Source organism: Cohnella cholangitidis, from assembly GCF_014107495.1.
GTDB classification, from domain to species: domain Bacteria; phylum Bacillota; class Bacilli; order Paenibacillales; family Paenibacillaceae; genus Cohnella; species Cohnella cholangitidis.
Map to the genome: position 1 here is coordinate 6195654 of NZ_CP041969.1, position 57671 is coordinate 6253324.

Here is a 57671-nt window from a genome sequence, read left to right on the forward strand (position 1 = left end):
AACGCGATTGCCTTTTATAAGAAATACGGATTTGTGCATGTCGGAGCCCATTCTTTTTATATGGGGGATGAAGAACAAATAGATTTCATTATGACAAAGACACTCGTATAAACAGGGGACTGAATGATGGAGATCCTTCGTGAAATTGGCATGATAGCAAGGGCATTGGATTCGATAAGCAACATAGAGTTTAAGGAAGTAGCTCTTACTAAAGGACAGTATTTATATTTGGTTCGAATATATGAAAATCCAGGAATTATCCAAGAAAAGCTTGCGGAAATGATAAAGGCGGATCGTACGACAGCAGCGCGAGCGATTCAAAAACTTGAATCGCAGGGTTTTATTGAAAAGAAAAACGACGAAACGAACAAAAAAGTTAAAAGGCTGTTTACCACTGTGAAAGGCGATAAAGCGTACCCTTTTATAAGAAGAGAAGGGGAATATTCTAATCGGATTGCATTGGCAGGATTTAAACAAGAAGAAACGGAAGCATTGCATGGCTTGCTTCAGAGAGTTAGAAAAAATATAGAGGTTGACTGGGATTTCGTAAAGAAAGGGAACAAGAGGGAGTACTAAGTTGGACGGGATACTGTGGAATCAATTGCTGAATTCGGCAGGGACCTTTAACAATAATTCCGCCTATCAAACAATTAAAATTTGACATTGATAATCATTATCAATTAGACTGATAATGATTAAGGCGTTGTTTAGTGCAGAGGAGTTGAATTCATTCGATGCAAACATCAGCGAATCCCGGCGGACTCGTATTCCATTTTTCTTCGGTCAAGAGGTTGTCTTCCGATGCTTTGGTTGCCGCGCCGCTCGGTCAGGGGATCGTTCATAAACATCAAATGTCGGGCGAGTGGATCGAAATCAACGAAGGGCTTCCGGAACAAACCCATATCAATCGCTTGCAAGTGTACGATGAACAGCTTTATGCCTGTTCGAACAAAGGACTTTTCCATTGCGCGACAGGCACTTGGACGGCATCCGACTTGGCCGTCGGATGCTATCAATATAAGGAGTTCGGAGAGGTCGGACTAGCGGGAACTTCTTGCGGTCTTTGGTATACGGAGGGGACGGAATGGCATCTGATGATGCGATCGGACGTCATTGTTTACGATTTCTTGTATTTGCCTCAGTACGTCGTGCTAGGAACGAACGAAGGGTTATCTATCCTTGATCGAATGACTTCCTCTTGGATGAATTATCATTACGGTTCGGCCGTGACAAGCTTGGCCGTGCATCATGGCAGAATCATCGGCGCAACGGAGCACGGCGATCTATTGGTAGGCAATCAACGCGGCGGTTTCGATCGATACAAAATGGGCAATGCGTTCATGTTCTCCGTTGTGACGAAGAACAACGAGGTGTTCGCTTGTACGGATCGCGGGTTATATCGGGTGAGCCATATTGGCAACCAAATTTCGTTAATGGCATTAAAAATCGGTTGCCAAGTGACGGACGTAGATTCGGATGAACGCTATTTGTACATCGCAACGCTGTTCGAAGGCGTACAACGGCTCGATCGATTATAGCGGAAGATAGATTCGGAACAAGCTGCCTGAACCTGGGCGGCTTTCTGCGTTTAAAGTGCCTCCGTGCAGTTCGACGAGCGACTTCGTGATCGACAAACCAAGACCTGCTCCACCGGATTTGCGCGCGCGGGAACTATCTATGCGATAGAAGCGGTCGAATAGGCGAGGAAGATGCTCGGCCGCGATTCCCGTTCCGTTGTCTTGAAGCAGGAGCTCGATTCCGGCATCCCCCTTACGGATGCGAATATCGATTTTACCTTGTATGGGATCCGTGTGCTGGACGGCATTTTGGAACAAATTGAGCATGACCTGCTTGATTTTGTCTCGATCGAGCATGAGCTCCATTTCCGTTGCGGGTTGAGTTGCAATCTCGATGTTAACCGCTCTATCGCCTGCCAGCAGTTGCAATTGAGGTTCCATATCCAGCACCAATCCGGCTATATTACACGGAGCAAGATGGGTTTCGGGCGTCCGGTCGAGCTTGGCCAATAGCAACAGATCGTAAACTAATTTGTTGATTCGTTCGGATTCGCCGTACATGCTCTTCAGTGCTTTATCCAGCTGAACGGGATCGCTCGAAGCGCCGCGCAGCAATACTTCCAGGAAACCATGTATGGAAGTCAGCGGCGTCCTGAGCTCATGGGACGCATCGGAGACGAATCGGCGCATTTGCTCCTTGGCTTCTTGCTCGGCATGAAAAGAAGCTTCGAGACGCTCCAGCATTCGATTGAAGGAATGGGACAGACGATGAATCTCCATTGGCTGTTCGTTCTCGGGCAACCGTTCGTTAAGTTTGCCGGAGTCGATTCGTTCAACCGTCGTAACCATACGAGATAGCGGAATAAGCGTCCTGCGGATTGCGGGCAGGAAGGTCAGCAAACCTCCGATTAGGGCGGCAAAAGCAAGAGCTAAGAAGAGTAAAAGCTGGCGAGTCAATTCGTTCTTCATCGGTTTCGTGCTCGTGCTTACTTGCACGACGCCGCTGATCCCATTGAAGGATCGAACCGCTTGAACAACGACGAGCTGTTCCCCTGTCGACTCGTGGTCCACGATTTTGAACATGGGCTTATCCCGGCGAGGCTTCAGAATGGCTTCCTCGTATACATCCGACGACAGATGCGGGACGGCTTCTTCCGAACCGGAGTCCATAGCGGATAGCACATTGAATTTCCCGTCTTTGTTGATAAAGGCAACGGAGGACGAGGGGAAGAAGATAAAGGCCTCGGCAGGACCGCGTCGCTTCATGGGATTTACTCGTTCCCACAGGTCTCCCGGTACGGATTGGATTTGACGCTGAATGCTCGCGGCTTTGTTCTGATAGAGAAACCGTTCCATGAATACATATTGAAAAAGTCCGATCACGAGCAGCAGACCGGCGAGGATAAGCAACATCCGCGATAACAATTGGTAACGAAGCGAACGGGGGAAAACGATTGCTCGGACGCGGTTCATTAATTCCTTCGAACGATTCATATCAGATCCACCCGGTAACCGCGCCCCTGATCGTCCGGATAACCCGATGCTCGCGATCCTGAAGCTTGTCTCTTAGCGAGCGGATATACACTTCCACGATATTTTCTTCTCCGCCGAAATCATACCCCCATACTTGGTCAAGAATGACGCTTTTACTTAGCACGTGCCCATGGTTGAACACCAGATGTTTGAGCAGCTCGTATTCGGTCGGAGAGAGTTCCAACGCGCGTTCTTTGTAACGGAATTCTTTGCGGGCGGCATCGATCGCGAACGGTCCGATGGATACTTCGCTCAGCAGATTCGGGAATTGGTTACGAACTCTTGCTTGGATTCTGGCTAGAAGTTCTCCGAAGCCGAATGGCTTGGGCATGTAGTCGTCGGCGCCTAGCGTCAGTCCTTTTACCCGGTCTTCGATTTCTTCCTTGGCCGTCAGCATGATGACCGCTACGGGTTTGCTGAGTTTTAACGTTTGGCATACTTCGTAGCCGTCCATTCCGGGCATCATCACGTCCAGAATCACGACATGCGGATTGAATTGCTCGAACAACCCGATAGCCTCCGGTCCATCCTGGGCGGTCATGACCTGATACCCTTCATTCGATAATCCCAGCTCAAGAAATTGCAATATATTCGGTTCGTCGTCGACGACCAGAATTCTGATTCCTCTGCCTTGCTGTGCCATGTTCCTTCATTCCTCCAACGTTATGCACGAATAAGGACGCCTTATTCTATCATTTCCTATTATGGAGGATTTAGCTTAACTTTGGCTGAGCGAAAGCTGAAAGAATGCTGAAAACGGGAAGGCGCGGTTTGACTAACCTTTCTTTCAGAAAACATTCAGCTGGCACTCATGAGGAACTAAGGTTTGCCTAGCATACTTTGTCTATGACGATAAAAAGCGAAGGTGAACAAATCGGATGAAGAAGAAAATCGTATGGACATCCGCTCTAGTCATCGTACTGGCAGCGGGAACATGGGGAGGTATCCGCTTCTACAATAAGCAGGATACGCAGATGGTAGCCAGCTACGTGACGACCCCGGTCCGCAAAGGAACGATCGAAGTCAAAGTGAGCGGCACCGGAAGCATTCAGCCTTCCGTACGCGAGACGTTAAAAGCTTCTTCCGCGGGGAAGGCGCTGAAAGTCAACTTCAAGCAAGGGGACGCGGTGAAGAAAGGCGATGTATTGATTACATACGAACAAGAAGATGTTACCGATCAAGTACGCAGCAAGGAAATCGAGCTGAAGAAAAAAAAGCTGGAGCTTGCGGATTCGCAAACGAAGTATAAAGAAGCGGCAGACGATACGGCACGGGCGGCTATGGTTCTGAGCATTCAGAAGCAGGAGCTCGATATCGAGATGACGCAAGACGAGATCTCCTCGCTGAAGACCGAAAAGAGCTTAGATCCGATCCTGGCTCCGATTGACGGCGTGTTAGCTACTTTCGACGTCCAGGCCGGGGATACCCTCAATCCGAATAACGAGCTGGGAGAGATCGTGAACTTCGCTAAGCTTCAAATGGTAGTAGGGATCGACGAGCTGGACATTCCGAAGGTGAAGCTTAAACAGGAGGCGCAAATACTGGTCGAAGCGTTACCGGAGGAGAAGTTCACCGGAGAGGTCGTGTCGATCGCGGACGAGGGAACGACGAGCAACGGCGTCGCTTCGTTCGACGTCACGATCGTACTCGCCGATGCCAAAACGCTTAAAGCCGGGATGTCCGCGGAAGCAAGCATCATGACGGAGAAGAAGACGGACGCTCTCTACGTACCGGTGGAAGCGGTGCAATCGTCTCAAGGCAAGTATTTCGTAATGATACCGGGAGCTTCAAGCGAGACGGGAACGGGTGCGGGAGCAACGAGGGGCCAACAATCAGGGCAAACCGACAGCAATCCTGGCGCGGCCCCGCAGAGCGGGCAAGCCGGTCAAGTGCCGCAAGTCGGAGATGCAAGTCGATTCCAGAACATGACCGACGAGGAAAGAGCGGCGATGAGGGAGCAATTCATGGCGAACCGCGGCAACGGAAGCACGAACGCGAATTCGGGCAATACGGTTGCTTCCTCCCGGCGGATGGAAGTAGAAGTGGGCATTAACAATGAGGATCAGATCGAGATCTTATCCGGGCTGCAAGAAGGGGATCTCGTTATTCTGCCAACCGGTCACGAGTGCAAGCTCCAACTCGAACAACCAAGCCGGATTCCCCGGACTTGGCGGCGCGGGCTTCCCTGGCGGCGGTGCCGGCGGAGGCGGATTCCAAGGAGGAAGCGGCGGGGGCGGACGTCAGTCTACCGGCGCAGGGGCAGGCGGTGCACGCTGATGACTACGACATCGACATCGGAACCGCTCATTCGTATCAAGCAGTTAAGCAAGCAGTATCGCATGGGCGGAGAGATTCTAATGGCGTTGGATAATGTCTCGTTAACCGTTCGTCAAGGCGATTTTCTCGCTATCATAGGACCGTCGGGTTCGGGAAAGTCGACGCTCATGAACGTGATCGGTTGTCTGGACACTCCGTCTTCCGGCGAATATTGGCTAGACGGGGAAGAAGTAAGCCGATTGAGGGAAAACAAGCTTGCGGAAATCCGCAACCGGAAAATCGGTTTTATTTTTCAAGGGTTTAATTTATTGTCGCGATTAACCGCGATAGAGAACGTGGAGCTGCCTCTGATCTACCGCGGAGTCCCTGCGAAGGAGAGAAAAGAGAGCGCCGTCGAGGCGCTCAGGAAGGTCGGTCTCGAAGAGAGAATTCATCACCGGCCCGTCGAGTTGTCGGGAGGACAACAGCAGCGCGTGGCGATCGCCCGGGCGTTAGCCGGCAACCCGCCTATTCTGCTTGCAGACGAACCTACCGGAGCGCTCGATACGAAGACGGGCAAGGAAGTTATGGGCTTTATGAAAGAATTGAACGCTCTCGGTCATACGATCGTCCTTATCACGCATGATTTAGGGATATCAGAACAGGCCAAACGAGTCGTCAGGATTATGGACGGGAAATTGAACGAAGAGGAGGGAGGGCAGAATGAACTTCTTACAAGCGGTTAGAATGGCGATCAAGAGCATTCTGTCCAACAAACTCCGTTCGCTTCTCACGATGCTCGGGATCATTATCGGAGTAACGGCCGTTATCGCTCTCGTTGCGTTAGGGCAAGGGGCTACCAAATCCGTAACCGAGCAAGTCCAGAGCTTGGGGACTAATCTATTGACCGTAAATATTTTGGGACGCGGATCTGCCAATACGTTAAAAGCCAGCGATGCCGTTGCGATAGCGGATAAAGTCGACGGAATCAAATATATCGCGCCGGCAAGCACGCAGAGCACTTCGGTCAAATACGGAACGACCAGCGTCACCGTCAGCGTCGTAGGGACCAATGCGGATTACGCGCTCGTTAAAGATTACAAAGTCGATTCCGGCCGCTTCCTCGCGCAGATCGATCTGGACGTTTATCAGAAAGTAGCCGTTATCGGTTCAAGCACGGCGACGGAGCTATTCGGCTTCGCGAGTCCGGTTGGAGAATATATACTCATTCAGGGAACTCGATATAAAGTCGTCGGCGTATTAGAGGAGAAAGGAAGCTCGATGACGGGATCGAACGATGAAGTCGTGATGATTCCCGAAACTTCGGCCGAACGCCTGTTCAAATCGAAGGGCGTCCGAACGGTTTACGTTCAGGTGGAGACGACCGAGCAGATCGACTCCGTCGTCGCGGGTTTGGAGGCGGAGCTAAGCGATCGCTTCCGCGGAAATACCGACAGCTATCGGGTATTCAACCAGAGCGACGCGTTATCGACGTTAACTTCCGTGTCCGATACGCTGACGCTCGCGCTGGCGGGCATCGCCGGGATATCCTTGCTAGTAGGCGGTATCGGAATTATGAACATTATGCTCGTATCCGTCACGGAGAGGACGAGAGAGATCGGCATACGCAAAGCCATCGGCGCCAAGAAACGGGATATCCTGATTCAGTTTCTAATCGAAGCGATGGTGCTTAGCGGATTGGGGGGATTGCTCGGGATCGGGATCGGAGTCGGCGCCGCCCAAGGCGCATCCTCGGCGTTCGATATGGACATCGTGTTCTCGTTTAATATCATTTTGATTGCGTTCTGCTTCTCCGTAGGCATAGGCGTCGTGTTCGGAATGTTCCCGGCGAACAAGGCTGCCAAGCTTAAGCCGATCGAAGCGTTGCGTTTCGAATAACGCCGGACATATGCGCGTTCAGCGGCGCGGAAAGGAGGGAACCGCATGGGGCCTATTCCGGATTATGAGCATTTGGTCACCCCGCATCTCGAAGATTTGAGGAAATATTGTTATTACTTGACGAAGTCCAAATGGGATGCGGAAGATTTGTTGCAAGATACTTTGTTGAAATCGTTGATCTTCTTTCACCATACCGAGCCTTATTTGGACGTAAAGCCGTTCCTTATCCGGGTTGCCCGCAATTTATGGATCGATGATTGCCGCAAACGCAACAGGAGACGGTTCATGCTCGCCGATCTATCCACGGTTAATTATTCGGACAATAATTACGCGGAGGTTCGCGGCGCGATAGAATGGTTAGCCGAGCGGTTGCCTAGGCGTAATATAGACATGTGGCTGCTGTTCAATTATTTCGGATACACGTTGCAGGAGATCGCGCAAGCGTCGAACTGCACGATCTCGGCGGTTAAATCCGTTCTGTTCCGAACTCGGGATCAGCTCCGTAACCGCCATATGCTCTCGGGCAATCGCAAGGTCATCCATCTCGACGTCGAACGCTGGTCGCGGGCGGTCATGCAGGATCGGCCGCAAGGTTTGCTCTCCGAAGGATGAAGCAAACGGGAACCGACATCCATATTCTGCCGTATTAGATGTGGAACGCTCGCATACGGGAGGATAATGAGATGGCTAACGTCCTGATCGTCGATGACGACCCGGATATCGTTGAACTGATCCGTTTTTATTTAATGAGAGAAGGCTATAAGGTCACGGAAGCTAGCAATGGGCTTGAAGCGAAGCGCATCGTGGAGAAAGCAAAAATCGACCTGACGATCGTGGACGTCATGATGCCGTTAATGGACGGTTGGGATTTGTGCCGGAGCTTGAAAGAGGACTATCCGGAAATGCCGATCCTGATGGTTACCGCGAAAGGCGAAACGGACCATAAGCTAAAAGGGTTTAATCTCGGGGCGGACGATTATCTCGTCAAGCCTTTCGATCCGCTGGAGCTCGCGGCGAGAGTGAAGCTGCTGCTCAAGAGGTACAAAATCCATGTCTCGATGAAAGTTCAGATCGGCAATGTGCTATTGGACAAAACAAGGTACGAGGCAGTCGTCGAAGAGACTCCGTTCGCGATGCCGCTGAAAGAATTCGATCTCTTGTTTAAGCTTGCCAGCTTTCCCGGCCAGATTTTTACGCGCAACGATCTGATCGAACAAGTGTGGGGAGCCGATTTCGAAGGGGACGATCGAACGGTAGACGTTCATATCAAGCGGATTAGAGACCGATTCGCGGAATTGAACTGCTCGTTCGCGATCGAGACGAAGCGGGGGCTTGGCTATAAGCTTGAGGTGCTGGAATGATCAAGTCGCTTTATTTTCGGGTCGTGCTCACTTACATGATCGCCGTCATCGTCGGATTGGTAAGCACTTATTTTTTATCCCTGTACTTATTAGATTCCGTCGGAGACCGGTACGCGAATAAGCTTCAAGCCGATCTTGTGGAAGACGGCAAGAGCATTCAGGAGATCTATCGGCTTAACGGCGTCAACCGCGCGGATGAAATCATGAAGACGTCCAGTTACTCGGATCAATACGAAATCCGCCTGTACGATCAGGAAGGCAAGCTGATGATCCGGGACGGAAGAGAACCTGCGGACCTCTATATCATATCGGATCAGATCGTCCGCTCCGTATTGAACGGCGAAGAGTACAAAGGGATCGACGTTTCCCCGACGGAATTGATCATCGGCTTTCCCTATGTGCAATCGGGCAATAAATACGCGCTTTTCGTCCAAGTATCCGAAAGTACCGTCGAATCGTTCGCGCAAATTTTGATCGTCTCGGCTTTGCTTATCAATTTATTTTTTGGCATCGTGGTCATCATCATAGGCGCCCGTTACTTGGTTAAGCCTCTGCGCGGGATGAGAGCGGCCGCCGAGAGAATGGCCAAAGGCGAGTTCGATATCGAGCTCAAATGGGGTAAACGCAAGGACGAGCTAGGGCAGCTCGCGCAAAGCTTCAATTACATGGCCAGCCAGATGAAACAGCTAGAATCGATGAGGCAGGATTTCGTCTCGAACGTCTCCCATGAAATCCAATCGCCGCTCACGTCGATCTCCGGATTCTCCAAAGCGCTGCAGGAAAGCAATCTGTCGGATGAAGAGAGAAGCCGCTATTTAAGCATTATCCAGAACGAGAGCGAGAGGTTATCGCGGCTCAGCGATAATCTGTTGAAGCTGGCTTCCCTCGATTCGAAGCGTCATCCGTTCGAGCCTCGCATATACGATTTGGACGAACAGCTTCGCAAAGCGGTCGTCTCCTTGGAGCCGCAATGGTCGGCCAAGTCGATCGAATGGCGGCTGAATTTGCCGAAGACGAAAATCGTGGCCGACGAGGATCAAATGAACCAGGTGTGGAACAACGTGATCGGGAATAGCATCAAATTTACACCTGCAGGCGGTCAGATCGGCATCGGTATCTTGAAGCACGTGGATCTTATCGAGATCGTCATTACCGATAACGGAATCGGGATTCCGCCGGAGGAGCATGCCAAAGTCTTCGAAAGATTCTATAAATCGGACCAGTCGCATAACAAAAAACATTCCGGAAGCGGACTGGGACTGGCTATCGTCAAAAAAATCGTAACGAGGCACCGCGGAGCGATCGAACTGAAAAACAACCCTAACGGCGGAACGATCGCCGTCGTCAGATTGCCTAACCGCATCTAGCATGCAAACGAAGAAACCAATGAAAGGGAACTTTCTCCCTATGTCATTGGTTTTTTTTGCTATGTCATAGTATATTCATATTCGTGTTATACACTGTTGCGGAAACAACAGGTGAGATTTGCCAGACAGCTTAGCGGAATATCGATACGAATTTGCAGGAGGGTTAGCTGTTGAAGTCATTAATTCAGTTTTCCATGAACAAAATCGCGGCGATGATCATCTTAATCGCGATCGTGCTTGGAGCGGGAAGCTTTTCGGGGAACTCGCTGAAGGTCGAGAACATGCCCGACGTTTCTTTTCCGTACGTCATGATCAATACGGACTATCAAGCATCGCCGCAAGACGTAATGAATCTTGTAACGAAACCTATCGAGAGCAAGGTAGCCAACGCTGAAGGTTTAAAGATGCTAAGTTCGACTTCAAGCGATGGGTTTTCTTCGATTTTTCTCGAATTCAATGAAAAGGTAAATATCGATAAGACGAAGCAGGATCTCGAAAGCTTGGTTCAGAGCGTGAACTTGCCGAGGGAAGCGGGCAGACCTGTCGTCGCTACCATAGGTTATGCTTCGTTCCCAGTTTATTATTTGGCTGTTCGGGCTAAGGATACGATGTCCCAGACCGAGCTCGATCAACTATACGAGGAAGAATTGAAGCCCGGTTTCGAATCCGTTAGCGGATTAGACCATATCGATACGATCGGGGCACGCAAATCTTCCCTAGACATTCAGTTGGATGCGGGAGCTATGGCCGCATACGGTTTGACGCCTACGATGGTGACTGCTTCCATGCAGTCGTCGATGACGAATGGATCGGTGGGGATCGTTAAATTCAATGGCAACTCCCAAATCGCCCGGGTAAAGGGAGAACTGGAAAGTCTATACGAACTGGAAAATATGGAGATCGTGACGCCAAGCGGCCAAACGCTACTCTTAAAGGAAGTCGCGGCAATCAAAGCGATTAGCGAATCTACCTTTATCGCCCGAATAGACGCCAAACCCGCAATCGGCATTCATCTGTACAAATCCGGCGCGACGAATGCCGTCGATTTCTCCAACGCGACGAATGATTTGATTAAAGGATGGGAGGCTGCTTATCCGGGGATCGCCTTTAACAAGGTTTACGATAGCGCCGACGAAGTAAGAGAGTCGATCAGCGGGTTGTTAAGAGAAGGGGTAATGGGAATCATCCTAGCCTCCCTAATGATCTTATTGTTCTTACGTAACATGAGAATGACGTTGATCGTCATCGTGTCCATCCCGCTTTCCATCCTGATCACCTTGGTCATGATGAAAACGATGAACCTCACCTTGAATATCATGTCCCTCGGGGGAATGTTCATCGCCGTAGGCCGAATCGTCGATGACAGTATCGTCGTTATCGAGAGCATCTACGCCAATCTGCAGAAAGCGCAGAAGCGGAACGAATCGGTCATCCTTCTCGCCGTGAAGCAGGTTGCGATGGCGATCTCGTCATCGACCTTCGTAACGGTCGGAGTATTCTTGCCTATCGCTTTCGTGTCGGGCATTATCGGAGGTTTCTTCAGGCCTTTTGCCTTGACGGTTTCATGTGCCCTATTGGCTTCTTTGTTAGTGTCGTTAACGGTTATTCCGATGTTGGCGAAGCTTATGGTGCTTAGGAATTCCAAAGCGATATCCGTTACGGAGCATGACGGCGGCAAATTAACTTCGTTCTACGAGCGGGTATTGGTCTGGAGCTTATCCAACCGGATCAAGACGCTGTTGTTTTCCGGAATTTTGTTGATAATGACTATCGTCGTTACCGTGCCGAACCTGCCTACCGGGTTTCTTCCGGAAAGCGAGCCCGACAAGAAAATGGATTTTACGATCAAGTTGCCTAACGATACGTCCTTCGATAGCACGAATCTGCAAGCCGAACAAATCGAGAAGCTGTTGCAGGAAGCCAAGGATGAACAGGGTAAAGAATTGTTTACGTTCGTGGAATCTCTCGTCGGCTATAACGGGAGCGAAGATCGCGTTCCTTACGTCATCGATCTCATTACGGAAGTGAACGAGCAAGCCGATCCCGCGTTAATCAAGGAGGAGTACAGCAAACGAATACTGGCCCAATTGCCTAAAGGCTCCGAAGTGCTCCCCGGCGCGCTGACGGGCGGAGACGGTTTTTCCTCGGTTGATTTCACTTACGTCATCTACGGAGACGACCAACAAATCCTGGAGCAAGCCTCCGCATCGATCAAGGCAAAAATGAAGGAGTTCAAGGAACTCAAAGAAATTAAAGACAGCTTGGGAGATGCGAAGACGGAGATACAAATTACGGTTAATCCGTCCAAAGCCAGACAATTCGGCTTATCCGTCTCGCAAATTCGCGATCTGACCGGAGAATGGATCGGAAGATACGAGCTAGGCAACGTTCGGCTTGACAATATCGGTTATCGGACCGCGATCGAGCTTGCGCCCAAAGACAAAAACTCGCTAGCTCAATTAGGGCAAATGCCGATTCAGACCGCTAACGGAAACACGGTGTTCTTGAATGAAGTCGCCAAGCTCGAAGAAGTGAAGTCGCCTCTCGAGTTAAGACGCGAGAGCCAGAAACTGATGGTAAGCTTAACGGCGAAGATCGATTCCGCGGACAAAGGAACGATTAGCGCCCAAGTATCGGATGCTTTGAACGAGCTTGAGCTTCCTTCCGGGGTTACGACGTTGACGCGCGGCGTCAGCATGGACATGGAGGAAGGGTTCTCGCAACTGTTCGCGGCCATGGGAGCAGCCGTTGCGATCGTATATTTAATCATGGTTCTCTGTTTCGGTAACGCGGGAACACCGTTCGCAGTGTTATTCTCCTTGCCTTTGGCGGTCATCGGCGGTTTGCTCGGCTTGTTGATCGCGCGCGAGTCGATTAACATTACTTCATTGATCGGCTTCCTGATGCTCATTGGTATTGTCGTTACCAATGCCATAGTACTGCTCGACCGTACTCAGCAGCTTAGGAAAGAAGGCTACCTTGTTCGCCACGCTTTGATCGAATCGGGGAAAGTACGTCTCAGACCGATCATAATGACAGCGGGCGCGACGATTGCGGCGATGGTTCCGTTAGCGCTCGGTCTCTCGCATGGCACGCTGATATCCAAAGGGTTGGCGGTAGTCGTAATCGGAGGGTTGGTTACTTCGACGATCTTGACGCTAGTCGTAGTGCCGATAATTTACGAGTTAATCGAATCCTTGAAAGCCAGAACTAGCCGTTTGTTTCGCCGCAGCGAACAAGCGGAGCAAAGCCAAAATCTGAGCGTTTAATTTTGCGAATAAGGAGTTATAGCATATGAAAAGATCGAAATGGGCGTTAGTTCTATTGTTGGTTAGTTCCGCGGCGATTGCCGGGTGCTCGTCCAACGCTTCCTCGACGGAAGAGCCTACCGCGGCGGTGGCGGAGAACGAACCCGCGGTGAAAATTGAAGCCGTACAAAAGCAAAGCATGGGGGAGCCGCGCGAACAAGTGGCGGAAGTCATTGCTTCTTCCCGGGTCGACATCACGGCTGAGGCCGGCGGCCTCCTGCTTAAACTCGTGAAGTACAACGGAGAACAAGTGAAAGCGGGAGAAGTCATTGCCGTTCTCGACAACAAGAATGCGTTCATCGAGAAAGAAAAAGCGGAAGCCGCTCTTAAGAGCGCCGAAATGTCGCTCATCAATTCTAAGGTAGAGCTGACGGCGAGACGTTTGGAATTGACGAATTCCGTCGATAAACTGAAGGATTTGCTGAAGCAGCAAACAAGAGAAGCCGATGAATCCGGGAAAGAAGAAACGATGAGAAGTTTGCAAGTGGCGATGAAGCAACTGGAGGCATTGCAAGGGGACGAGGCTACAGCCGCTCTTGAGGCGCAAGTCGAAACTTCAAGATTAATGCTCGAGCAAGCGCAAACCTCGTGGGGAAACGGTGAAATCAAAGCTCCCGCGAGCGGGGTGTTAACCGACGTGAAGGTCGACTCCGGCACTAGCGTTCAAGCCGGAAGCTTGTTCGGAATCGTGCAAAATACCGATAAAGTGAAAATCAAAGCGCAATTAACCGAACCGGCAGCGCAGTTGGCCCGCAACAAACGCGAGCTTGCGTTCAAGCTGTCAACCGGCGAAGCGTCGCAAAAAAAGGCGAAAGTGATTTATTTGTCGGAGGTTGCCGATTCGAGCACGCGATTATACGCGATTGAGCTAGAGGTGGATAATTCCGATCGACTGCTCAAGCCCGCTTCCCGCGTACAGTTGCAGTTGACGACGCCAGAGGAAGAAAACGTAGTGGCCGTTCCTTCGTTAAGCATCGTGCGGGAAGGAACGGAGACGTTCGTATTCCTTCTGAACGGAAGCAAAGCCGAGAAAAGACAAGTAAAGCTAGGTCGCATCAACGGGCCTTATCAAGAGGTATTGGAAGGCCTTAACGTTGGCGACAGCCTAATCGTATCCGGTCAGCATGCGCTGGATCAGGGTCAGACCGTTAAGGTAGAACAAAAGGAATAAGGCGTTCGTTCGTGTTTCATAAAAGTACGGTTCGTTGTCTTATTCGAGATTGGGGGTAATGGCTTCGATGACATCCACCATCGATGTGAATGGAGTATATGACACTTGGGTAACTCCCCATCTGGTTGATCTGAAGAAATATTGTCTGTATTTGACGAAATCAGGCTGGGACGCGGAGGATTTGTTCCAAGAATCGTTGCTTAAGTCATTGGTCTTCTTCATCCATACCAAACCTTATCTGGATGTAAAGCTGTTTCTTATGCGCGTAGCCAAAAATTTATGGATAGACGAGTGCCGCAAAAAACAGAGGAGAAGACGGCTCGACTTAGCCGATCCTTCGAAATCGTACTACACAGATAATGATTACGTGGAAATTCGCAGCGCAATCGAATGGTTATCCGAGAGATTTCCGCGACGAAATATCGAAATGTGGCTATTATTCTATTATTTCGGTTACTCGATGCAAGAGATCGCGAACGATATGGGCTGCACGACGTCGACGATTAAGTCCATCCTGTTTCGAACCCGGGCTATGCTTCGCAAACGAGAAGAATTAACCGGAAATCGCAAAGTCATTCAATTCGACGTGGAGCGATGGTCGCACGCCATTATGCAGGATCGTCCGCGAGGCATAATATCGCGAGTCTGACGAGTCTGATCTACCCAAGCCCCGAACCGTTTCGGTTCGGGGCTCTTTCTATGCTATAATTAGCACAGTAAACAATAGAGAGAGTAGGGTGCGTAACGCATAAATGAAAATCCAAAGCCGCATGGTCATTTTGTTCATTTTTTTGATAACCGTCTATTCCAGCATTAACTATTATATCGGCTGGCATTTGACGGATTGGCTAGACGCCGTTGGAATCTCGTATTCCCCGTGGTCGTTCTGGATCCCGTTCGGAATTATCGCTTATGGTTACATCCTGGGACGGTTTCGGCTTCCGGCCGTATTGCTTCCGGCGGGCAGGCTGCTGAAAGTCATCGGATCTTATTTTATTTTTTTTATGGAAGCCGCTTTTCTATTGTTCGTCTTATACGATCTGATTAAGTTGATCGTTTATGCGACGGGCAGCGCAATGACCGACTACTCTCTCTACGCGGGAAGCGCGGTAGTGGCTCTGCTGATCGTGTTATTCGCTATCGGTTCGCGCAATGCATGGAGCCCGATCGTTCGGCAATATGAATTGAACATCGATAAAGAACCTATCCCTGGAGGGCAGGTAGAATGGACGGTTGCCGTAGCATCCGATATCCACTTAGGAAACACGGTAGGACGGAAGCATCTTGCTAAGCTTGTTAGTCGAGTGAACGCGATGAAACCGGACTTAATCTTGTTGCCCGGCGACGTGATCGACGATTCGATCGAGCCTTATCTTCGCAATCGGATGGGCGAGGTGCTCGGTCAACTCAAATCGGAACGCGGCATCTATGCCGTATTAGGCAATCACGAGTATTTCGGCGGACATATCGAGCAATATGTCGCGGAAATGAAAAAAATAGGCATACAAGTGCTTCGCGATGAGACGGTGGATATCGGAGGGGAACTGAGCATCGCCGGGCGCAAGGACAAAACGGCGGAGTCCGCGGAGCCTTCTAGGCGGCTTGGCGTAAACGAACTTATCTCTTCTTTGGATCATGCCAAACCGATTATTCTTATGGATCACCAGCCAACGAAGTTTGCGGCGGCAGCGGAGGCGGGCGCCGACGTTATGCTCAGCGGACATACTCACCGAGGGCAGTTCGCGCCAAACCACTTGATTACGAAAAGACTGTTCGAGCTCGATTGGGGATATATGAGGAAGGGGGCCATGCATGTCGTGGTCTCATCCGGGTTCGGATCTTGGGGACCGCCGATACGCATCGGAAGCCGCAGCGAAATCATTCAACTTCGAATCCTGTTAGGGAATAAATAAAGCCGGACAGATAACCGCACACAAAGCCTTGCGATCCCATCGAATACGATGCGAAAGCAAGGCTTTCGCTTGTTTAAAGCACATCACTTAAAATTAATGTCGTATTTAAGGCTGTTGACTCTTTTATATTGTGTCATAAATGATAATATGATATACATTATATATGTATTAACAGTCAATTGGAGGGTTTTATATGGAGAGAGAATTAGCATTGGAAATCGTTCGCGTAACAGAATTAGCAGCGTTGGCATCCGCCCCGTGGATGGGGCGCGGCGATAAAATCAACGCGGACGGAGCTGCGACCTCCGCGATGAGGGCGATGTTCGATTCTATCTCGGTTACGGGCACGGTTGTTATCGGCGAGGGCGAGATGGACGAAGCGCCTATGCTCTACATCGGCGAACAGGTCGGAAGCTTGAACGGACCCGAGGTAGACGTTGCGGTCGATCCGTTGGAAGGGACGGAGATCGTCGCCAAAGGACTGAACAATGCCATGTCCGTTATAGCCATAGCGGATAAAGGCAATTTGCTTCATGCTCCGGACATGTATATGGAGAAGCTAGCGGTCGGGCCTCAACTCGTTGGCAGACTCAAGCTGACGGATCCGATGGAGGTCACTTTAATGAAAGCCGCGGACGTGTTGAACAAAAACGTATCCGAACTAACGGTTATGGTCTTGGATCGGGTAAGACATGAATCGTTGATCAAGACTTTGCGCAAAGTCGGCGTAAGAATCAAATTTCTGTCCGACGGCGATGTGGCAGGAGCGATGGCGCCGGCATTTCCCGAGGCGGGCATCGATCTGTACGTCGGTTCGGGAGGAGCTCCCGAAGGCGTTCTGGCAGCAGCCGCTTTGAAATGCCTGGGAGGAGAAATCCAAGGAAGATTGATGCCTTCGGATGCCAACGAGTATGCGAGATGTTTGCAAATGGGCATCGACGACCCATACAAAGTGCTGACCATGACGGATATGGTGGGCACGGATGACGTCATATTCGCGGCTACCGGAGTTACTCCGGGAGAATTCCTGGGCGGCGTGAGATACTTGCCGGACGACCGGGCAGAGACGCATTCGATCGTTATGCGCGCCAAGACGAGAACGATCCGATTTATTAAAGCGATACACTATTTGCCTAATAAAAAGTTTATAAACGACTAATCCTGTAAAAAGACCCGAATGGTTCGGGTCTTTTTTTGTTTTTGTTTGAAATTCTTATATTCAAAAACAAACGGGTGTGATAGAATCAAAACAAACACAAATAAACATCATATTCGGAGGTAATACCATGGTACAAAGCTTGTGGGAATCATCGAAAGCATCTGAGCAGCAAAGCGGATTGGATCAACTCGTGTATCGTTCCAATATCATTGGCGCGGATCGTCGCGTGTGCAACTACGGCGGCGGCAACACGTCCACGAAAACGATCGTCAAAGATTTCCGCGGCCGCGATACCGAAGTAATGTACGTAAAAGGCAGCGGTTCCGATCTTGCTTCGATGAAAGCCGGCAATTTCACAGGCTTGCGCATGGATGATATTCGTCCGCTTTTTGAGAAATCGGAAATGTCCGACGAAGATATGGTTGCCTATTTGGCTAATTGCATGATCGATTCCAAACACCCGCGCGCTTCCATCGAAACGTTGCTGCACGCGTTCCTTCCGTTCAAACACGTAGACCACACGCACCCGGATTCCATCATCAGCCTGTGCTGCGCGGATAACGGCAAAGAACTCGCTAAGCAAATTTTCGGAGACCGTTTCGTATGGGTGCCTTATATCCGTCCTGGTTTTACGTTGTCCAAAATGATCGCCGAAGGCGTCCTGAATAACCCGAAAGCAGAACTAGTGCTGATGGAGAAACACGGCCTCGTAACATGGGGCGAGACTTCGGAAGCTTGTTACGCGCAAACGATCAAGATCATCACGGAAGCGGAGGACTTCATCGAAGCGCGCGTGAACGAAGCGAAAGTATTCGGCGGCGTCAAACACCCTACGTTAGAGGCGGACGTTCGCAGAAGCATCGCGGCTCAAGTGATGCCTACGATTCGCGGCGCGGTAAGCGACGCGAAGAAAATGATCCTTTCCTTCGACGATGCGGACGACGTGCTGCAATTCGTTGGCGGCAAAGATTCCGCAACGTTATCTCAAGTCGGCGCGGCTTGCCCGGATCATCTCGTGCATACGAAGGTCGTTCCATTGTTTATCGATTGGACGCCGAACGCGGAAGACGTGGACGGACTTAAAGCTAAGCTTAAAGAAGGCGTAGCCGCATACAAAGAAATGTACAAAGCCTACTTTGAACGCAATAAGAACGAGGGAGACGTCATGTTCGAAGCGGCTCCGCGCGTTATCCTTATTCCGGGCGTAGGGATGATCAACACGGGCAAGAGCTGGGCGATGTCCCAAGTGAGCGGCGCGCTGTACCACCGCGCGATCGCCGTTATGAGAGGCGCTACGGCGCTCGGAAATTTCGTATCCTTGGTAGAGAACGAATCCTACAACGTGGAATATTGGCCTCTTGAGCTTTACAAGCTCAGCTTGGCTCCTGCCGAAGCGGAATTCTCCCGCAAGGTTGCCTTCATTACCGGCGGCGCAGGCGGTATCGGCAGCGAAACGGGCCGCAGACTCGTATCGGAAGGCGCTCATGTCGTGCTTGCCGACTTGAATCTCGAAGGCGCGCAAAAAGTAGCGGAAGAGATCAACGCGAAGTATGGCGAGAACCGTGCGCTTGCCGTTAAAGTAGACGTAACGAGCGAGGAATTGATCCAAGCGGCTTATGCCGAGACTGCTCTCACGTACGGCGGCGTAGATATTATCGTCAACAATGCGGGACTTGCGACTTCCAGCCCGTTCGAGGAAACGTCGTTGAAGGAATGGAACTTGAACATGAACGTGCTTGGAACGGGTTACTTCCTTGTCGCTCGCGAAGCGTTCAAAATGATGAAAGAGCAAGCCATCGGCGGTAACATGGTATTCATCGGTTCCAAGAACTCCATCTATGCCGGTAAGAACGCAACGGCATACAGTTCCGTTAAAGCATTGGAAGCCCATCTTGCGCGCTGTATCGCCGCTGAAGGCGGAGAGTTCGGAATCCGCGTGAATACGATTCTGCCGGATGCGATTCTGCAAGGATCGGCGATCTGGAACGGCAACTGGAGAAACGAACGCGCTGCCGCATACGGAATCGAGCCGGACCAACTGGAAGAGCACTATCGCAAGCGTACGACGCTGCTTGTCAACATTTACCCAAGAGATATCGCGGAAGGCATCGCGTTCTTCGCTTCTTCGAAGTCCGACAAAACGACGGGCTGCATGCTGACGATAGACGGCGGCGTTCCTGCGGCATTTACTCGATAATCCGGAGGTTTCATGCATGCATAGATCACGAGGAGAGAAGCTCTGGTTCATTCCGGACGGCTACATTCCCGAGACGAGCTCAGGCCAACTTACAAGCCATGAATCGATTTGCGTACTGAACGCCGCATCCGAGGATGCGTTGCTGAATATTACGATTTTCTTCGAGGATCGCGATCCGATGGAGAATATCATGGTCGTCGTACCGGCAAGACGGACGAAACATATCAGAACAAGCTCGTTGCACCAAGAAGGGACGCCGATTCCGGTCGGCGTTCCGTACGCTATCGAAGTTCAAAGCGATATTCCGATTATCGTCCAATACAGCCGGCTAGATTCGACGCAAGCCGAGAACGCCCTAATGTCCGTTATGGCTTATCCGATTAAATAGCTCTAAAGAGGAAGAGGAGGAACAAGCATGCAAGAGCAAGTCGCACGCAATTACGAAGCGGCTAAACAGCAATATGCCCAGCATGGCGTCGATGTCGACGAAGTGCTTAACCGCTTGGAAAAAATCAAAATTTCGATGCATTGTTGGCAGGGAGACGACGTTCGGGGGTTCTTGAACAAGGATCAGGATCTGACCGGGGGCATCTCGGTTACGGGCAACTATCCGGGCGCGGCAACGACTCCGGAACAATTGCGTTCCGATCTGGAGAAAGCGTTCTCTCTGATTCCGGGCAAACATAAAGTCAATCTTCACGCGATCTATGCGGATACGGACGAGAAAGTCGAATTGGACCGGCTTCAGCCGAAACATTTTCAGAAGTGGGTAGACTGGGCGAAGGAGCAAGGGCTGGGCATGGATTTCAATCCGACTTGTTTCTCCCACGAGAATCGAAGGACGGATTTACGCTTAGCCATCCGGACGCGGAAATTCGCCGTTTCTGGATAGATCACTGCAAAGCGTCGCGGAAAATCGGGGCTTATTTCGGTGAACAGCTTGGTCAAACGTGCGTGACGAACGTATGGGTTCCAGACGGCTTCAAAGACGTTCCCGTCGATCGCATGGCTCCAAGGCAGCGCCTGAAGGATTCTTTGGACGAAGTGTTCGCGGAGGAGCTGAATCCCGCGTTTAACTTGGACGCCGTGGAAAGCAAGCTGTTCGGAATCGGATCGGAAGCCTACGTCGTCGGATCCCATGAATTTTACATGGGTTACGGAATGCGGAACAATAAGCTGATCTGCTTGGATGCCGGCCACTTCCATCCGACGGAAGTCATTTCTAACAAATTATCCTCGCTCGCCCTGTTCGCGGATGGTATTCTGTTACATGTAAGCCGTCCGATGCGTTGGGACAGCGACCATGTCGTAACGCTCGACGACGAGCTCATCGAGATCGGACGCGAGCTTGTTCGCGGCGATCTGCTCGGCAAGACGCACATCGGCCTCGACTTCTTCGATGCCAGCATTAATCGCGTGGCCGCTTGGGTTATCGGTACGCGTAATACGATCAAAGCATTGCTACGCGGAATGCTGGATCCGATCGACGCGCTGAAGCAAGCCGAGCTTGAAGGGGATTATACGACCCGTCTTGCATTGACGGAAGAGTTCAAGTCGTATCCGTTCGGCGCCGTGTGGGATTACTATTGCGAGAAAATGGGCGTCCCCGTCCGCGAGGAATGGCTGGCGCACGTCAAAACCTACGAGAATGAAGTGCTGCTGAAGCGCGGCGTTTAACTTAACATAAGGGTGATTCAAGATGTCGAGCATTCTCGCGTTTGATCTAGGCGCTAGCAGCGGCAGAGCGCTGCTTGGCCGGCTTGAGGGCGGCAAGATCGAAGTGGAGGAGCTTCATCGGTTTTCCAATGATCCCGTGCAGGTGGGCAACCGTCTGCACTGGGACATTTTACGGATCTATCATGAGATCAAGCAAGGACTGCTGAAGGCCAAGCATCAAGGCATCGAACTGAAGAGCATGGCGATAGATTCCTGGGCCGTCGATTTCGGGTTCATCGGCAAAAACGGCGAATTGGTCGGCAATCCGTACCACTACCGCGATCGGCATACGGACGACGCGATGGAAAGCTTGTTCGCGCAAATTCCTCCATCCGTCATTTTCGCGCGTACGGGCATTCAGTTCCTTCCGTTCAACACGATCTATCAGCTCTATGCGCTGAAAGAAGCCAATTCTCCATGGCTTAAGGAAGGCAACCGATTACTGATGATTCCGGATTTGCTGCGTTATTTCTTGACGGGCGAGATGCACAACGAGTTCTCGAACGCGACGACTACTCAGCTATACAATCCGTTGGAAGGATCGTGGGATTCCGAGTTACTGCGTTTGTTGGACTTGCCGCGGTCATGGTTCGGCGAAGTGTTGAAGCCCGGCTCGAAAGCCGGGGTGCTGCAAGCTTCCGTATGCGAGGAGCTAGGCATTCCGTCTATTCCCGTCTATGCGGTAGCGGAGCATGACACGGGCTCCGCGGTGGCGGCCGTACCGGCGACGGAGAAGTCGTTCGCGTACTTGAGCTGCGGCACCTGGTCTCTCATGGGAACGGAAGTCGATAAACCGGTCATTCATGAACTGGCGCAGAAGCTGAACTTCACCAATGAAGGCGGTGTCGCGGATACTTACCGGCTGCTTAAGAACATCATGGGTTTATGGATTTTGCAAGAATGCCGGAGAGAGTGGGATAGAGCAGGAAAATCGTACTCGTTCCCCGAATTGGTTCAGATGGCTTCGAACGCGAAGCCGTTAACGACGTTTATCGATCCCGATGACTCCATGTTCCTGCCGACCGGAGATATGCCATCCAGGATTGCGCAATATTGCGAGCAGACGGGACAACAAGCCCCATCGACGGTTGGCGAAATCGTTCGTTGCATTCTAGAGAGCTTGGCGCTGAAATATCGGCACGTGTTCGAATTAACCGAGCGTTTGTCGGGTCAAAGCTTTAACGGATTGCATATGGTCGGCGGCGGCATTCAAAATACGCTGCTTTGCCAATGGACGGCGAACGCGATCTGCAAGCCGGTATGGGCGGGTCCTTCCGAAGGCAGCGCGATCGGGAATCTAGTCGTGCAATGGATCGCTCAGGGCGAGTTCTCGGATATATGGGAAGCTCGCGCGGCGATTCGAACATCATTTCCTATAGCTGTATATGAACCGGTGGATCGGGAAGAGTGGGACGGAGCGTACGTTCGCTTCTGCGCTCTGACGGGTTTAACGGAAACGAGATAATCGAGGTTCGTGAAAAGAGGGCAGACATGCTAGTTGCGGAGCGCTACGAGAAAATTGTGAGCCTGGTTAATGAACGGGGCAGCATACGGGTTTCAGAGCTGAGCGATCTGTGCCAGGTGACGGAGGAGACGATCCGCAGGGACTTGGACAGATTGGAGCAAGCGGGTCGTCTTCGTCGTTCCCATGGCGGAGCGGTCAGCGTCAAGGATGCGGCTGCGCATCCGGAGATTCCTTATGCCGTTCGTGAGATCACGAACGCGGACGAGAAGAAGAGGATCGCTCTGGAAGCGATCAAACGGATTCAGCCGAAGGACCGGATTCTTCTGGATGCAAGCTCGACCGCATGGTATATGGCGACCGATGTGCCGGACGTCGCTCTTACCGTGTTGACCAATTCGATCAAAGTCGCGACGGAGCTTAGCAGCAAGGAGAAGATCGAAGTCATCTCGACGGGGGGCATTCTCGCCCAGCGATCGTTGTCCTTCGTCGGCCCTCTGGCCGAACGCTCATTGGATGCATATCATGTAGATAAAGTGTTCCTTTCCTGCAAGGGCGTTCATCTGGACCGCGGTATAAGCGAGTCCAACGAACTGCAGGCGCGCATTAAGGAACGGATGATAGGTATGGCGGACGAGGTCATTTTACTAGCGGATTCTAGCAAGTTCGGCGTACAAGCGTTTACGCACGTTGCCGACCTATCGGAGGTTGACGTTATCATAACCGACCGCCGCATGCCTCAAGAGACAATCCGGCAGCTCGAAGAACGGGGGATTTCCGTCGTCACGGTGTAAAGATTCGGCAGTTCATGGTTTACTTGCTTCCTGAGTGAAGTGCATATACTCGGATAGTCGATCGCGTCCTCGGTAAGCTTTAACAATAGTAAGGGTAGTATGAAATAGTACCGCTTAGCGGTACTATTTGGTGCTTTTGTTGCCTGCAAGATTGAATTAGTGCCGTGAGACGGCACTAAAGGGTGCGCGAGGCAGCAATCGAGCGAATGAGTACCGCCAAATTCGTATTCAAAGTTATAGCACTTTTAACCGATTTCCATAGTCAACTTGTCTGATAACCTGATATTATTAATCTATAATCTGAAAAGGGGTGCAGCATGAAAGTTTCTTTATTCATAACCTGCCTTAGCGATGCCATCTACCCGCGAGTCGGGGAAGCGATGGTTCGTTTGCTGGCGAGATACGGCGTTAAGGTAGAATTCCCAACGATTCAGACTTGCTGCGGACAGCCTGCCTTCAATAGCGGCTATTGGAAAGAAGCTCGGACAACTGCCAAAACGATCATAGAAGCGTTCGAAGACTGCGATTTCGTTATCGCGCCTTCGGGTTCTTGCACGGGCATGATTCATCATTATCCGAAGCTGTTCGAGGACGACGCGGTCATGCTCGAGAAAGCGGTGAAGCTGCAAAGCAAATCGTACGAGTTTACGCAATTCCTCGTTCAAGTACTTGGCATAACGGATGTCGGAGCGACGTTTCCTCATAAAGTCACTTATCATCCATCCTGCCATGGTACTCGCTTGCTCGGCGTTAAAGACGAACCGATGGAGCTCATGAGCAAAGTCAAAGGGCTGGAGTTCGTCCCGCTGCCCCACGCGGAAGATTGCTGCGGATTCGGCGGTACGTTCGCGGTGAAAATGTCGGATATATCCGGTGCGATGGTTACGGAGAAAGTCGACCATGTCAAAGAAACGGAAGCGGAAGTGTTGGTCGGGCTCGATATGGCTTGCCTGATGAACATCGGCGGCAACCTGCGTTATCGCAACGAACCGGTGCGAGTAATGCACTTGGCGGAGCTTCTATATGAAGGAGTGAAGCAAGCATGAGCCATGCGTCAGGACATTCGGGCGGAGCGACCGTCAAAGCGCGCGCGGAGCTCGCGTTAAATAACGAGTTTCTTCGCAAAGCCGTCAAGTTTACGACGGAAAGGCTGAAGAACGGCAAGCTGAAAGCGATGGAAGAGCACGGCAACTGGGAAGAGTGGCGGGAAAGAGGCAGACAAATCCGCCTTCATACGATCGCCCACCTCGATTATTATTTGAACTTATTCGTCGATAACGCGCGCGCCAACGGCGTGCATGTTCATTTTGCGGATACCGCTCAGGATGCGGTTAAGATATCTCTTGCCATCGCGGAGAGAAAAAGCGCCAAATCCGTCGTGAAATCGAAATCGATGGTATCGGAGGAGCTCCATCTGAATCAAGCTCTCGAATCGATCGGCGTAGAAGCGATCGAGACGGATTTGGGAGAATATATCATTCAACTAGCCGGCGAAGCGCCGTCTCACATTATTATCCCGGCCATTCACAAGAACCGTTATCAAATCGCGGATCTTCTGTCGGAAGACGCGGGAGAGAAGCTGGAAGCCGACACCAAAGTGCTGGCGGGTTACGTTCGCAGAAGATTGCGGGCCAAATTCCTCGAAGCGGATATCGGGATGACCGGCTGCAACTTCGCGATCGCGGAGACCGGCTCGATGGTGCTATTCGAGAACGAAGGCAACGCGCGCATGGTGACGACATTGCCGAAAACGCAGATTACGCTAATGGGTATGGAACGAATCATTCCTTCATGGGCGGATCTTGAAGTGATGGCGACGTTGCTTCCCCGTTCCGCGACGGGTCAGAAGTTAACGATGTATATGTCGGGGATCACCGGTCCCCGCCGTTCGGAGGACGCCGACGGGCCGGACGAAATGCATATTATTATCGTCGATAACGGGCGTTCGTTGCAGCTTGGCGATCCGGAATTTCAAGAGCTGTTGAACTGTATTCGTTGCGGAGCATGCTTGAACGCATGCCCGGTCTATCGCCACATCGGCGGTCATGCATACGGAGGGACGTATAGCGGTCCGATCGGAGCCGTATTGACGCCTTCCTTGAAAAAAAACATCGCGGAGTGGGACGACATCGCCAACGCCTCCAGCTTGTGCGGAGCTTGTTACGAAGCATGTCCGGTGAAAATTCCGCTCCATGACATGCTCGTCTACTTGCGCAGACGCAAAGTGGAAGCCGGTCATGGCAACAAAGTCGAAGGCGCGGGCATGATGGGCTTCGGCGCGCTCTTGTCCAAATCCGGTCGCTTCAAGACCGTGCTCAAGCTCGGTAAACTCGGCCAGAAGTTCGTCGCGCGCGACGGCGAAATCCGCTTGAAGGTCGGGCCTTTGAAAGGCTGGAACAGCTACAGGGTGACGCCAAGCTTGCCTAAGAAATCGTTCCGCGAGCAGTGGGGAACGCTGGACTCGGAAATTCGCGAAGGGCTGAAGGAAATGGCGCCCGATATGAAACAACGGATGGAGCGAATCGTCAAAGACCGGGCGAAAGGAGGAGGCAACGGACATGGACACGGCTAATTCGCATCAAAATTGGTTGAAAGAGATGGAAGAGCAATCCCGCGCTAAGCAACGAAGCTTTATTGGAGGCATCTCGGAGAAACTGAGAAGACCGATGGTTACCGAACCCCCTCGCCATCCATACCGGGGATCGCCCGATTTCTGGAATGCATACGAATGGAACGGGCAGGAACGAATCGATAAGTTTACGGAAAACTTTATGAGCGTGGGCGGACACGTTGAACGCTTTGCAACAATGGATGACGCCCGGCGTTTTATCGCGGATAAAGCGAAGGAGATGAGCGCGCGTTACGTCATTCGGCAAAATCAGCCGGAGCTTGAAGCGATGAACCTGGAAGCGGATCTGCCGGATGCGCAAATATCGGTATGGAACACGGACGAGGAACAGCATTGGAAAGCCCGCTCCGCGGAGGCGGACATCGGGGTTGTGATCGTCGACCACGCGGCCGCGTATACAAGCTCGATGGTCGTATTGTCTTCCAAGGATAAAGGACGCTCCGTAAGCCTGCTGCCAACGGTGTTGATGGCGATCATTCCCGTCGACCGATTGAAGACGCGTTTGGGAGAAGTGATGGTTCATTTCGATGAAGGCGGTCGAGAGAGCTTGCCTGCGGGTATTCACTTCATATCCGGACCGAGCCGCTCCTCGGACATAGAGAACGACTTGACGATCGGCGTGCATGGACCCGGTGTCGTATACGCCTTGATAGTCGGTTAATTGCGGAGGCTAAATTCGAATGGAGATGACTCGTCTCACGAAGCGCAATCATTATGAGGAAATCAAGGATCAGCTGCAACGAATGATCTTGGACGGCAAACTGAAGGTCGGAGACAGGCTTCCTTCGACGAAGGAGATGTCCGAGAGCTTCGGCGTCGGCAGATCGACGACCAGAGAAGCGCTCAGCGCTTTGAAAGCGATGGGGTTGATCGAGATTCGGCAAGGCGGCGGCTGCCGGGTTATCCGCAACGCGCCGGCGGAAATCATGTTGCCTGAACTGGATTCCATGCGAATGAACCGCAATACGTTGTTGGAGCTTCTCGAAGCGAGGCAATCGCTGGAGGTGTCCAACGCCGCAATCGCGTCCGTGAAGAGGACGGATGAGGATCTGGCGGAGTTCGAATCGTTAATCGAAGCGATGTCCGTATCGGTAGGGGACGATAGAGAGGGAGAGAGAACGGATCTGTTGTTTCATCTTACTCTTGCTAAAGCCACCCACAATTCGATCATGGTCCGTTTGTTCGAATCTATCGCGAATCAGTTGGAGTCGGCTATCCATGAGATTCGCAGAGTTGAGCTATACTCGAACAAACAGGTTGCCAAACGGCTCTACCGCGAGCATTACGCCATCTATGAGGCGGTCCGCCTTCAGGATTCGGAGCTTGCCGCCAAGAAAATGAAGCACCATTTGCAGCATGTGGAAAACATTTTAACGAAATATATATGAACGATGCATGCGAGTGAGCCCGGGTGACCGGGCTTTTTTTTTAGCAAAAATTTAACACTAAATGATAACCTTTCCTTAATCTCATCGTCTATAACTTTGTTGTTATCTAGAAATTTGGATGGAGTGAGATTATGGAAACGAGTAACGGTACGGTATGGAAGCTGTTGTTGGCGATAATAACGGCTCTTCTGGTCGGAGCGGGTTTGCCGCTTGCTTCTACCGCGAAGGGAAGCGAATTATCGTCCCCGGCGAATAAGCTATTCTCGAATGTAACGCAAGTCGAAGCCGGGCAATTCGGCGGTTTTGCGGTGAAGGAAGACGGAAGCGTATGGGCGTGGGGGGCCTATCAAGAGGCTAAAGCTTATTATGCGGTTACATCGGCTTTCTCTCCGGTAAGGTTGCCCGTCGACAACGTAAAACAAATTTCGAGAGGCGATCGCTTCTATTTATTGCTGAAGAAGGATGGAACAGTATGGTCCGTCGGCGCTAACGAACATGGGCAACTCGGAATCGGCGCGCAAAATGACAAGATCGTTAACGAAGCCGTTCAAGTCGAAGGGCTTGTGGACATTAAAGCCGTTTCGGCCGGAGGTTACCATAGCTTGGCTCTCGACGCGGATGGAAAAGTATGGGGTTGGGGCGGTAACGAACAGGGTCAATTGGGCTACGATACGCTGAAAAACGTATTAAAACCCGCTGTTATCGAAGGATTGTCTTCCATTGTGGCGATCGACGCCGGACAGATGGGCTCGATTGCGCTCGGTAACGGAGGAGAGATTTGGTCCTGGGGACTTAAGAAAGATGTCGTTAACGGTCCGGACGAAGTACGAAAACCAGCTCGGTTAGAGACGAATGGCGAATTTACAGCGATCGCCGACGCCGATCAGCGCGGAATAGCCTTAAACCATGATGGCACGATATGGACTTGGAACAATTATTCGTTCGATCCATCGGCCGATCTATTAAATCCCGTACAAGCGAAAGGAATAACCGACATCGTCTCGATATCCGCCTATTCCGCCGTTAAATCGGACGGTACCGTCTGGCAATGGCGTAACGTAGGGAAAGCCGACAATTATATACAAGTGGAAGGAATTGCCCGTGCGGTTAAGGTAAGCGATGCATGGCAACATCATTTCGCGTTGTTGGAAGACGGCCATGTCATGGCATGGGGGGACAATTACTTTGGGAATATCGGTTTAGGGTCGCTAGAAGAAAAGATCGATGCTCCTCAAACCATCAGAAACTCGATTACAATCGTAGTGGACGGCCAGACAACGGAAACCGCTTCGCCTCCGCTGATCGTGAAACAAACGACTTATGTTCCTCTTAGGGGGATTCTGGAAAAGCTCGGCGTCACCGTGAAATGGGACGTTCCGTCGAGATCGGTCATCGCGACCAAAGGAGATACGACGATCGTGTTGAACTCCGCTACCGGACAAACGTCCGTAAACGGTAAGATGATCCCTGCCGACCAGAAACCGATTCTCTTAAGAGGCAGCACGATGGTACCCTTGCGCTTAATCGGCGAGACGATGGGCGCGGAAGTGAAATGGGACTCCGAAGCGTACGGGGTAATGATTACGACTGCAGAAGATTAAGTTGCGTCCTTCCGGAATAACGGCTTTTTCTATTCTGTTTCATCAAACTTTAATGTTCCATTTATCTAAGCTTCAGCATTTCCCTTCATAATGGCGATAAACCTAACAGAATCTCGAATAGGATTAGTCATTAGAAGGGAAGTAATCGTATGAACAAGTCAATGTCAAACCGATTATGGATGATCATCTCGGCAGTACTAATCATCGCATTCATAACGTACGTCATTCTTTATCCGCCACGTCAAAAATCGGAAACCCCTACGCAATCGTTAGCGACCGTTAACGGAGTGAGCATTAGCAAGGAATCCCTTTATAACGCCCTTGTCGCTTCCGGCGGTCAACAAACGATGGAGACGTTGATTAACAACGAGCTCGTGCGCCAAGCCGCCGAGAAAGCCGGTATAGTCGTGACTAATGAAGATGTGGACAAGGAATTGGATGCGGTACGCCAAAATTTCTCTACGGAAGAAGAGTTTCTGCAAACGTTATCGATGTACGGCATGACATTGGATGGCTTAAAGAACGATATGACCACCCAGGCGCAGCTTCGCAAACTACTGGAGCCTCAAGTCAAAGTTACGGATGACGATATTCAAAAGTATTACGACGATAATCTGGAAACGTTGAAAACGCCGGAGAAAGTGCAAGCCTCGCACATCCAGTTGGCAACGAAGGAAGATGCGGAGGCAGTCTTGGCGGAATTGAACGATGGCGCGGATTTCGCCGCTAAAGCGAAAGAGAAATCAACGGACTCCGCGACGAAGGACAACGGCGGACAACTTGACTATTTCGCGAAAGCGGACAAGGAAGAAGCGATCTCGAACGCGGTTTTCGCGCTTGAAGTCGGCCATATGAGCGGAATCGTCGAGGCTAGCGACGGATTCCATATCTATAAGCTTACCGATCGACAAGCTGCCGTAACGCCTACTTTGGACGAGAAAAAGGCAGAAATTCGCGAAACGCTGACCGCTGATCAAATTTCCGAGCTGTCCCAAACTTGGATTCAGGAGCAGCAATCGATCGCTAAAATCGAGAATTCCCTCGCGACCGCCGATTAGTCTCGGCGATTCGATCAACCGAAATGCATGAAGCGGGAGCTGGCTGTCGTCCCAACGACTGAGTCGGCTCTTCGTCTTTGCGGTCAAAATAATCGCAACGCTATGAATTTAATCCCGTAATCCCTATAATAGTATCATTATGGTTTTTACAAAGAGAGGGTTTTTCCGATGAATTTTGCCAGCAAGCTTGTTCAGAAGGTTAAAGAACGTTTCGTTCAGCATCATCTGAAATCTTATACGGACAAGCTACGGGAGATCCAAGCACTTAAATTGGAGTCATGGGACGATGATCGGCTGCAAGCCGAATCGTTGAAACTTAAAAATAAAGCGCAAAGCGGCGTTCCGCTCGACGATCTTCTCGTAGAGGCGTTCGCCATTGCCGGGGAAACGGCTAGCCGGGTACTTGGAATGCGTCCGTTCGACGTGCAATACACGGCTGGAACGGCGCTTCACGAGAGAAATTTAGTCGAGATGCAGACGGGCGAAGGGAAGACGCTGTCGGCCGTTATGCCCGCTTATTTAAATGCCCTTCAAGGAAAAGGCGTCCATATTCTGACGTTCAACGATTATTTGGCCGGAAGGGACGCCGAGTGGATGGGACCGGTCTATCGGTTTCTAGGGTTGACCGTCGGCTTCGTCAAAGACGGAATGACGACGGAAGAGAGACAGCGGGCTTATGCCGCCGATATTACCTATGTGACGGCGAAGCAAGCCGGATTCGATTATTTGCGCGATACGATCTCCATGAAACCGGACGCCATCGTGCATCGGCCGTTCCACTTCGCGATCGTGGACGAAGCCGATTCCCTCTTGATCGACGAAGCGCGCGTGCCGCTTGTCATCGCCGGAGAAGTCGCCACGACGGGCGGCGATGGAAGCCGGATGGCCAAGCTGGCGAGGGAACTTCAGCTTGGGGAAGATTACGATTTCGACGAGAACAAGCGCAACGTATTCCTAACGGAAACGGGCGCGGAGAAAGCGGAACAACTATTGCGGAGCGGCAATTTATACGAAGCGCATAACAGCCATTTATTAACGGCATTAAATTGTGCATTGCACGCGGAAGCTTTGTTGAAGAAAGACGTTGACTATATGATAAGAGACGGCAAGCTCGAGTTGATCGACTTGCATACCGGCCGCGTTGCCGAGAATCGGCACTGGCCGGACGGACTTCAAGCGGCCGTCGAAGCGAAGGAAGGCATGGTATCGAATTCGTCCGGCAAAATATTGGGCACGATCACGCTCCAGCATTTCCTTAGCCTATATCCTAAGTTCAGCGGCATGACGGCTACCGCTCAGGATTCGGCCGACGAGTTCGATGAAACCTACTCGTTGCGCGTAGTTCAAATTCCTCCGAATCGGCCAAGAATCCGAATCGATCACGAGAGCCGAATTTTCACGCATAAGGAAGCGAAGCTCAAAGCGCTTGTCAAGGAAATCGTGGACGTACACGCAACGAAACGCCCGATTCTTATCGGAACGAGCAGCGTAGAGGAATCCGATCATCTGGCCGAGCTATTGAAGAAGTCGGGCGTGCCGTGCCATGTCCTCAACGCCAAGAACGACGAGAAGGAAGCCGAGATCATCTCGAAAGCCGGTGAGCTCGGCGCGGTAACCGTGTCTACGAACATGGCGGGAAGAGGCGTCGATATTCGCCTGGGCGGAGGAGATCCGATTCAAGCGGAGCAGGTGGCTGAGCTTGGCGGATTGTATGTAATCGGCACGCATATGAACGAAAGCGCCCGCATCGATAATCAGTTAAGAGGACGCGCCGGCCGTCAAGGAGATCCCGGTTCCTCCCGGTTCTATGTATGCTTAGAGGATGAGCTTATTAGCCGTTTCGGTATCGAGAAAGCGATACCCGAGGCCTATCGGACGAAGCGACAGGACGAGCCGTTGGAAGCGTCGGTTTTCCACAAAAAAACCGATCATATTCAGCGCGTCGTCATGGGCCAGAACTTCGAAACACGCAAGACGTTAAACAAATATTCCGATATGCTCGAGGAGCAGAGACGAATCCATCAAGAGCAACGCGATGAGGTATTGTACAACGATGACACCTTAAGCGCGACGGAGAAATACGTCAGGCTGCACCATATGGACCGGGCTTGGTCCGATCATCTGGCTTACGTGTCGTATATTCGGGAAGGCATACATTTGGAAAGCCTGGCGAATCGAAACCCGGTCGACGAATTTCATCACCGAATCATTCACGCTTTCGAGCAATTGCCGGATAAAATAGAGAAAGAAACGGCTAAGTCGCTCAGCAAATTGAACGCAAAAGGCGCGCAGGACGAGATCGATTGGGAGAAAGAAGGTTTGAAGGGACCGTCCAGAACGTGGACATACTTGATCCAAGACCAATTCATCGAGAAAAAGGCGAATATTTTCGGCTTGTAGGAAAGAGGTTGTCCCCATGAACGTACGGAAAATGAGATTATACGACACCGAAAATATTTATTCCGGCGAAGATCGCGACGAATACGAGAAGGACTACGCTAGGCTCATTCAGTCGCCGGCTTTTAGAAGGCTGCAGGGCAAGTCGCAAGTGTTCGGCGCCGGATCCGGCGATTATTACCGCACTCGGCTAACTCATTCGCTCGAGGTCTCGCAGATCGCCAGGGAAGTGGCGCGGCGACTGCTCAAACAGTACGAGTTCTTGTCCAAGAAAGAACACCCGGGGCTTATGATCGATCCCGAAGTGGTGGAATGCGCTTCGCTCGCTCACGACTTGGGCCACCCGCCGTTCGGGCATAAGGGCGAAGAAGTGCTTAACCGGCTTCTCTTGGAAGATCACGGCTTGAAGTACGAAGGCAACGCGCAGAACTTCCGAATTCTCATGTTTCTCGAGAAACGCGCGGGAAGCGGAAGCGGACTGGATTTGACGGCCTCCGTATTGCTCGCGATCAATAAATATCCTTACTGCATCGATGAGCCCGGCAGACAAAAGGGCGTCTACCGCAAGGAATGGGAAGGCATCGATTTCTTGCGCCAAACTTGGGGCATGCCGGGGAACTGCGCGACGCTCGAAGCGCAACTGATGGATCTGTGCGACGATATCGCCTATTCCACTCATGACCTGGAGGACGGGATCCGCGCCGGCAAAATCCCGATGGACCGCGCGTTTTTCGAGGACGACCGGGTCGTCGCCCACGTGCTGCAGGAAATTACGGACGATCCGAGTTATTCCGAAGCCAATTGGGAGAACATCGACCAAGCGGCTATGGTCAAGCAAGTGCTCATGAATTATTTCGAGCAATGGGAGACGATCTACGCGGAATGCGACCGCGAGCCTTCGCGAACGAGAAGGGAAATGAAGGCGCGCTGGGTTCGGAAGTTCGCCAACGAGGTCGGGATCATCGACGATCCCGATACGGGCTGGAAGAAGATTACGTTAGTCCGCGAAGGACTACAGAACGTAGAGCTGATGAGAACGATTGAAATATTGAAGAAACTGGCATGGGTCACGTTGATTAAAGACTTCCGAGTGCAACGGCTGCATAAGCGGAGCGAAGTCATGATCGAACGGCTGTGGGGAAGCTTCAAGAACTATGAGACCGGTCGCCTGATCATCCCGCCGGACTGGCTGGATAGCTACGAAGCGCAGAAGGATAAGTGGACCTGGGAAAGGTTGACCGCCGATTACATCTCGGGTATGACGGATGCGTACGCCGAGAAAGTGTACGCCGAATTTTTCGCCAGCCGCTCGGGCTCCATCTACGAAAGAGATTAAATTTCGTGCTTGACCCTGACATTAATGTCAGGGTTTATACTAGGTTCGTATCGATCGGCAAAGGAGGGATGAGGATGAGAATCGGAGAGCTCTCGGCCCGTACGGGCGTCAGCATCCGTTCGCTGCGCTACTACGAGCAGCAGAAGCTGTTGACTTCCATTCGCCAAGACAACGGTTATCGGGAGTATTCGCATTTTGCGGAAGAGCAAGTCCGGACGATTCAATTTTATTTGTCCTTGGGCATCTCAACCGAACAAATCGCCAGTTTTCTAACCTGCGTCCTGAAGAACAAGGAAGCTTTCTGCGAAGAAGTGCTGCCGATCTTCGAGAGCAAGCTGAAGGAAATAGACGATCAAATCCATCTGCTGAGCCAGATCAAGTCGAACCTGGAAGACCGGATCCGATCGATACAGGAGAGTCACTAAACCTGGTATTGGAGGAATGGCAATGAATTTGCTTGCGGTTAACGACACGAATTTTCAGGGAAGCATTAGGCAGCAAGGAGTCACCGTGGTCGATTTCGGAGCGGTCTGGTGTCCGCCTTGCAAGGTGCTCAAGCCGATCTTGGATGAGCTTGCCGGAGAATATGGGGAAAAGCTGTCGGTGCTAGAAGTGAATTGCGACGAGTCTCCCGCTATCGCGTCCGAATACGGCATCATGTCGATGCCGACGGTCATCGTGTTCCATAACGGAGAACCTGTCGAGAAGCTAGTCGGACTTCGTCCGAAAGCGGTGTACGAAAGCTTATTAACGAAATATATTTAAGGATTGTAAGCCGCGATCTCGCGGCTTTTATTGTTTTTGAGGAAAAAGTTGCCTATCATAGAGAGAGATGAGGGAAAGGGGATAGGGAACATGCAAATCGATTTATCCAATAGAACGGCGCTGATAACCGGAGCCACGGGGCAATTAGGGCGCGTCATGGCAAGAACGCTCGCGAAATGCGGCGCCAACATCGCGATTCACTATCGAAGCAATGAAGCCCAAGCGATAGAGCTTCAGGACGAGATTCATTCTTATGGCAGCCGCGCGGCTATCGTTCAAGCAGACATAACAAATCTAGAATCGATTACGTCGATGAAAACGAAGATCGAAGAGCAATTGGGTTCCGTTGATATCGTGGTCGCCAACGCGGTCGTACAATACCAATGGACGAGTATTCTGGAACAATCGCCGGCAGATTATGAAAGCCAATTCGATTCATGCGTCATGCAGAGCGTGTATTTAGCCAAAGCGTTCGCGCCTTCCATGATCCAGCAGAAGTGGGGAAGGTTCGTCGGAATCAATACCGAGTGCGTTATGCAGAACTTTCCGACCCAATCCGCTTATGTCGCAGGCAAACGCGGAATGGACGGGCTGTACCGGGTGCTGGCCAAGGAAATCGGCGAACATCAGATCACGGTTAACCAAGTGGCGCCCGGTTGGACGATCAGCGAGCGCGATCGCGTCAACAAGACGGAACACAGCGAATCTTACGAGCAAACCGTTCCCTTAAAGCGCAGAGGCACGGATCAGGAGATCGCCAACGCGGTCGCTTTTCTGGCATCCGACCTAGCAAGCTTCATAACGGGAGCATACATTCCGGTCAGCGGCGGCAATGTCATGCCTTCGATTTAAACTTTTTGTAACTTTTTGAGATGATTCCCGTAGTATAGGGGGTCGTCTTTTTTTACAGAGTGCTTTGATGGGAGTATGCAACCATGTTTCAGGACATCATCGATTATTTACTTGATTTCGGCATATGGGGTTTGTTTATTCATTCGTTCGCCGACGCCGTGTTTTTCCCGATTCCCGCGTTTTTCCTGCAAGTCCCTTTGAGTTTGCTGCATCCTTCCAATGCCTTGTGGCTGGCGACCGTCGGTTATATAGCTTGTTTATTGGGAACGCCGTTCGGCTATTTGATCGGCAAGGTGCTCGGCCATTCCGTCTTATATAAGCTGCTCAAGAAGTCATGGGTCGACTCCGCGACGAAAATGTTCCAAAAGAGCGGAGAAACGGCGATCCTGATCGGTTCGTTTACTCCGATTCCGTTTAAAGTGTTCACCATTTTGTCGGGAGCCATGAAATTTCCGCTGTGGCGCCTGTTGGCTTATGCGGCAATAGGGAGAGCCGTTAAGTTTTACGCGGTAGGATTGTTGTTCTACTTCTACGGGAAAGCGGCGGAGAACATGGTGGACGACGTTTCTTTGTACATCTTCGTCATCGCCGTGCCTCTTCTCGTTGTTTTCTTGTTGGTAAGGAAGAGGTTGAGCAAGAAACGAAAGCAATCCGTTGAAATCGAAGCGGAATGAGGGTCGGTTCATCTAGACGTACGGTCGGGCCGTATGGCGAAAACGTTAATGAGAGCAGCAAGCAAGCTTGAGGTAGCGATTACGATGAACAAGACGGATGCGGAACCGCGCATGAGCAAGGCGCTAACGGGCGGTCCCGCGGCTACCCCGATGAAACGCATGCTGCTATACAACGAGGTCACGGTACCTCGTTGTTTTTTGTCTATTCCTTCCGTAATGAGTGCATCCAAGCTAGGCAGAGCCGCGCCGATTCCGGCAGACGCTATAGCAAGAATCAGTACGATCCACCACGATGGAGTCCAGCGTACGAACGCTAAGACATACAATGCCGCCGACGATAACGATAACCCGGCTAGGCTCGTCCACTTCATCACTTGCTTGTTCCGGCCGATCCAACGTCCGCTCAAATAAGAGACAAGACAAAGGCCGGCCAGCGGCAAGGCAAGGATAAATCCTTTAGTCAGCGGTTTTAAGCCGCGAGCCTCTAACGTTTCCGACAAGTAGAACAAGCTTCCGAATACGATAAACATGCTTATCCCGCCGATCGAGAATATCCCGTACAGCCATTTCCCCTCTTTCCGCAGCAAGGCGAACAAATTTTTAGCAAATTCCGATAACTTTATTTTTGAGGCTGTATCCGATGATTTGGCCGGGGCTTTAACTAAGAACAAAACGAGAACAAACGAAAGCAAGCTGAATACCGGGATCGCGAAAAAAGGGATATACCATGCCCAGACGGCAAGCGACGCGCCAAGGATCGGGCTTAACACTTTACCGAAGGTGTTGGCCGTTTCCACTAATCCTAGGCCGCTGCTGACGTCTTCGTCCCGTTGAAACAAGTCGCCGACCAAGGGCAGGACGACCGGGAAACATCCTGCCGAGCCTAACCCTTGAAGCAATCTGGCCGCCAGGATAAAGGAGTACGCTTGAGTATCCAGCCATAGCGCCGCGAACCCCGCGCCGGCACCGGCTAACGAAACGAGAACGAGAGCGGGCAAAATAACCGCTTTGCGGTTAAAGCGGTCCGACAAATATCCGGCTATAGGAATAAACAAAATGGCTACCGCCGCATATGCGGTAATAATTAAACTCGCTTGAAACGATGTAATGTTAAGGGCTTTTTGCATAGCCGGCAAAACCGGAATAAGCATCGAGTTGGCGAGAGTCATCGTCAGGGGAATCGAAGCTACCGAAATCAGGTCCCATTTTTTACGGGCTTCCATCGTTGAATGTTCCTCCCTCATGGAACTTTATTTCCGTCTATTCCGGTCAACATTGTCGAATCTAGACTGTAGTATCGTCCTTTGCCGCTCGCTTTAAACATGGCGAAGAATAGCGGGAGAAGCACACTATAAACATCGCTTATGGGGTTATAACCGGATAGAGCTGCCCCTTGCTGGAGAAGGAGGCTTTGCCCGTTTCTTCGGATACGACAAGCACGATCGCATCGCTCCGCTCGGTTAATCCAACCGCGGCTCTATGGCGCGTTCCGGTAATGCGATCGTTTCCTTGGGCATCCGTCAGAGGCAGGATATTCTTCGCGGATACGATTTGATTGGCCCTAATGAGCACGGCGCCGTCATGCAACGGGCTCCCCGGATAGAAAATAGACTCAAGAAGAGTATGAGTAATAGGAGCGCCGACGGGGATCCCCGGCTGCAGAAGTCCGTCGAGAGGATCGCACCTTTCAACGGCGATAAGTGCGCCATGTCTTCTGTCGGACAAGCTTTGTATCGTGAGGGAGAGATCCATGTAACGTTCGATGTATGGCGACAGATAACAGTTCAAATAAAAGGTGGCCGCGCTCGATTCGATATGCAGGAAGTTTTTTTTGATTTTTTCGAAGTCTCCGAGCAAGCAATCTCCTTCGTCGTCCAGCGAATGGATGAGATCTCCAAGACTGGAGATCATCTGCTCGATATCTTCTTTGATGAGTTTCTTCATCGGAGAGAAATCGCAATTGGACGCGCTTGTCGACATAAGCTTCACTTCTCCTTGAACATGCTTCCGTTTAGGATGCAGATATTGGCGGTTAAGTATGCAAGCCCTTATTAGAGGGCGAGTTTTCCAGTATAATGACAGAAGAAAGATTAAGGACGAGGAGCGTGGAGCAATGTTGGAGAGAACGACTTTGGGCAAAACGGGTTTACAGGTGACCAAGTTAGGGTTCGGCGCAATGGAAATACGCGGCCCCCGGGTGTGGAACGGAAGACCGGTATCGGATTCCGAGTCGGAGCGAATTTTGAATGCCGTATTAGATTGCGGAATTAACTTTATTGATACTTCTTACGACTACGGTCGCAGCGAAGAGCTGATCGGGAAGTTCATTAGCCGCCGGAGGGAGGAGTACATTTTGGCGACGAAGTGCGGTTGCACGTTAGTCGATCACGGAGATCATGACGAGACTCCGCACGTATGGACAAGAGATAATTTGTTACATAACATCGATACGAGCTTAAGCAGGATGAAGACGGATTACATCGATTTGCTGCAATTGCACGGTCCGACCGTCCAACAGACGGAAGAAGGCCGACTCTTGGACGTGCTGAAGGAAATTCAAGCGACGGGCAAAGTGCGCTCGATCGGGATCTCGACTTATTTGCCTCATATCGCTGCTTATATCGAATCAGGAGATTACGATACGTTTCAAGTTCCTTATTCGGCGCTGGAGAGGGAGCACGAGAATCTTATCCGAGCGGCGGCCGATGGCGGAGCGGGCGTGATCGTGCGCGGAGGAGTCGGAAGAGGCGAACCCGGGGCCGGGTTAGGTTTGGCTGACCGTTGGGTAACTTGGGAAAAGGCCGGGTTGGACGAGCTTCTGGAGGAAGGGGAAAGCCGGACGGGTTTCCTGCTGCGGTTTACGTTAAGCCATCCAAGGATGTCGACGACGATCGTCGGGACGATAAATCCGAATCACTTGGCGGAAAACGTGCGCTATGCGCAAAAAGGCTCGCTGTCAACCGAAGTGTACGCGGAAGCGAAACGCCGGTTAGACTCCGTTGGATGTTCGCCTGTCGTTTAATCCGTTCTGCTTATCATCCTAAGGGGAGAGAGCGGTTGAGTTTCTTGAAGACGAGAAGTTTTGCGATTTCTAGCATCGTAATAGCGGTTCTGCTAATCGTATACGGGTCTTATGAAGTAACTCAGATTAGCAAAGCGAATCAATTCAAACAGAAGATGACGGGGATAAGGTTCGATGGAATCCATTTGTTCATGAGCCGCGAAGAGGTAAGCAAGCAGCACGGTCTCGGTCTGGACAAGACAGAAGGCTGTTTCGGGTGCGAGATGAATTTTATTTACGCTAACCTGCGCTTGTCCGGAAGATATTCCGAAACCTTGAATACTCTCCCATTGGTGAAGAAGATGACGACGGCCGACCCTTCCGACGCCGTATTTGGAATCAAAGTGGGGGATTCTTTCGAAGCCGCCGGCGTCATATTCGTCGACCATGGATTCAGAGCCGAAGGGGCGGATCATGTATACGTCAAAGGTCTGTATTATATACAACTATGGAATGATGGTTATCTTCAAGATTTCAACAAGCGGAAAATATCCGAGCGAACCGACGGAATCATAAGAAGCATCACGGTCGGGTACAGGGTTAAGTCGGATGAGCAGATCCAATATTAGAGAGGAGCTTTCATCCATACCGCGTTTGCCGCGTTCGGATTGTCCGTTATCTTAATGAAGTCGGCCATGGCGTTTAATGTCGTTAAATGGTTGGGTGCCGCGTATCTCATTTATCTTGGTATAAGGACGCTTCTCTCTAAAACGCAGAACGAGATGAAGGTAGCACGATCATTAGATCGCAAAATGTTGAGAAAAATATATAGGCAAGGGCTAATCACGAACGTGTTGAATCCAAAGGTCGCTCTCTTTTATTTGGCATTCTTGCCGCAGTTCATTAGTGAAGCCGTAGAAGCGATCCTGAACGCGAAGAAAATCGAGACGAGAACGAAACGCATCGCGGACGTCGTGGACCGATTGGCGAAAAGGAACGCATGATATTCTAATTTTCACGAGAGGAGAGCGGATATATGGAAAATATGGGCAGACTTGGCGCCGATTCGGATTTTCATCAACAGTTGCTCGGCCGAATCAGGAACTTATGCTTGTCTTTTCCGGAGACGAGCGAGCGGATTAGCCATGGGGCTCCGGCTTTTTATTACAAAAATAAGAACATGTTCGCGCAATACCGCGATAATCACCACGGCGACGGGAGAATCGCGTTATGGTGCGCTTCGACCGCCGACGTACGATCTATGCTCATAGAATTAAATCCGGATCTCTATTTTCTACCGCCATACGTGGCCTATCTGGGCTGGATCGGATTACGTTTAGATCGCGATGCCGCATGGAGCGAAATCGAAAGCATCATCGGGGATGCCTATTTATGCAAAATAAAACCAAAACGCAAGTAACAGACGGAGGGAATATGAAAGTGGCTCTAGCATACATATTCGATATGGACGGCGTCATCATAGACAGCGAACCGATCCATTTCGAAGTCGATATTCAAACGATGGAACATTACGGATTGTCTATTACGCATGAGCAGCTTGAGAGATTCGTAGGGATGACGAATCCCGAGATGTGGGCGATTCTTAAGCAAGAATATCCTTTACCGGACACCGTGGAGGAAATTATTGAGGTTCAGCTTGCTAATAAAATCAGCAAATTAAGGGCGAGCAGCTTAACTCCGATAGACGGAATCGCGCAGCTGCTTCATGAATTGAATCGCCGCAACATCCCGATCGGTCTTGCTTCTTCTTCGCCTAGACGTTTTATTATGGAAGTTTTATCGAAATTTCAAATCGAACGATATTTTCAAGCCGTCGTAAGCGGAGAAGAAGTGGCTAAAGGCAAGCCTGCGCCGGATGTCTACTACGAAGCTGCTCGGCTGCTTGGGGTTGCTCCGGAGCGATGCGTCGTCATCGAGGATTCCAGAAACGGGATTAAAGCGGCGAAAGCAGCAGGGATGCAATGTATCGGGTTCGTAAACGAAAACTCCGGCAATCAGGATTTATCCGCAGCGGATCGAATCGTTACTTCCATTCGGGAGATTAAGCTAGGGGCTTAAGATGGATCGATAGGGGCAGGCTTTAAATCCGGGCGAGGGGGGTCAACAATGTTCGAGCTCGACTACAGGGTTTATTTTCCGAAGCGAAAGGTTTACGTTTCCAGAAACCACCAATGGGCTTTCGCTGCCTGGGCGATGGCTAAGAAGGAAGGTATCATCGGTCCGCGAACGACCTTGCTTCATGTCGATGCCCATCTGGACGATACGTGGGACGGCGTCATCGTTCCGGGCTTGCATGAAATGAAAGAACGATCGGATTTCATGGAAGTGGCCGGAAGGCTGGAGATCGACAATTTCATATGGGCCGGATTCGCTGCCCATATGATTGATCGGATCGTCTATGTATGTCCGAAGGAATTGGATGCGTCCGATCCGTTCGACCTCTCCGATTGGAACCTGGAAGGGGAGCAGTTAAAGCCGATTAAGCAACTGTTAGCGGAAAGAGAATACGCGGGATCCAGATTCGAGTCGATTCGGCAACTTCAAGATCATGTAGAAACGAACCCGGAAGGTTTGCCATTTTTAGATTTCCCTAGCTCGGTTATTCTCGATTTGGATCTGGACGTATTTAAAGCGAATATGAGCGATCCGGAGGATCGTACGCTCTTACCGGAAGAGCTCATCAGGGAACAACTTCGATTCCTGAGAGCCCTATATCCGTATGAGCTGATTACGGTAGCCTTGTCGCCCGCCTTCTGCGGGGGGATAAGCAATTGCGAACGATTGTATCGTTTGTTTTTGGAATGTTTCGAATTGGATCTGGCTGAAGCCGAGAAATGGTAGGTTCGATTTCATTACTCGATAGCAGCCTTAGTACTGGCGAAATAGTCGAGTAGGTACTCTTTGAATAATTGTACGTTTTCCGGAAGCTCCGTTTCTTTCTCCCACGTTAAACCGATTGTCCTTTTGCAGATTGGCTCCGTGATTTTAACGATTCCGCAAGCTTTAACTCCGTCTAATTGCTTTACCAAAGTCTCCGGAATAAGCGCCACGCCTATGCCTGCTTGGACTAACGTTTGCAAACGGGACGGATCGGCGATCTCGAGAGCGATATCCGGCTTGAATCCCGCGATTCGGCAAAACTCGTCGGACGCTTCCCGCAGGCCGGAGCCTTCTTGCAGTCCGATGAAGGGGTCATTAGACACTTCCTCTAACCGTATTTGAGATGCGCCTGACAATCGATGATTCGGCGGCACTGCCAAATAGATTTCTTCTTCATGAAGCGCCACCGATTGCAAACCCGCATGTTGAACGAGAGGGGAACAGACGAATAGATCGAGTTCTCCGCGCTCTAATTGGTTGGTCATCGATTTGTTGCATCCATATTGAAGCTTAACTTGAGTATTGGCCGTTTGCGACATATAAGCTCCGAGGAAATCCGGCATCTCTTCGAGATGGATCATTCCTAGAGAGATCGATTGTTTGACGATTCCCGCTTTTCGTGCGGCCTCGCGTTTCCCCTCCTTAAGCTCGGAGAAAGCTTTGTTCACCCGACCGAGGAATACTTTCCCCGATTCGTTCAACCGAATGTTTCTGCCGCTGCGTTCGAATAAGGGGAAGCCAAGCTCATCCTCGAGCCGAGCGATGGATTGGCTAAGAGACGGCTGCGAAATTTTCAGCTCGTCGGCCGCTTTCGTCATATGTTCAAGCCGTGCGACATGCTGGAAATAGGATAACTGCAAGAAATCCAAGTAATACCACCCGCTTTCTTAGTCGTATTCTACCATATTGTACGAATTTGGTAACTTGCCTTCGTTTAACAAGCATTCATAGTTTCAGGGTGATCAATCAGATAACGCAATTCGTATTGGATATGCGAGGAGGAGGCTCGGTATACTTTGGGTGGATAAATCATAATCCAAATTGGTACCGGGAGGAAACAATATGGCTATCAAATTAGCAATCGTTTATTACAGTTCAACGGGAACAAACTATGCGTTGGCTTTGGCCGCGCAAGAAGCCGCGGCGGCGCAAGGGGCGGAAGTCCGTCTCGTTCGGGTAGCGGAGACGGCTCCGTCTGGCGCTCTCGATTCTAATCCGGCTTGGAAAGCTCATCACGAGGCTACTATAAATGTGCCTGTGGCGACGCTTGGCGACCTGGATTGGGCGGATGCGATTTTATTCGGTACGCCAACGAGATTCGGCGGGGGGGCCTCTCAGCTTCGGCATTTTCTCGACTCGACCGGAGGTTTGTGGGCCCAAGGAAAGCTGACGAATAAAGTCGTGTCCGCGTATACTTCGGCGCAGAACGCGCATGGAGGACAAGAAGCAACGATCCTATCGTTGTATACGACGTTCTATCATTGGGGGGCTATCGTTGTTGCACCGGGTTATACGGATCCTATATTGTTCAAGACGGGCGGTAATCCTTACGGAACGAGCGCGACGGTAGATCAGCAAGGGCGGTTTGATCCGGTCGTGCTTGAAGCGGTTAAAGTTCAAACGAAGCGAATCGTCGATATCGCGGATCAACTAAACAAAGGTCAACAGGCATAAACTAAACCAATAGCATAGGAATAGGGATTGAACCTCGCTTCGGCGGGGTTTTTGTCGTCTTATCGCTACGTCGGGAAAGATAACCGAGCCCTTGGATACAAGGCTTTATTTTTGATAAGACTGTATTTATATACATTTAGATGTATTATAATGCAGTTAGACAACATGCAAGAAAGGACGAAATCGCTATGCACTTGACGAGCATCGAACACCTATCGGAAAACCAGCTTCTGGACATTTACGCAATAGCCGACCAGCTTAAGAGTAAACCGGATGAAGCAAGGCTAAGAGGTAAAACGTTCGTTTTGTTTTTCCCCGATTCCAGCATTCGTACGAGACTGACATTCGAGAAAGGAATTCATGATCTGGGAGGCCGCGGCGTATTGTTTCCTCCTGAAACCTTAAACAAGAGAGAAGCATTGGAAGACGTCATCCGGTATATTCAGAACTGGGCAGACGGCGTTATCGTGAGGCATTCGGATTACCGTATCGTACAAGAGCTAGCTAGGTATTCGGCCATTCCGATTATTAACGCGATGACTTCGACTAATCATCCTTGCGAGATCATGACCGATCTGTATACGATAAGCACCTTAAGAGAGGATTTTCGGAGTTTGGCGTATACGTTCGTAGGTCATGCAGGGAATATCTCGCGTTCTTGGATGGAAATCGCAAAAGTAATGGACCTGAAATTCAACCATGTATGCGTACAAGGCCAACGATTAAGTCCGGATAGCCGTAACTACCATTTCCATACAGAGCTTGAACCGATTTTAGCAAGCAGCGACGTGGTGTTGACGGACAGTTTGCCAGACTCCTTAAGAACTAAAGAGTATTACGATCGCTATCAAATTACGCTAGAGAGAATGCAAAGCGCGAAGCAGGCGGCTTTGTTGAACCCGTGTCCGCCATTTTACAGAAACGAGGAAGTGAGCGAAGACGCGATCGAGTCCGACTATTTCGTCGGGCATTCGTTCAAGCGCGACTTGCTTTACATTCAACAAGCGGTTATGATCTATTGCTGCGAGCAAGCTAATCAAGCGCTGGTTTAAAGGCACTCTCCATAATAACGGACACGATTCGTTCCGCCATTTCCTCGATCGACGTCCCGGTTTTTCCTCTGTTCCAATCCGCCGCGCGCCGAAAATTCCCCAACTCGTCATCAAAGCGATCGTCTCGACGGGCACCGGCCATTCGCCGGCGGTTCTTTTCGCTTTTCGCATCCAATGCGTAAGTAGCGCGCACAATTCCTCCTGAACGGCATGTTCGAATAAAGGATTAACGGTATCGACCGGATAACACCGGCCATGCATTTCCTTGAAGTGCTCAAGAACGGCTTGAACGAGAATGCGTAAATGCTTTTGATTCCAACTGGCAGAGTCGGGGAGTTCTTGATTCAACAGCCTCATGAACTTGTCTCTGATCGATTGCTCCAGCAACGCGTATTTATCCGGAAAATGCGCGTAGAAAGTTCCGCGGTTAACATCGGCTCTGTCCGTAATATCTTGTATCGTCATAGACGTAAAGCCTTTTTCCCTCATGAGCTCGAGAAAAGCTTCCTTAAGCAGCCGATTAGATCTTCGATAACGTCTATCGGTTATTTGGCTATCGACTCTCATGTGCTTTCGCTCCTTATTCAACATTTGGCATAGTTTGTCGGTTAACCGAAAATTATAACTCATTGTTTATTGATCGGAATTGTTTTATTTAATACGATTGTAATCAATGATCCCGTTACGTACAACATCGGATCGTTAACGCGTTATCGTAAAATAAGGGGTGAGGGGTACGATTACACGTAAGCCAACGAAAATGAAGGCCGCCCGTTACCATACTCACGGGTCGGCGGACGTATTGAACGTGGAGGAAGTGGCGATTCCGTCAATAGCGGATCATGAGGTATTGGTGAAAGTGCATGCGTGCGGAGTGAATCCGGGAGATTGGCAAATACGGTCGGGCCTTGCGGGAGACGCGTTTCCGTTGCCTTATGTCCCCGGATGGGACGTATCCGGTGTCGTAGAACAAGTCGGCCTTGCGGTAACGACCTTCCGAGTAGGAGATGAAGTGTTCGGAATGACCGCTAACAGCGGCGGGTGCGCGGAATATGCCGTTGTCCCCGTTAACCAGATCGCCCGCAAACCGCCGTCGATAGACCATATTCAGGCGGCCGCGGTCCCGATGTCCGCGTTCACGGCTTGGCATGCGTTATTCGAGCAAGGAAATTTGGAGCAAGATCAGACCGTGCTCATAAACGGAGCCGCAGGCGGAGTAGGACACTTTGCCGTGCAACTGGCCAAATCCGGTGGGGCTACTGTGATTGGAGTAGCTTCTTCGGGCAAGGAGTCTTTCGTGCGATCATTGGGAGCGGACGAGTATATCGATTATTCGTTGAATTCCTTCGGACTAGCGGAAAATAAAGTCGATCTCGTTCTGGATACGATAGGCGGAGAGAACGGTCATCGTTTGATCGAGGTACTGCGTCATGGAGGATCTTTAGTGCCGATCACCTGGGGAGAATATGCATCGGATAAATTGGAACGTAAAGCTATTGAGCTTCACGAGGTCCAGCTTCCCCGGATGACGTCGGAACATCTAAATGAACTAACCCGCCTGATCGAGAACGGTAATCTTCGCGCGTCGATAGAAGAAGTATTCGCCATAGAGGATATCCGTAAAGCGCATGAACGAAGCGAGAGCCGCCGAACGCAAGGGAAGCTTGTCATTCGTATTTAACAAACGCCGTTGCTCCTTGTTGGGGCAGCGGCGTTTGTTCTTGCTAAACTTTGGATGCGACTGCGAAAGTTTTTTGATATGATGTTACGATAGGAAAAAGGAGTTGCGTGCCAGGAGGCGGAAAATGAAGCTGGAAAGATTAATTTCGATGATCTATATGCTGCTGAACAACGAGGTCATTTCGGCTTCGGCGCTTGCGGAGAAGTACGATGTATCCCAGCGAACGATCTATAGGGACATTGACGCAATTTGCGCGGCGGGAATACCGGTCGTCTCCTATCAAGGCGTGAACGGCGGTTATGGAATCATCGAAGAGTATAAAATGGATAAAAGCTTATTGGGATCCTACGATGTCGGGTCGCTTATCACCATCCTTCATAGCTTATCGACGGTGTTCGACGACGAACGGGCAATGGAAACCGTACGCAAGCTGCAATCGATCCAGAGCGAGGATCGTCCTCCTAACATGTCTATGGATATCGGCGGACGGCGAGACTACAAAAGTTCACTGCGAATTTTGAGAAACGCGATAACCTCGCAGCAAGTCGTACAATTCGAATACATCAACGGCAAGAACGAACGGGCGAACCGTGCCGTCGAGCCGATCAGTCTTCATTACAATAACGATACCTGGTATTTGTACGCCTATTGCCGAACACGCTCGGATTATCGGGAGTTCAAACTGTCCCGTATCGCTCATTTGCTCGCTCTGCCCGAGAGATACGAACGGAATCACGAGGTCACGCGCCAAAGATCGACCTATGAGTGGAGAGCAGAGACGGAAAGCGTCGATGTGTTGCTCTGGTTCTCTAGCGATTCCTTGGCTAGAGCGCTGGATTTCTTCTATGACGGGGAAAGAAGCTTTAATGCCGACGGATCGTTGACGATCAAACTTAAGCTCAACGACGTCTCCAACGCGAAGTGGCTTCTCCGTATCATGATGAGCTTTGGGGATACCGCGGAAATCTTACAGCCCCAAGAGCTAAGACAGGAGTTAAAGTCAAGTTTGGAAAAAATGATAAAGCGATACGGTTGAGTTGGAAGTTGCGATAGTTAGTAAAGCAGACAATCGGAGGGTACTCGTCTCATGTCGGCACTCGTAAAAGGCTTAATTATCGGAATATCGATCGCGGCGCCGGTTGGGCCGATTGGATTGTTATGCATACGCAAGACCTTGAATCAAGGCAGGATGCATGGATTCATCTCCGGGATGGGAGCCGCGACGGCCGATGCCGGATATGGTCTGATTGCCGCGCTTGGTTTGTCGGTCGTTGCCCAATTCCTTAAGGACCAAGCGTTATGGCTGAATATGGTCGGCGCCGCTTTCCTGCTGTATCTTGCCTATACGACGGCAAGAGCGCCGCTATCCGTGCAAGAGAAATTGCAACACTCCGGTCAGGGCTACTTGAAAACATATGGCACGACTTTATTTCTCACACTGACGAATCCGTTAACGATACTTTCTTTTGGAGCTATTTTCTCGGGATTAAACGTGTCCGAAAAGTCGGAAACGTCTTTATGGTTAGTGTTGGGCGTGTTTATGGGTTCCGCCATTTGGTGGATACTGTTATGTCAGATCGTCGGAATGGCGAAAAAAATGATCACGCTGTCCGCGCTGAAATGGATTAACTACGGGTCGGCGCTTATTCTTGCCGGGTTTGGATTGCTCAGCCTTTATGATTTTGGATATCAGCTGTTAAGACCATGAGATCGAGAGCGCAAGTCAACAGGGGGCATTATTCATGCAGCAACCGTATGAGATCGTTCACGCAACGAGGGAAGAGCTGGATATAATCGTAGACATCTATAATACGACGATCGCAAGCCGAAAAGTTACCGCCGATCTGGAGCCGGTTACGGTCGAGAGCCGGATAAAGTGGTTTAACGAGCATAACGAGCATCGCAGGCCGTTGTGGGTAATGAAAGCTGAGGGCGAAATTATCGCTTGGTTAAGCTTATCCGATTTTCATAGCCGGGCGGCTTACGATGCGACTGCCGAGATCAGCATCTATATTTCTCCCAAGAGCCGTTCGCAAGGCGTTGGAAGCCTATTTCTACAGAAAGCGCTCGAACAATGTCCAAGGCTACATATTCGCAACGTCGTAGCCTTAGTCTTCGGTCATAACGATCCGAGCTTGGCGTTGCTTAAGAAGTTCGGTTTCGAACAGTGGGGCTTGCTTCCCGGAGTCGCCATTCTTGACGGCGTAGAGCGAGACCTGGTAATGATGGGGATAAAGGTGTAAGCGAGATCGGATTATAATTGGATGTGCCGGATAAAGACAATGCAAAAAGGGACTGCACCGCAAGCCGATCGCTTGAAGAGCAGTCCCTTAATCGTCTTAAAATACTTTAGTCGTCCACGACTCGCAATTCCATATTTCAGTAGCGACGTCGCGATAAAATTCGGGTTCATGGCTGATGAGAAGGATACTTCCTTTGTAAGCTTGAAGCGCGCGCTTCAGTTCGTCCTTAGCGTCTACGTCCAGATGGTTGGTCGGCTCATCCAGCACGAGCAGGTTCGTTTCTTTATTGATCAGATTGCATAAGCGAACTTTGGCTTTCTCGCCACCGCTAAGAACGGACACTTTGCTCTCGATATGCTTGGTCGTCAAGCCGCATTTCGCGAGCGCTGCCCTGACTTCGAATTGGGACATCGAAGGGAAGTTCTTCCAAACCGCTTCGATACAGGTTTCGTCCGCGCCGCCTTTGATCTCTTGCTCGAAGTAACCGATGAACAGGTTATCTCCTTGCTTAACGGAACCGGACAGGGGAGGGATCTGACCAAGTAGACTACGTAGCAGCGTTGTTTTACCGATACCGTTAGCGCCTACGATCGCAATTTTCTGTCCTCGTTCCATAAGCAGATCGATATTCCGGCACAACGGTTCTTCGTAACCGATAACCAAGTCTTTAGCTTCGAAGATCAAGCGTCCGGAAGTGCGGGCTTCTTTAAAGCGGAATTCCGGTTTCGGTTTCTCCCTTGCGAGCTCGATCACGTCCATGTTGTCGAGCTTCTTCTGGCGGGACATCGCCATATTGCGCGTAGAGACGCGCGCTTTGTTGCGGGCTACGAAGTCCTTGAGTTCCTCGATTTCTTGCTGCTGGCGTTTGTACGCGGATTCGAGCTGTTGTTTCTTTGCCTCGTGTTGCTGCATGAAGTTATCGTAATCGCCGACGTAGCGATTCAACTCTTGATTGCCCATATGATAGATGAGATTAATGACGCTGTTCAAGAAAGGGATATCGTGAGAGACGAGAATGAACGCATTCTCGTACTCTTGCAAATACCGTTTCAACCACTCGATATGCTGTTCGTCCAAGTAGTTGGTCGGCTCATCGAGCAGCAGAATGTCCGGTTTCTCCAGCAAGAGCTTAGCTAAGAGAACTTTCGTGCGTTGGCCGCCGCTCAGATCGTGCACGTCGCGATCCAATCCGATGTCGCCAAGCCCGAGTCCGCGGGCGATTTCCTCGACTTTCGCGTCGATCAAGTAGAAGTCGTTGCTCGTCAGCGTATCTTGAATCGTGCCGACTTCCTCTAGCAGAACTTCTAATTCCTCCGGAGTAGCGGAGCCCATCTTGTCGTACATTTCGTTCATTTCCGTCTCGAGATCCATCAGGTAACGGAAAGCGCCGCGCAGAACGTCGCGAATCGTCATTCCCTTCTGCAAAACCGAATGTTGATCCAAGTAGCCGACGCGAACTTTTTTCGCCCATTCGACTTTGCCGGCATCCGGCTCTAGACTTCCCGTAATAATGTTCATGAACGTGGATTTACCTTCGCCGTTGGCTCCGATCAATCCAACGTGTTCGCCTTTGAGAAGACGAAAGCTCACGTCATTGAAAATCGCGCGGTCGCCGAAACCGTGCGTTAAATTTTTAACCGTTAGAATACTCATGAGTAGACACCTTTTTCTCTGTTCATCATTTTTCGCACACTATCTTTCATTATAATGTGCAAAAGAGATAAAACTCAATGGTATCCGCGATCTCCGAACGGTTGAAGCTTGTCGATCCATTGCTCGGCCAATTTCTTGAGTTCGTCTCTCGGGTCGACGAAGGGATTGTCGTTCGGCTTAAGAACTTCCAACACTTCCATGACGAAAGCATCCGCGCCGAACTCTTTCCATTCCTTCTGAAGCGATTTGTTTTTGTCCGTACCTAAGTTAAGCGACATGCTTCTTCCGTTTAACGATTTAAGGTTATGCGTTTTGTCGACGAGCAGCTTGCCGTTAACGGTGTTCCTGATCTGATATACGCCGGCTTCGATCGGAATATCTTTATATTGTTCGATCAGTTTCGCTCTGTCTGCTTTGTTTCTCATTGATTTTCCACTCCTATTCTTTAATCCAATAGCGGCTGCCGTCCGGCTCGCGATCCATGAATCCGTATTCGATCAGATATCGGCGCAATACCGCGAAATCATCGTAAACGTCCTTAAGGATTTCGTTTACTTCTTTCTCCGTATAATCGCGATCGCCTTGGAATCGCTTTACAAGCTCGCGCAGCACGATTAACTTATGCTTTTCCTTAATATCGAACTTGAGCAGAGGGCCGTCGGTTCCTTCCGGAAAATACTTCTTGAGCGCTTTCTCGGCCTCGTCTAAAGTAACGTTGTACCGATCGTCGACCATTGTGGCCGTTTTGTGCATGTTAACGATCGTCGGCGCATGCTGGTCCTTTTCTTTGAGCAGCTCCATTAACACGAGGAACACTTTGGATTGCCGCTCCTTTTCCTTCAGCACGAAGCGGTGGTTGCGGATCGTAGAGGCGCTCCCGATGCCCGTTGCTTTTTGGATTTCGCTATCGCTTTTCCCTTGATGGAACAATTTAAGTAAACCGTTCTGATGCTCCGTTAATCCGGTCAGCTTCTTATCCAGGCTTATCAAATAGTCGAATACCGATTCGTGCGATCCTTCTATATGCTTACGCATGTATTTCTTAGCATCATAATAAACCCCGTCTTCAGGATAGATGATTCCGATCTCCGTCTTCTTGCCGCATAACAAACATAGGTAATGGTCGCCTTCTTGGATGTAACCCTGTTTCAACTCCTCAAGAGAAGAGTTCCAGAAAGATTCGGAAACTGTCATTTCACAAACACATCCTTGCAATGTTTAATTTATATAGACAATATATAATATCGTCTATAAGTAGTCAACCGAGCGGCTGGTCTTCGGTAGACCTCGGAACAATAGGGTTGTATAATCATGGGAGAGTTTAACGAGGCAGGAGGATCAACCTTTGAGTAAATATTGGAATGAGTTAACGGCATCCCTGGTACCGTACGTCCCCGGGGAACAACCGAAGGATCAACAATACATTAAGCTGAATACGAACGAAAATCCTTATCCTCCGTCACCCAAGGTGTTAGAGGCGATAAGAAACGCGACGAATGCCGATCTTAGGTTGTATCCCGATCCTAATTGCGATCAACTGAGGGAAGCACTGGCCGGTTATTATCGGTTATCCAAGGAGCAAGCGTTCGTCGGCAACGGTTCGGACGAAATACTGGCGTTTGCCTTTCAAGCTTTCTTCTCCGCGAGCAAAACGATTTTATTCCCGGACATCACATACACGTTCTATCCCGTATATGCCGATCTCTACGGTTTGAACTACGAGACGATCCCGACGGACGATGAATTCAATATCGATGCGGAGCGTTTCTGCGTGCCGAACGGCGGGATCATCATTCCTAATCCGAATGCGCCGACGGCGCGGTTTATGGTGGTCGATCAGCTCAAAATCATATTGGATGCCAATCCGGATCAAGTCGTCATCGTAGATGAAGCGTACATCGACTTCGGCGGGGAGTCGGTCGTGTCGTGGGTTAAAGAATACCCGAATCTGCTAGTCGTACAGACTTTATCCAAATCGCGTTCGCTTGCCGGGTTGAGAGTAGGGATGGCGTTCGGACACCCTGATCTCATCGAAGGATTGAATCGCGTCAAAAATTCCTTTAATTCGTATACGCTCGATCGATTGGCATTGGCAGGAGCGGTTGCCGCTATCAAGGATCAATCTTATTTCGAGGAAACGAACCGGAAAGTGATCGCTACGAGAGAGCGGACGAGCGAAGAGTTGAAGCGGCTTGGATTCCGCGTCATCGAGTCGAAAGCCAATTTCGTCTTTATCTCGCATGAACGTTTACCGGCTTCGGAAATTTTCAGTACGTTAAAACGAAGAGGCATTCTGGTTCGATATTTCAATAAACCTAGAATAAACGAATACTTGCGGGTCAGCATCGGAACCGATGAAGAGATGGACGCGCTAGTCTCCGCGCTGACCGAGATCGTACAACCAAGTTAACACGGGCACCTAACAACCGTACGCAAAGGGGATGGCTGAATGTCTGACTCTTCGGACCGTTGGTCCAAATGGGCCATGGAGGAAGTATGGCTTGCGGATGCGAATCCGCGCTGGTTGGCAGCAGGGGAGAGCTTGATCGAAAGCTTGGAAGCAAGGTTGTTATCGTTCGGGGTTTGCGATTTCGAGCATATCGGCAGCACCGCGATCCCTGGCCTTCCCGCCAAACCGATTATCGACATCATGGCTCAAGCGACTACGTTCGACCGCTTGCATGAAATCTCGGAAGCCTTATCGTCTGAAGGTTGGAACAATGTGCCGCCCGAATTGGATTTGCGACCTTATCGAAGATTCTGGGTTAAAACGGATAAGGAAAGAAGAGTCGCACATCTCCATCTTTTCTTAATCGGGGAGCCCCGATACGCGGAACAATTGGCGTTCAGGGACGCGTTGCTCGATCGAAGAGACTGGGCGATGGCTTACGGTCAGCTTAAGGTTGAACTTGCCGAACGATATCGGCGCGACCGGGAAGCGTATTCCGAAGCGAAAGCCGATTTCATTGAGAAGATACTTCTAGAACGGAAAGTCAAGGTGACCAAATCGATGAATCAAGATTTAAGATTTCCGATCGGCCGATTCAATGCGGAAGGCGAAGTTAGCGCACGGCAGAGATTGGACTGGATCGACGAAATGGCTAACTTGCCGATCAAGCTGGCTGCAGCGATCGAGGGGCTTAACGGAGCGCAATTAGATACGCCGTATCGTCCGGATGGCTGGACGGTCAGGCAAGTCGTTCATCATCTTGCGGATAGCCACCTCAATAGCTTTACCCGATTCAAATTGGCATTAACGGAAGATCAGCCCGCGATTAAACCCTATTACGAAGAACGATGGGCTCAGCTCGCGGACACCGTTCAGGCGCCGGTAGAGACGTCGATTGCGCTAATCGCGGCGTTGCATGAAAGATGGGTGATTCTGCTGCGTTCCTTGACGGACGAAGATTTCTCAAGAACGTTCTATCACCCGGAATCGAAGCAAGTATTCCGTCTGGACCATGTATTGGGAACTTATGCTTGGCACGGTCGCCATCATGTCGCTCACATTACCTCGCTTCGCCGGCGTATGGGCTGGTAAGATCCGCGAAACAAAAAACCTCTTCGGATTAATCCATTATCCGGGGAGGTTTTTCTTATACGGCTTGAATAAGCGGAGGGAGCTGCGCTTCTGATAACGGTTTGCTGAATAGATAACCTTGGGCGTAATCGCATTGGTATTTTTTCAGATAAACGAGTTGCTCGTAGGTTTCCAGCCCTTCGGCTACGACGTCGTACCGAAGCTGTTTGATGAATTGGATCATCGACCCCATCATTTCTTGCTCGGGAGATTGACCGATACCTTGAATGAAGCTCTTATCGATCTTAATCAGATGAAACGGTAGCTTGCGAAGGTATTGGATGGAGGAATAGCCGGCTCCGAAATCGTCCAATACCAACCTTACTCCAAGATCCTGAAGTTGCCGCAATTTGCAATCGGCTGCCTCTATAGAGCTCAGCAATGAACTCTCTTTCAGCTCCAACTCCAACCGTTCGGCTTCCAAACCGGTTTCCAGCAAGATCTCTTTTACTTTATTCGGAAAATGCTCATCCGTCATGTGGGCTCCCGAGACGTTAACGGAAATCGTAAGCCGGGACGGATAGGGAGCAATGCGCTGCAGCATCCTGCACGACTGTTGCAGCACCCATTCTCCAATGGGGAGGATCAGATTGATCTCTTCGGCGATCGGAATGAAATCGTTGGGCGGAATGTTTCCTAATTCCGGATGGTTCCAACGCAACAATGCTTCGAACCCCCGTAACTTGCCGCTGTGCAGCTCATATTGAGGTTGATATTGCAATGACAGCTGATCTTCTTGTATCGCTTGACGCAAGTAAACTTCGATAAGAGTTCGCCTGCGAATAAGCTCGGTCAGTTTCTCGTGATATTGAACGGTTTCGTTGATTCGATTCTCTTTGGCATGGTGCAATGCGGTATATGCGCGGGGGAGAAGATCCTCTATCGTCATCTCATCCCCCGTATACCTAGTCATCCCGGTGCTAACCGTAACATGGCAGAGCTTATGTTGAACATGGTAGGGCGCCGATAATAGCGTTTGCATTTCTTGCCAAAACTCGGGACCGGCTGTCGAAATCCCATGCGAGCTTGAATCGTCTACTATGCAAACGACGAAATCCATGCCTTCGAATCGGCAGGCAAAACCGTTAGAAGGGAGCCAGTTGTTCAGACGCTGGCCGATCTGGCGAAACAGTTCATTCCTAGCTCTGGCAATGTTCAAGTCTCCGATCGTTTTGAATCCATCGATATTTAATACGGTTAAATAAAACGGAGCGCGTTTCTGAATGGCTTTGTGAAGTTGAGTCTTAAACTGATCATAATGAAGCAAGCCGGTTGTATCATCAATGACAAGCTCTCGTTTTCTTGACCATTCTACGTTCATAAAATAATGAAACAGGACGGATGCAAGGGGGAAGATGATAATAATACTTAATGCATAATGATGCAGTATGTTATTTCGGTCGGCAGCAGGAAGCAGCCACGTCCACGCTAAGCCAACTATCGCAATCAAGACACCGATAAGAAGCGGACCGACGATCTGAAAGGAAACTTTGCGGTCGGAGCTTCTAATATAATGCAGCACGATACCGATGACCGCAGCGGAAATGCTAGCGGCTACGCCGGAAGGCATTCCGATTCCTCCAAGCTGGATCCTATAGCCAACGACGCCGATCACGGTAACGAAAGCGGACACAGGTCCGCCTATCCACGCGGATAAAGCGATTACGATATTTTTCATGCTGACGATCGCTCCGTCGCCTGCAACGATCGGGAGCATCATGGACAATATTCCGGCGATGCAGAAAATCAATCCGATAACGACTTTGCGAATGTTCGGAAACGAATGGATGAGGGATGGGTATAAACGATTGCTGATCAGGATAATAACGATGACTACGGCCATATTGTGTATTAAGCTAACTAGACTATCCCATACGAGCACTCCGTTTCCTCCTCCTATACTCATAACTTCCAGTATAGAGGGCAAACATTTAGAAAATTAACGGATAAATATTAGCGATAGCGAATAAAAACAGGCTCCTCGCAGGAGGAGCCTTCGTATGTACTTCTACTAATTGATAAACTTATACCCAACGCCCCAAACCGTCTTAATGAACTGCGGTTCCTTCGGGTTTTTCTCCAGCTTGCGCCGCAGATTAGTGACATGAACGTCGATGGCTCTGTCATTGATGAACGAATCGATGCCTCGAACGGCATTGATCAATTCCTCTCGACTGAATACGCGGTTAGGATGTTGGTAGAAGAGCTTCATAATTTCATATTCGGAGAAAGTCGTTTCGATATGCTCACCGTCCAGAACGATCGTTCTGCGTTCGAGATCCAAGACTAGACCTTGCGTCGGCTCCGTTGCAATGTTGGATACGTCCCGAGTCCGCGCCGCAGCGATTGTTCTAAGGCTTGAAGTTCGCCGTAAAACGGCATCCATACGAACTTTAAGCTCTTGCATGCTAAACGGTTTGACCAGGAAATCATCCGCGCCGGAACTGATCGCTTGAATCCGTACGGTAACGGACGGTTTCATGGAGATGACGATGATCGGGATGGCGGTTAATTGCCGAAATTCGGCGCACAGTTCAGTCCCGCTTGCATCGGGTAGCATTAAGTCTAGCAACAGGATGTCGGGATTAAAGGCGCCAAGCGCGAATTTCCCTTCACGCGCGGATTCTACGCGTTGTACATCGAAATTCTCTTCACTGAGATAGAGGGTGAGCATCTCTCCGATGATTGGATCATCTTCAATAACAAGTACTCTCGTCATCATAAGTCACACCCTTTAAGAAAATGTTAAGAAAGCTCATAGTTTGCTAACATTTGGATGGCACATCTATTATATAATGCCGAACAGTTTACGTCTAACTTCTTTTTTGCTTTTGCATAAGTAGATTTCGGATCGTTTCCAATGTTTCTTGTAAGGCCGCTATGAGATGATTTTGCGCTTGCTGCCAATCTCCATTATCCTTAAGCGCAATTTCCATTGCCGTAGCTTTCCCTTGAACCGTCACAGCTCCAAGGTGACCGGCCGCGCCGCTAAGGGAATGGACGAGACGGATCGCATCCGAGCGATCGGCTTCTTTCAACGAATCGTTGAGTCGATGTTCCAGATCCGAATATTGTTGGTCGAATTTGTCCAACAGCTGCAAATATAGCTTGCTCTTTCCCGCCAAGCGCTGCAGAGCAGTCGACACTTGAAGGTCCGGAGTATCCGGTCCTAACTCGTTCGAATCAACGCCATCGTTAACAGGAACGATAGCAGGAGCCGAGAGCCACTTGCTAAGAACCGAGAACAAGATGTCCGGAACGATGGGCTTGGTCATAATATCGTTCATTCCCGCATTCAAGCAACGGTTATGCTGCTCCTCCGTCATATCTGCGGTTAGTGCAATAATCGGCAACTGTTCCGAGTCATAGAGTCTGCGGATAAGAGCGGTTGCTTCAATCCCATCCATGATAGGCATGTGAAGGTCCATGAGAATCAGGTCGACTCGCGATCGATTGGATTCGATCAAGGCGACGGCCTCCGCGCCGCTCTCCAGTAGTTCGACTTCAAGTCCCATCTGATCGAGTAATTGCTT

General features: G+C 50.4%; 54 protein-coding genes and 5 pseudogenes (2 of these 59 cut by a window edge). 46 read left to right on the plus strand and 13 right to left on the minus strand.

Translation table 11 applies throughout. The features are described 5' to 3' along the window. From FPL14_RS28445 to FPL14_RS28455, 3 genes are all read left to right on the plus strand, one after another. Positions 1-111, plus strand: partial view of a spermidine/spermine N(1)-acetyltransferase gene (locus FPL14_RS28445; RefSeq protein ID WP_182300891.1) — the final stretch only. It extends 408 nt beyond the left edge of the window; 111 of the gene's 519 nt are visible here — the last part of the coding sequence; its start codon lies off the left edge, out of view; it ends in the stop codon at positions 109-111. A 12-nt stretch (positions 112-123) separates the two neighbouring features. Next, entirely contained in the window at positions 124-576 is a 453-nt protein-coding gene (locus tag FPL14_RS28450; protein ID WP_182300893.1) for a MarR family winged helix-turn-helix transcriptional regulator, read from the plus strand. A 158-nt stretch (positions 577-734) separates the two neighbouring features. Continuing rightward, on the plus strand, positions 735-1538 hold the full coding sequence (locus FPL14_RS28455) for a hypothetical protein (RefSeq protein ID WP_182300895.1): 804 nt from the start codon (positions 735-737) through the stop codon (positions 1536-1538). Here the strand turns inward: FPL14_RS28455 and FPL14_RS28460 are convergent. Continuing rightward, entirely contained in the window at positions 1533-3011 is a 1479-nt protein-coding gene (locus FPL14_RS28460) for a sensor histidine kinase (protein ID WP_229263704.1), read from the minus strand. The genes FPL14_RS28455 and FPL14_RS28460 overlap by 6 nt on opposite strands. Further along, positions 3008-3693 (minus strand): annotated as a pseudogene (locus FPL14_RS28465) (response regulator transcription factor). Before FPL14_RS28465 ends, FPL14_RS28460 begins: the two are co-directional and overlap by 4 nt. Positions 3694-4024: 331 nt before the next feature. Between FPL14_RS28465 and FPL14_RS30210 the strand changes: the two are divergent. The 28 genes and pseudogenes from FPL14_RS30210 to FPL14_RS28600 form a co-directional block, all read left to right on the plus strand. Further along, a pseudogene (locus FPL14_RS30210) lies at positions 4025-4816 on the plus strand (efflux RND transporter periplasmic adaptor subunit); the annotation flags it as partial. 510 nt (positions 4817-5326) lie between these two features. Then, positions 5327-6052 carry an ABC transporter ATP-binding protein gene (locus FPL14_RS30215; RefSeq protein WP_229264027.1) on the plus strand — a complete coding sequence of 242 codons (726 nt, stop codon included), beginning with the start codon at positions 5327-5329 and terminating at the stop codon, positions 6050-6052. After that, entirely contained in the window at positions 6030-7205 is a 1176-nt protein-coding gene (locus FPL14_RS28475) for an ABC transporter permease (RefSeq protein ID WP_182300899.1), read from the plus strand. The genes FPL14_RS30215 and FPL14_RS28475 overlap by 23 nt, the downstream gene beginning before the upstream one ends. A gap of 45 nt (positions 7206-7250) precedes the next feature. Then, positions 7251-7817, plus strand: a complete 567-nt coding sequence (locus FPL14_RS28480; RefSeq protein ID WP_182300901.1) for an RNA polymerase sigma factor — start codon at positions 7251-7253, stop codon at positions 7815-7817. Positions 7818-7888: 71 nt separating this feature from the next. Then, complete coding sequence (locus FPL14_RS28485) at positions 7889-8566, plus strand: response regulator transcription factor (protein ID WP_182300902.1); 678 nt, start codon at positions 7889-7891, stop codon at positions 8564-8566. Next, positions 8563-9933 (plus strand): sensor histidine kinase, encoded by a 1371-nt coding sequence (locus FPL14_RS28490; protein ID WP_182300904.1) that lies wholly within the window; start codon positions 8563-8565, stop codon positions 9931-9933. Before FPL14_RS28485 ends, FPL14_RS28490 begins: the two co-directional genes overlap by 4 nt. A gap of 170 nt (positions 9934-10103) precedes the next feature. Then, on the plus strand, positions 10104-13202 hold the full coding sequence (locus tag FPL14_RS28495; RefSeq protein WP_182300906.1) for an efflux RND transporter permease subunit: 3099 nt from the start codon (positions 10104-10106) through the stop codon (positions 13200-13202). Between the two features lie 25 nt (positions 13203-13227). Further along, the gene (locus tag FPL14_RS28500; protein ID WP_182300908.1) at positions 13228-14412 is read left to right on the plus strand and encodes an efflux RND transporter periplasmic adaptor subunit; all 1185 of its coding nucleotides are present in this window, start codon (positions 13228-13230) and stop codon (positions 14410-14412) included. Between the two features lie 67 nt (positions 14413-14479). Beyond that, positions 14480-15061, plus strand: coding sequence for an RNA polymerase sigma factor (locus tag FPL14_RS28505; protein ID WP_182300910.1), 582 nt, complete (start codon positions 14480-14482; stop codon positions 15059-15061). A gap of 103 nt (positions 15062-15164) precedes the next feature. Next, the gene (locus FPL14_RS28510; protein WP_229263705.1) at positions 15165-16325 is read left to right on the plus strand and encodes a metallophosphoesterase; all 1161 of its coding nucleotides are present in this window, start codon (positions 15165-15167) and stop codon (positions 16323-16325) included. 193 nt (positions 16326-16518) lie between these two features. Then, the gene (gene glpX / locus FPL14_RS28515) at positions 16519-17484 is read left to right on the plus strand and encodes a class II fructose-bisphosphatase (protein ID WP_182300912.1); all 966 of its coding nucleotides are present in this window, start codon (positions 16519-16521) and stop codon (positions 17482-17484) included. 127 nt (positions 17485-17611) lie between these two features. After that, positions 17612-19681 (plus strand): bifunctional aldolase/short-chain dehydrogenase, encoded by a 2070-nt coding sequence (locus tag FPL14_RS28520; protein WP_182300914.1) that lies wholly within the window; start codon positions 17612-17614, stop codon positions 19679-19681. Between the two features lie 16 nt (positions 19682-19697). After that, positions 19698-20069, plus strand: coding sequence for a sensory rhodopsin transducer (locus FPL14_RS28525; RefSeq protein ID WP_182300916.1), 372 nt, complete (start codon positions 19698-19700; stop codon positions 20067-20069). 27 nt (positions 20070-20096) lie between these two features. Continuing rightward, positions 20097-21358: pseudogene (gene rhaA / locus FPL14_RS28530) on the plus strand (L-rhamnose isomerase). A 22-nt stretch (positions 21359-21380) separates the two neighbouring features. Continuing rightward, entirely contained in the window at positions 21381-22862 is a 1482-nt protein-coding gene (locus tag FPL14_RS28535) for a rhamnulokinase (protein ID WP_182300917.1), read from the plus strand. Positions 22863-22888: 26 nt separating this feature from the next. Then, complete coding sequence (locus FPL14_RS28540) at positions 22889-23653, plus strand: DeoR/GlpR family DNA-binding transcription regulator (RefSeq protein WP_182300919.1); 765 nt, start codon at positions 22889-22891, stop codon at positions 23651-23653. 317 nt (positions 23654-23970) lie between these two features. Next, complete coding sequence (locus tag FPL14_RS28545) at positions 23971-24699, plus strand: (Fe-S)-binding protein (protein ID WP_182300921.1); 729 nt, start codon at positions 23971-23973, stop codon at positions 24697-24699. Beyond that, positions 24696-26225 carry a LutB/LldF family L-lactate oxidation iron-sulfur protein gene (locus FPL14_RS28550; RefSeq protein WP_182300923.1) on the plus strand — a complete coding sequence of 510 codons (1530 nt, stop codon included), beginning with the start codon at positions 24696-24698 and terminating at the stop codon, positions 26223-26225. The genes FPL14_RS28545 and FPL14_RS28550 overlap by 4 nt, the downstream gene beginning before the upstream one ends. Next, positions 26212-26943 carry a LutC/YkgG family protein gene (locus FPL14_RS28555; protein ID WP_182300925.1) on the plus strand — a complete coding sequence of 244 codons (732 nt, stop codon included), beginning with the start codon at positions 26212-26214 and terminating at the stop codon, positions 26941-26943. The genes FPL14_RS28550 and FPL14_RS28555 overlap by 14 nt, the downstream gene beginning before the upstream one ends. A gap of 19 nt (positions 26944-26962) precedes the next feature. After that, entirely contained in the window at positions 26963-27670 is a 708-nt protein-coding gene (locus FPL14_RS28560) for a FadR/GntR family transcriptional regulator (RefSeq protein ID WP_182300927.1), read from the plus strand. Positions 27671-27801: 131 nt separating this feature from the next. Continuing rightward, a complete protein-coding gene (locus FPL14_RS28565) occupies positions 27802-29271 on the plus strand; it encodes a stalk domain-containing protein (RefSeq protein ID WP_182300929.1) in 1470 nt (489 codons plus the stop codon). 149 nt (positions 29272-29420) lie between these two features. Next, the gene (locus tag FPL14_RS28570; RefSeq protein ID WP_182300931.1) at positions 29421-30329 is read left to right on the plus strand and encodes a peptidyl-prolyl cis-trans isomerase; all 909 of its coding nucleotides are present in this window, start codon (positions 29421-29423) and stop codon (positions 30327-30329) included. Positions 30330-30497: 168 nt separating this feature from the next. Next, positions 30498-32729 (plus strand): preprotein translocase subunit SecA, encoded by a 2232-nt coding sequence (locus FPL14_RS28575; protein ID WP_182300932.1) that lies wholly within the window; start codon positions 30498-30500, stop codon positions 32727-32729. Between the two features lie 16 nt (positions 32730-32745). After that, positions 32746-34062: a deoxyguanosinetriphosphate triphosphohydrolase family protein gene (locus tag FPL14_RS28580; protein WP_182300934.1), complete on the plus strand. Its 1317-nt coding sequence runs from the start codon at positions 32746-32748 to the stop codon at positions 34060-34062. 74 nt (positions 34063-34136) lie between these two features. Beyond that, positions 34137-34487, plus strand: coding sequence for a MerR family transcriptional regulator (locus FPL14_RS28585; RefSeq protein WP_182300936.1), 351 nt, complete (start codon positions 34137-34139; stop codon positions 34485-34487). Between the two features lie 22 nt (positions 34488-34509). Further along, positions 34510-34827 (plus strand): thioredoxin, encoded by a 318-nt coding sequence (trxA, locus tag FPL14_RS28590; RefSeq protein WP_182300938.1) that lies wholly within the window; start codon positions 34510-34512, stop codon positions 34825-34827. 90 nt (positions 34828-34917) lie between these two features. Next, on the plus strand, positions 34918-35679 hold the full coding sequence (locus tag FPL14_RS28595) for an SDR family NAD(P)-dependent oxidoreductase (RefSeq protein ID WP_182300939.1): 762 nt from the start codon (positions 34918-34920) through the stop codon (positions 35677-35679). 83 nt (positions 35680-35762) lie between these two features. Further along, positions 35763-36353 (plus strand): YqaA family protein, encoded by a 591-nt coding sequence (locus tag FPL14_RS28600; protein ID WP_182300941.1) that lies wholly within the window; start codon positions 35763-35765, stop codon positions 36351-36353. Between the two features lie 8 nt (positions 36354-36361). Here the strand turns inward: FPL14_RS28600 and FPL14_RS28605 are convergent, their stop codons facing one another. Beyond that, positions 36362-37576 carry an MFS transporter gene (locus FPL14_RS28605; RefSeq protein WP_182300943.1) on the minus strand — a complete coding sequence of 405 codons (1215 nt, stop codon included), beginning with the start codon at positions 37574-37576 and terminating at the stop codon, positions 36362-36364. Between the two features lie 139 nt (positions 37577-37715). After that, on the minus strand, positions 37716-38333 hold the full coding sequence (gene cdaS, locus FPL14_RS28610; protein WP_182300945.1) for a sporulation-specific diadenylate cyclase CdaS: 618 nt from the start codon (positions 38331-38333) through the stop codon (positions 37716-37718). A 133-nt stretch (positions 38334-38466) separates the two neighbouring features. Here cdaS and FPL14_RS28615 point away from each other — a divergent pair, with 133 nt between their 5' ends. The 6 genes from FPL14_RS28615 to FPL14_RS28640 all read left to right on the plus strand — a co-directional run bounded on the left by FPL14_RS28615 (position 38467) and on the right by FPL14_RS28640 (position 42216). Further along, entirely contained in the window at positions 38467-39375 is a 909-nt protein-coding gene (locus FPL14_RS28615) for an aldo/keto reductase (RefSeq protein ID WP_182300947.1), read from the plus strand. A gap of 35 nt (positions 39376-39410) precedes the next feature. After that, on the plus strand, positions 39411-39983 hold the full coding sequence (locus tag FPL14_RS28620) for a hypothetical protein (protein ID WP_182300949.1): 573 nt from the start codon (positions 39411-39413) through the stop codon (positions 39981-39983). Positions 39984-40049: 66 nt separating this feature from the next. Further along, on the plus strand, positions 40050-40358 hold the full coding sequence (locus FPL14_RS28625) for a LysE family transporter (RefSeq protein WP_229264028.1): 309 nt from the start codon (positions 40050-40052) through the stop codon (positions 40356-40358). A 32-nt stretch (positions 40359-40390) separates the two neighbouring features. Next, positions 40391-40774, plus strand: coding sequence for an MmcQ/YjbR family DNA-binding protein (locus tag FPL14_RS28630; RefSeq protein ID WP_229263706.1), 384 nt, complete (start codon positions 40391-40393; stop codon positions 40772-40774). Then, entirely contained in the window at positions 40747-41433 is a 687-nt protein-coding gene (locus FPL14_RS28635; protein WP_229263707.1) for an HAD family hydrolase, read from the plus strand. Before FPL14_RS28630 ends, FPL14_RS28635 begins: the two co-directional genes overlap by 28 nt. Before the next feature lie 48 nt (positions 41434-41481). Beyond that, positions 41482-42216 (plus strand): peptide arginase family protein, encoded by a 735-nt coding sequence (locus FPL14_RS28640; protein WP_182300952.1) that lies wholly within the window; start codon positions 41482-41484, stop codon positions 42214-42216. 11 nt (positions 42217-42227) lie between these two features. Here the strand turns inward: FPL14_RS28640 and FPL14_RS28645 are convergent, their stop codons facing one another. Further along, positions 42228-43124, minus strand: a complete 897-nt coding sequence (locus FPL14_RS28645) for a LysR family transcriptional regulator (RefSeq protein ID WP_182300954.1) — start codon at positions 43122-43124, stop codon at positions 42228-42230. A gap of 193 nt (positions 43125-43317) precedes the next feature. Between FPL14_RS28645 and wrbA the strand changes: the two genes are divergently transcribed. Next, a complete protein-coding gene (gene wrbA, locus FPL14_RS28650) occupies positions 43318-43929 on the plus strand; it encodes an NAD(P)H:quinone oxidoreductase (protein WP_182300956.1) in 612 nt (203 codons plus the stop codon). 188 nt (positions 43930-44117) lie between these two features. Beyond that, positions 44118-44981, plus strand: a complete 864-nt coding sequence (locus FPL14_RS28655) for an ornithine carbamoyltransferase (RefSeq protein WP_182300958.1) — start codon at positions 44118-44120, stop codon at positions 44979-44981. Here the strand turns inward: FPL14_RS28655 and FPL14_RS28660 are convergent. Beyond that, positions 44962-45174: a hypothetical protein gene (locus tag FPL14_RS28660; protein WP_182304231.1), complete on the minus strand. Its 213-nt coding sequence runs from the start codon at positions 45172-45174 to the stop codon at positions 44962-44964. The two genes, FPL14_RS28655 and FPL14_RS28660, sit on opposite strands and share 20 nt — an antisense overlap. Before the next feature lie 242 nt (positions 45175-45416). Continuing rightward, a pseudogene (locus FPL14_RS30905) lies at positions 45417-45611 on the minus strand (hypothetical protein); the annotation flags it as partial. Between the two features lie 130 nt (positions 45612-45741). Between FPL14_RS30905 and FPL14_RS28670 the strand changes: the two are divergent. From FPL14_RS28670 to FPL14_RS28685, 4 genes are all read left to right on the plus strand, one after another. Further along, complete coding sequence (locus tag FPL14_RS28670) at positions 45742-46662, plus strand: NADP-dependent oxidoreductase (protein WP_182300960.1); 921 nt, start codon at positions 45742-45744, stop codon at positions 46660-46662. A 124-nt stretch (positions 46663-46786) separates the two neighbouring features. Then, positions 46787-47698 carry a helix-turn-helix transcriptional regulator gene (locus FPL14_RS28675; RefSeq protein ID WP_182300962.1) on the plus strand — a complete coding sequence of 304 codons (912 nt, stop codon included), beginning with the start codon at positions 46787-46789 and terminating at the stop codon, positions 47696-47698. 51 nt (positions 47699-47749) lie between these two features. Further along, on the plus strand, positions 47750-48370 hold the full coding sequence (locus tag FPL14_RS28680; RefSeq protein ID WP_182300963.1) for a LysE family translocator: 621 nt from the start codon (positions 47750-47752) through the stop codon (positions 48368-48370). 34 nt (positions 48371-48404) lie between these two features. Then, positions 48405-48905, plus strand: a complete 501-nt coding sequence (locus FPL14_RS28685) for a GNAT family N-acetyltransferase (protein WP_182300965.1) — start codon at positions 48405-48407, stop codon at positions 48903-48905. A 96-nt stretch (positions 48906-49001) separates the two neighbouring features. Here the strand turns inward: FPL14_RS28685 and FPL14_RS28690 are convergent, their stop codons facing one another. The 3 genes from FPL14_RS28690 to FPL14_RS28695 all read right to left on the minus strand — a co-directional run bounded on the left by FPL14_RS28690 (position 49002) and on the right by FPL14_RS28695 (position 51752). Continuing rightward, entirely contained in the window at positions 49002-50558 is a 1557-nt protein-coding gene (locus FPL14_RS28690) for an ABC-F family ATP-binding cassette domain-containing protein (RefSeq protein WP_182300966.1), read from the minus strand. A gap of 74 nt (positions 50559-50632) precedes the next feature. Beyond that, the gene (locus tag FPL14_RS29680; RefSeq protein WP_220471194.1) at positions 50633-50983 is read right to left on the minus strand and encodes a GIY-YIG nuclease family protein; all 351 of its coding nucleotides are present in this window, start codon (positions 50981-50983) and stop codon (positions 50633-50635) included. Between the two features lie 13 nt (positions 50984-50996). Then, positions 50997-51752 (minus strand): DUF2087 domain-containing protein, encoded by a 756-nt coding sequence (locus FPL14_RS28695; protein ID WP_220471195.1) that lies wholly within the window; start codon positions 51750-51752, stop codon positions 50997-50999. 151 nt (positions 51753-51903) lie between these two features. Between FPL14_RS28695 and hisC the strand changes: the two genes are divergently transcribed. From hisC to FPL14_RS30225, 3 genes and pseudogenes are all read left to right on the plus strand, one after another. Next, complete coding sequence (hisC, locus tag FPL14_RS28700; RefSeq protein ID WP_182300967.1) at positions 51904-52968, plus strand: histidinol-phosphate transaminase; 1065 nt, start codon at positions 51904-51906, stop codon at positions 52966-52968. Between the two features lie 75 nt (positions 52969-53043). Next, a pseudogene (locus FPL14_RS30220) lies at positions 53044-53526 on the plus strand (GrpB family protein); the annotation flags it as partial. 42 nt (positions 53527-53568) lie between these two features. Further along, on the plus strand, positions 53569-54099 hold the full coding sequence (locus tag FPL14_RS30225) for a YfiT family bacillithiol transferase (RefSeq protein ID WP_229264029.1): 531 nt from the start codon (positions 53569-53571) through the stop codon (positions 54097-54099). Between the two features lie 55 nt (positions 54100-54154). Here FPL14_RS30225 and FPL14_RS28710 read toward each other — a convergent pair whose 3' ends face one another. The 3 genes from FPL14_RS28710 to FPL14_RS28720 form a co-directional block, all read right to left on the minus strand. Next, positions 54155-56020 carry a putative bifunctional diguanylate cyclase/phosphodiesterase gene (locus FPL14_RS28710; protein WP_182300969.1) on the minus strand — a complete coding sequence of 622 codons (1866 nt, stop codon included), beginning with the start codon at positions 56018-56020 and terminating at the stop codon, positions 54155-54157. 129 nt (positions 56021-56149) lie between these two features. Continuing rightward, positions 56150-56857 carry a response regulator transcription factor gene (locus FPL14_RS28715; RefSeq protein WP_182304208.1) on the minus strand — a complete coding sequence of 236 codons (708 nt, stop codon included), beginning with the start codon at positions 56855-56857 and terminating at the stop codon, positions 56150-56152. A gap of 94 nt (positions 56858-56951) precedes the next feature. Beyond that, positions 56952-57671: the 3' portion of a PAS domain-containing hybrid sensor histidine kinase/response regulator gene (locus FPL14_RS28720; RefSeq protein ID WP_182300970.1), read on the minus strand. It continues 1752 nt past the right edge of the window; only the last 720 of its 2472 coding nucleotides appear in the window; its start codon lies off the right edge, out of view; it ends in the stop codon at positions 56952-56954.

What these genes read in the sequence shown, in the direction of transcription:
- FPL14_RS28670 (WP_182300960.1), top strand. Translation starts at nt 45,742, where the DNA reads ATGAAGGCCGCCCGTTACCATACTCACGGGTCGGCGGACGTATTGAAC.
- FPL14_RS28695 (WP_220471195.1), bottom strand. Translation starts at nt 51,752, where the DNA reads ATGACAGTTTCCGAATCTTTCTGGAACTCTTCTCTTGAGGAGTTGAAA.
- wrbA (WP_182300956.1), top strand. Translation starts at nt 43,318, where the DNA reads ATGGCTATCAAATTAGCAATCGTTTATTACAGTTCAACGGGAACAAAC.
- FPL14_RS28615 (WP_182300947.1), top strand. Translation starts at nt 38,467, where the DNA reads ATGTTGGAGAGAACGACTTTGGGCAAAACGGGTTTACAGGTGACCAAG.
- FPL14_RS28690 (WP_182300966.1), bottom strand. Translation starts at nt 50,558, where the DNA reads ATGAGTATTCTAACGGTTAAAAATTTAACGCACGGTTTCGGCGACCGC.
- FPL14_RS28605 (WP_182300943.1), bottom strand. Translation starts at nt 37,576, where the DNA reads ATGGAAGCCCGTAAAAAATGGGACCTGATTTCGGTAGCTTCGATTCCC.
- FPL14_RS28500 (WP_182300908.1), top strand. Translation starts at nt 13,228, where the DNA reads ATGAAAAGATCGAAATGGGCGTTAGTTCTATTGTTGGTTAGTTCCGCG.
- FPL14_RS28630 (WP_229263706.1), top strand. Translation starts at nt 40,391, where the DNA reads ATGGAAAATATGGGCAGACTTGGCGCCGATTCGGATTTTCATCAACAG.
- FPL14_RS28570 (WP_182300931.1), top strand. Translation starts at nt 29,421, where the DNA reads ATGAACAAGTCAATGTCAAACCGATTATGGATGATCATCTCGGCAGTA.
- FPL14_RS29680 (WP_220471194.1), bottom strand. Translation starts at nt 50,983, where the DNA reads ATGAGAAACAAAGCAGACAGAGCGAAACTGATCGAACAATATAAAGAT.
- FPL14_RS28625 (WP_229264028.1), top strand. Translation starts at nt 40,050, where the DNA reads ATGGCGTTTAATGTCGTTAAATGGTTGGGTGCCGCGTATCTCATTTAT.
- FPL14_RS28485 (WP_182300902.1), top strand. Translation starts at nt 7,889, where the DNA reads ATGGCTAACGTCCTGATCGTCGATGACGACCCGGATATCGTTGAACTG.
- FPL14_RS28680 (WP_182300963.1), top strand. Translation starts at nt 47,750, where the DNA reads ATGTCGGCACTCGTAAAAGGCTTAATTATCGGAATATCGATCGCGGCG.
- FPL14_RS28635 (WP_229263707.1), top strand. Translation starts at nt 40,747, where the DNA reads ATGCAAAATAAAACCAAAACGCAAGTAACAGACGGAGGGAATATGAAA.
- cdaS (WP_182300945.1), bottom strand. Translation starts at nt 38,333, where the DNA reads ATGTCGACAAGCGCGTCCAATTGCGATTTCTCTCCGATGAAGAAACTC.
- FPL14_RS28675 (WP_182300962.1), top strand. Translation starts at nt 46,787, where the DNA reads ATGAAGCTGGAAAGATTAATTTCGATGATCTATATGCTGCTGAACAAC.
- FPL14_RS28600 (WP_182300941.1), top strand. Translation starts at nt 35,763, where the DNA reads ATGTTTCAGGACATCATCGATTATTTACTTGATTTCGGCATATGGGGT.
- FPL14_RS30215 (WP_229264027.1), top strand. Translation starts at nt 5,327, where the DNA reads ATGACTACGACATCGACATCGGAACCGCTCATTCGTATCAAGCAGTTA.
- FPL14_RS28545 (WP_182300921.1), top strand. Translation starts at nt 23,971, where the DNA reads ATGAAAGTTTCTTTATTCATAACCTGCCTTAGCGATGCCATCTACCCG.
- FPL14_RS28525 (WP_182300916.1), top strand. Translation starts at nt 19,698, where the DNA reads ATGCATAGATCACGAGGAGAGAAGCTCTGGTTCATTCCGGACGGCTAC.
- FPL14_RS28585 (WP_182300936.1), top strand. Translation starts at nt 34,137, where the DNA reads ATGAGAATCGGAGAGCTCTCGGCCCGTACGGGCGTCAGCATCCGTTCG.
- FPL14_RS28550 (WP_182300923.1), top strand. Translation starts at nt 24,696, where the DNA reads ATGAGCCATGCGTCAGGACATTCGGGCGGAGCGACCGTCAAAGCGCGC.
- FPL14_RS28715 (WP_182304208.1), bottom strand. Translation starts at nt 56,857, where the DNA reads ATGACGAGAGTACTTGTTATTGAAGATGATCCAATCATCGGAGAGATG.
- FPL14_RS30225 (WP_229264029.1), top strand. Translation starts at nt 53,569, where the DNA reads ATGAATCAAGATTTAAGATTTCCGATCGGCCGATTCAATGCGGAAGGC.
- glpX (WP_182300912.1), top strand. Translation starts at nt 16,519, where the DNA reads ATGGAGAGAGAATTAGCATTGGAAATCGTTCGCGTAACAGAATTAGCA.
- FPL14_RS28555 (WP_182300925.1), top strand. Translation starts at nt 26,212, where the DNA reads ATGGACACGGCTAATTCGCATCAAAATTGGTTGAAAGAGATGGAAGAG.
- FPL14_RS28535 (WP_182300917.1), top strand. Translation starts at nt 21,381, where the DNA reads ATGTCGAGCATTCTCGCGTTTGATCTAGGCGCTAGCAGCGGCAGAGCG.
- FPL14_RS28475 (WP_182300899.1), top strand. Translation starts at nt 6,030, where the DNA reads ATGAACTTCTTACAAGCGGTTAGAATGGCGATCAAGAGCATTCTGTCC.
- trxA (WP_182300938.1), top strand. Translation starts at nt 34,510, where the DNA reads ATGAATTTGCTTGCGGTTAACGACACGAATTTTCAGGGAAGCATTAGG.
- FPL14_RS28450 (WP_182300893.1), top strand. Translation starts at nt 124, where the DNA reads ATGATGGAGATCCTTCGTGAAATTGGCATGATAGCAAGGGCATTGGAT.
- FPL14_RS28510 (WP_229263705.1), top strand. Translation starts at nt 15,165, where the DNA reads ATGAAAATCCAAAGCCGCATGGTCATTTTGTTCATTTTTTTGATAACC.
- FPL14_RS28490 (WP_182300904.1), top strand. Translation starts at nt 8,563, where the DNA reads ATGATCAAGTCGCTTTATTTTCGGGTCGTGCTCACTTACATGATCGCC.
- FPL14_RS28480 (WP_182300901.1), top strand. Translation starts at nt 7,251, where the DNA reads ATGGGGCCTATTCCGGATTATGAGCATTTGGTCACCCCGCATCTCGAA.
- FPL14_RS28595 (WP_182300939.1), top strand. Translation starts at nt 34,918, where the DNA reads ATGCAAATCGATTTATCCAATAGAACGGCGCTGATAACCGGAGCCACG.
- FPL14_RS28580 (WP_182300934.1), top strand. Translation starts at nt 32,746, where the DNA reads ATGAACGTACGGAAAATGAGATTATACGACACCGAAAATATTTATTCC.
- FPL14_RS28640 (WP_182300952.1), top strand. Translation starts at nt 41,482, where the DNA reads ATGTTCGAGCTCGACTACAGGGTTTATTTTCCGAAGCGAAAGGTTTAC.
- FPL14_RS28560 (WP_182300927.1), top strand. Translation starts at nt 26,963, where the DNA reads ATGGAGATGACTCGTCTCACGAAGCGCAATCATTATGAGGAAATCAAG.
- FPL14_RS28520 (WP_182300914.1), top strand. Translation starts at nt 17,612, where the DNA reads ATGGTACAAAGCTTGTGGGAATCATCGAAAGCATCTGAGCAGCAAAGC.
- FPL14_RS28575 (WP_182300932.1), top strand. Translation starts at nt 30,498, where the DNA reads ATGAATTTTGCCAGCAAGCTTGTTCAGAAGGTTAAAGAACGTTTCGTT.
- FPL14_RS28455 (WP_182300895.1), top strand. Translation starts at nt 735, where the DNA reads ATGCAAACATCAGCGAATCCCGGCGGACTCGTATTCCATTTTTCTTCG.
- FPL14_RS28685 (WP_182300965.1), top strand. Translation starts at nt 48,405, where the DNA reads ATGCAGCAACCGTATGAGATCGTTCACGCAACGAGGGAAGAGCTGGAT.
- FPL14_RS28565 (WP_182300929.1), top strand. Translation starts at nt 27,802, where the DNA reads ATGGAAACGAGTAACGGTACGGTATGGAAGCTGTTGTTGGCGATAATA.
- FPL14_RS28540 (WP_182300919.1), top strand. Translation starts at nt 22,889, where the DNA reads ATGCTAGTTGCGGAGCGCTACGAGAAAATTGTGAGCCTGGTTAATGAA.
- FPL14_RS28505 (WP_182300910.1), top strand. Translation starts at nt 14,480, where the DNA reads ATGACATCCACCATCGATGTGAATGGAGTATATGACACTTGGGTAACT.
- FPL14_RS28460 (WP_229263704.1), bottom strand. Translation starts at nt 3,011, where the DNA reads ATGAATCGTTCGAAGGAATTAATGAACCGCGTCCGAGCAATCGTTTTC.
- FPL14_RS28655 (WP_182300958.1), top strand. Translation starts at nt 44,118, where the DNA reads ATGCACTTGACGAGCATCGAACACCTATCGGAAAACCAGCTTCTGGAC.